The sequence below is a fragment of the Algimonas arctica genome (assembly GCF_014652695.1).
GTDB lineage: Bacteria > Pseudomonadota > Alphaproteobacteria > Caulobacterales > Maricaulaceae > Litorimonas > Litorimonas arctica.
In genome coordinates this window covers 288,357-344,395 of sequence record NZ_BMZH01000002.1, presented here as the reverse complement: position 1 = coordinate 344,395, position 56,039 = coordinate 288,357, and the positions used below count along the sequence as shown (strand labels likewise).

The following is a 56,039-nucleotide window of genomic DNA, read 5'->3' as shown; positions in this document are numbered from 1 at the left end:
TAATTTAGGTATGTGTCGTGGCCCAACCACACCATCGCCAAGATCCAGCTCGTATGGACTGCGACGATCAGCGGGTAATGGCCGGGGGAATGTTCCACCCCGCCGACCGCTTTGAGCCGCTTTGTATTGCGTGTTGCGATCGGAAGTTCGATCAAGCGCTCCACGATGACGTAGGCCATAAAGAGAACGGCCCAAAAATTTATCGACAGCGAAATATCCATAGCTCAGTCTACATAAATCGGGGTGAAAGCGGCGGAAAAGCCGGGGCCGAGAGCGCTCACGAGTAAGGGTTTCCCGGAGCCTTTCGCGTCGCCGCGTTTTAGAATCCGGTCGAGCACAAATAGCACCGTCGGCGCGCTCATATTGCCAAAATCACGCAGCACGTCGCGCTCCACGTCAAGCGAGCCTTCGCCAAGCTCTAATGAAGCTTCGAGAGCCACAACAACTTTGGCGCCGCCCGGATGGCTCACTAGACGCCCGATGGTGTCCCGGGACAGACTCATGCTCTCAAGCGCCGTATCCGTGGCTGCGCGCATCTCTTGCGTGACAAAATCAGGGATCGAGCGGTCAAACACAACGGCCAGCCCGTCTTCATCGACCTCCCACCCCATAATCGGTAATGTGTCGTCCCAGGTCTTGGACGCGCCGCGTCCGATCCGAACATGGGTCTTTTTACCCGAGAGCGCGACCGCCGCCGCACCGTCCCCGAACAGGATCGTCGCGATAATATCCGCCTTCTTGGGGCGCGCTTTGCGAAATGATAATGTGCAGGTTTCGATTACGACAAGCAGTACTTTCGCATCCGGGTTGGCGCACGCGAGTTCGCGTGAAACATTCAATCCCGATACGCCACCCGCGCACCCCAAGCCGAACAGCGGCACGCGCAGACAATCATCGCGAAAGCCCATACGGCCTTTGGCTTGCGCTTCGAGCGTGGGCGTGGCGATCCCTGTTGACGACACAGTAACGAGGATGTCGACGGCGTCGGCGGACCAGTCGGCGTCTGCCAGCGCTTTGGTGGCGGCCTCGACATAGAGGTCGGTCGCGCCCGCCATGTAGCGGCTATTACGGTCGGTCCAGCCGCCCGCATTTTCGAACCAGTCAAACGGCGCCACGGAATAGCGCATTCGCACGCCAGACGTATCAAACACAGGCGCGAGGCGATCAAAGCCCTTAAACCGGGGTCCCAATATTTCGTGCGCCCGGTCACGGACCTCGTCTTGAGGTAAGGCGTGGGGCGGCACGCAGGTCGACAACCCATGGAGATAAACGTTCATCATTGCCTTGATACGCATGAATGACCGTTGACGGATAGGCCTGTCTCCTCACAATGACGCTCACTAGCTGATTATGGAGAGGCGCAATGGCCATCAAAACACGGTTCACTGAGGAATTTGGAATCGAAAAGCCCATCGTTCAAGGGGGCATGCAATGGGTCGGTTACGCCGAAATGGTTGCGCCCGTGGCCGAAGCAGGCTGCCTTGGTTTTCTCACCGCCTTGACCCAGCCGACGCCCGAAGCGTTGGCGAAGGAAATCGCCCGCACCCGCGAAATGACGGACAAGCCCTTCGGTGTGAACATCACCATCTTGCCGACCATCACACCTCCGCCCTACGCCGAATATCGCCAAGCGATCATCGAAGGCGGGATCAAAATTGTCGAAACGGCGGGCTATAAGCCGCAAGAACATGTCGATCATTTCAAGGCCCACGGCATTAAAGTGATCCATAAATGCACCGCTGTTCGTCATGCTTTATCAGCCGAGCGCATGGGCGTGGACGCGATTTCTATCGACGGATTTGAATGTGCGGGCCATCCCGGTGAAGACGATATTCCCGGCATGATCCTCATTCCGGCCGCCGCCAATAAAGTCAAAATTCCGATCCTTGCGTCCGGCGGCATTGCCGATGGGCGCGGGCTTGTGGCGGCATTGGCGCTCGGCGCGGACGGCATCAATATGGGCACACGGTTCTGCGTCACGAAAGAAGCGCCGATTCCGGAAAGCTTTAAGCAGCAAATGGTCGCCAATGACGAGCGGCAAACCGATCTTATCTTCCGCACGCTGCACAATACCGCCCGCGTCATGCGCAATGCGGTGAGCCAGGAAGTCGTCGCGATTGAAAAAGAAGGCGGCGCGAAGTTTGAAGACGTGCAGCACCTCGTCTCTGGCAAACGCGGTCTGGCCGCGATGCGCGACGGCGATACGGACGGCGGCATCTGGTCTGCGGGCCAAGTGCAAGGGCTGATCAACGATATTCCGAGTGTGGCCGAGCTCATCGATCAGATCATGGGCGACGCGGAAGCGATTATTGATAAGCGGCTGCGAGCGATGCGCGGTTAGGTTTCACGCCTCACAAACAACGACCATAAAAAAGCCCCGCACGTGGCGGGGCTCTTGTTTATTTCAGTTCCTGTGGCCGAAGCCCCGGGACGCTTAGTCCCGACCGAACAGGTTCATCAGGATGGTGAACATGTTGATGAAGGCAAGCAAGAGTGAGGCGGCACCGAAGGCGCTATATTTCGCGAGCATCGCTTGATCATTACCCAGCGAGTAATAGATCCGCTTAAGCGTTTGTGTTTCCCACGCGGTGATCACGGCAATCGCAGCCAATGCAACAAAGTTGATGATCATTCCGAATGTTCCGCCGCTAAAGACGCTCAGCGCAGGCACGAACATACCAACAAGTCCGATCAACACGAACGCCATAAACGCCGCAAAGGCGTATTTGACAATGGCGTTGAGGTTAAAGCCCGTTGTGTAACCAAATAGACTAAGCCCGGCGAACATCGCAACCGTCATGAAGAAGATCCGCGCAACGATCATCGGGTCGTACATGAATGCATAAGCAGACATCATCACGCCCATAAAGCCCGCAAAACCGAACAAGAATGTTAGCACGCCCCCCATCGACATGGTGTGCAATTTCTTGCCAACCGCGCCAAAGCCAAAGACGATAATGAGGAACATCGCAATGGCCGTTACTGGGTTATAAACCAGACCGATAAGGGTCGGGTTTGCCAGCATAGCTTGTGCGACAATATAAGCTGTGCCAGCCGTCGTCAGCATCGCCAAAGCCATCCAGCGGTACGTGCCCAGCATAAAAGTTTTCAGGCCGACATCGGTATCGGCATTGCCGCCGATGACGCCATTGTTGTAATCGTTCATTATGAACTCCGTTAAGTGTGGCGGCTTCAGCAACGCTGATGCGTTGGAAGCAGTTGCAATCAATATAGGCTTAAATGACTCAAAATGCCAATGACAAGCGAGTTAGCGTCTGAGAATTTACCTATGATCTCTATAGGCTTAGCCTTTAATCGGCACATCTCACCATAGTATGCCGCCGCTATCAAGGCGCAAGGCGAGTGTGGTGTCAGCCTAAATCTCACTGTAAGACCTCTAGGCGTACGCGGCCTATCGCGTTAAACGAAGCCAGATCTTTCCCCTCTATTCCCCACAGGACGTTTACTTCATGGATATGCGTAAACTCGGCACGACCGATATTGATGTGACCTCGATTTGTCTCGGGACGATGACGTGGGGCCAACAGAACACAGAAGCGCAGGCGCATGAACAACTCAGCTACGCCGTGGACGAGCGCGCGATCAATTTCATCGACACCGCGGAAATGTATCCGGTGCCCACTAAGCGCGAAACTCAAGGCCGAACAGAAGATTATATCGGAACGTGGCTAAAGGCACGTGGCAAGCGCGATGACCTGATTATTGCGACAAAAGTGGCCGGTCGATCCGGCATGGTCTGGACCCGCGATGATAAGGTGTCCCAAACCCGTCATACGGCGGAGCAGATCAACATGGCGGTCGAGAATTCTCTCAAACGGCTACAGACCGACTATATTGATCTCTACCAGCTGCATTGGCCTGACCGCGATATTCCTAGCTTCGGATTTCATTCTTATAAAGATTATGACGAAGACGAGATGGTGCCGCTGCTCGAAATTTTGCAAAGTCTGCAGCGCCATGTCGATAAAGGCAATATCCGCCATATCGGACTGTCCAATGAGAGCGCCTGGGGAACGATGAAATTTCTCCAGATTGCGGAGGCGAACGGTTTACCACGCATGCAATCCAACCAATGCGTCTATTCCTTGATTGCGCGGCGGTTTGATTATGATCGTGCCGAAATAGCGATGCGTGAAAAGGTCGGGCTTTTGGCCTATAGTCCGCTCGGCATGGGCGTTCTAACGGGGAAATATGACGGGGGCGACGTACCGGAAGGTTCGCGCGGAGCGCTTTTCAAAGGCTTTATGGAGAATTACAAAAAGTCGAGCGACAGCTGGATGGACGCGAACAAAACGGCGCAGGCTCTCGGCCTGACACCTACACAGTTTGCGCTGAAATTTGTCGAAAGCCGTGAATTTGTCACCGCGAACATCATTGGCGCCACCTCTATGGCCCAATTGCGCGAAAACATTGACGCGCATAGCATCGTTTGGACAGACGCGATGGAAGCCGAAGCCACGCGTCTCCACGAAACCTATCGCTGCCCGTTAGGGCGCTAAACTGGAGTTTATCCGCGAAAGCCGATGATCTTGTTCGCTGCCATTCGACCGCCATCCGGCGTTATCAAAGCCGTCACACGGCTTCAAAAAGGTGTGCCGGGCGCGCGTTGGAGTAAGCCGGAGAAGCTGCATATTACGGTCGGCTATTTCGGCAACGTGCCCGACGCTTTGGCTGAAGAGTTAGACGCCGAGCTGGCCCGCAGGCCGCTGCCCTCTTTGGAGCTTCATTTGCGCGGCATGAGCCACTTTGGTCGGGCAGAGCCGCACCAGATCCATCTTAGGCTCGACGATAATTTGGGTTTGACGAAACTCCACGCCCATTGCCGCCGCGTGGCGCGCGATTTAATAATTCCAATGGAGGCGCGTGGATTCGTCCCGCACCTCACACTGGCCTATCTCAAACCGTTTCCGGATTTGGAAAAGCTGGCCAAATATGAGCAACGACACGCCCAAACGAACATCGGACCGTTCCTGATTGATCAATTCGGACTTTATTCAAGCTGGCAACAGGCCCGCGGGGCGAACCGCTATGAACTGGAAGCGACCTACCCTTTAATCGGCTAAGCCCTAGCCCGGCGTCAATTTCAACAAGCGGCCGTCATTATCTTCAAGCACATAGAGCGCGCCGTCCGGGCCTTGTTCAACCTCGCGGATGCGTTTGCCCCATTCAAATCGTTCGGCTTCGGTCGCGATGGTGCGACGCATGTCGGTTTTTGACGGCGAGTCGCTAACCGCATCGATTTTATCCGTCTCGAAGACAACTCGAACCAGCGCTTGGCTGGAGAGACCGCCGATAAAGCCGTCACCTTTGAAGTCCGCCATAAGGTCGCCATCATAGATGACAAAGCCGGCCGGGCTGATCGCCGGCACCCAATAGGCGGCCGGGCCTTCGAATACGGGATTTGACGCATGATCTGGAATTTCTTTGCCCGAATAATGATCGCCATTGGACACGACCGGATAGCCATAATTTTCCGTGCGGATGATTCGGTTGAGCTCGTCCCCATGTTTAGGGCCCATCTCGTGAACCCATAATCCGCCGTCCGCGTCAAAATCGATGCCGAGCGGATTGCGGTGGCCGAGCGACCAAATTTGGTTGGTCACGCCGCCTTGTCCCGCGAACGGATTATCGTCAGGAATGGAGCCGTCCGTATTGATCCGAAGAACTTTACCCAGGTTCATATCCATATTTTGCGCGGGCGTGAATTTCTGTCGATCTCCGGACGTAATAAAGAGATGGCCCTGTGGCGAGATGGCGAGGCGGTGACCATAATGACCATTGCCTGTAACTTTCGGATATTGCTGCCAGATCACATCGCGGTCCGACAAAGTCCCGCCGTTTGATGTCAGGCTCAGTTTTGCCCGCTCTACAACAGCGCCCGAGAGATTATCATCATCCGCATCGCGTTCGACGTAGGACAAATAGATCATGCCATTGCTGGCGAAATCCGGATCAATAATAATGTCCCCCAGGCCGCCTTGGCCACGCTCTGTGACCGTCGGCACATTACCAACCCGTGCGATTTTAGCGCCACTAGTACTCAGCAACCACAGTGTCCCGCCTTGTTCTGTGACCAAGGCCCGTCCATCCGGCAAAAACGTCATTGCCCACGCCCCGTCAAACGTCGCGAGCTCTTTCAGGGTCAATGTGGTTCCGGCTGTGCCCGTAACAGACGTCTGGGCGAAGGCCGGGCAGGTCAAGGCGAGGGTTAATGCCAGTGAGGATAAAATCGCGTTCCGCATGGGGGACTCCGTTCTGAATGGTCTGCTGACGCATACACTTAAATGAGGGACGGGTTCCATAAACTCTTGGTGAGCAAGGCCCGCGCGGGCCATTTGGACCCCCCTTGAAATGGCATAAAAAATCGGCCAGAGATGCGCCATCGCGAAGGGAAGCGCATTCTGCGACTCCACTTGGGCTTTAGATCCAAGGGAGAGTAGGACAGAGCGGCCAACTTCATATATCGCGAGGGGAAGCGTCCGATACGATTCTGGATTAACCGGAACGATCATCAGGCGGCCAACTTCAGACATGAAATCCGCGGGGGTTCGCGGGGGAACTGAGGGAGACTCGACCTTATAAGGGTTGGGCAAACATATTCATGACACTTTATCTTATTATCGGCGCGGCGTTAATCGCTGTGCTTTACGGGATTTTGACCCGTGCCAGCCTGATGAAGGCCAGCACCGGCAATGAACGTATGAACGAAATTGCCGGCGCTATTCAAGAAGGCGCGAAAGCCTATCTGAACAAGCAGTATAAAACGATCGCCATTGTGGGCGTTGTCGTGACCATCCTGCTTGCGCTGTTATTTCAAAACCTGATTGCACCTGTCGGCTTCGTCATTGGCGCGGTTCTGTCGGGGATTGCCGGTTATGTCGGCATGCTGGTCTCGGTCCAAGCCAACGTTCGCACGACCGAAGCGTCGCGCACATCGCTGGGGGCTGGCCTGAACATCGCGTTCAAAGCAGGCGCCATCACGGGCATGCTCGTCGCGGGTTTCGCGCTTCTGGGCCTTGCGGTTTATTACATGATCCTGACGGGTCCAATGAATGCGGATGCGCGCGGTGTGATTGATGGTCTGGTGAGCTTGTCTCTCGGCGCGTCATTGATTTCAGTGTTTGCGCGTCTTGGCGGCGGTATTTTCACAAAGGGTGCGGATGTCGGCGGTGACTTGGTCGGTAAGATCGAAGCGGGTATTCCCGAAGATGATCCCCGCAACCCCGCAACCATCGCCGATAATGTTGGCGACAATGTTGGTGACTGTGCTGGTATGGCCGCGGATTTGTTCGAGACTTATGTTGTGACCATTGCGGCCACCATGATCCTCGGCTCCATCCTGTTCCCTACTGCGATTGATTTGATTCTCTATCCTATGGCGATTGGCGGCGCGTGTATCATTACCTCCATCATCGGCACATTCTTCGTCAAGCTTGGCAAAGGATCCACCAATGTGATGGGCGCACTTTATAAAGGGCTGATTGCGACAGGCGTATTGTCCATTGCTGCCATCGCCGCCGTGACGCATTTTCAGATTGGTTTCGATACGATTGAAGCGTCTCGTACCAGTGTTGGCGAGAACACCACTGTTGCCTTTACTGGGTTTGCGTTGTTCCTCTGCGGCATCGTCGGTTTGGTCATCACGGGCCTGATCGTCATGATCACTGAGTATTACACGGGCACAAACTATCGTCCGGTTCGCTCAGTCGCGGAAGCGTCCGAGTCTGGCCACGGTACAAACGTGATTGCGGGTCTCGCTGTTTCAATGGAAGCAACCGCTATTCCGGCGCTCATCATCGTGACAGGGATCATCGTCACCTTTAGCCTTGCGGGTCTTTACGGCATCGCCATCGCTGTCACCTCCATGCTCGGCGTGGCCGGGATGATCGTGGCGCTCGATGCGTTTGGTCCTGTGACGGACAATGCGGGCGGGATTGCCGAAATGGCTCAACTGGATCCGGAAGTTCGCAAGACGACCGATACGTTGGACGCCGTTGGCAATACGACCAAAGCGGTGACCAAAGGTTACGCGATTGGTTCTGCCGGTCTCGGGGCGTTGGTGCTATTCGCGGCCTATTATCAGGATATCCTGTATTTCAGCACACAAGCAGACAGTAAACTGTTTGGCGTTGTCGTCGATTTCAGCCTGACCAACCCTTACGTCATTGTCGGCCTGTTCATCGGTGGATTGCTGCCTTACCTCTTCGGGGCGTGGGCGATGCAATCTGTGGGTCGTGCAGCGACGGCGATTGTCGAAGAAGTCCGTCGTCAGTTCAAATCCGATCCCGGTATCATGGCGGGCACATCCCGTCCTGATTACGCACGGGCGGTTGACCTGCTGACAGGTGCGGCGATCAAAGAAATGATCAAGCCAAGCTTGCTGCCAATCTTGGCGCCAATCGTACTTTACTTCGCGATCTACCTCATTGCCGGCACGGAACAGGCACTCGCCTCACTCGGTGCGATGCTCATGGGTGTGATCGTCACAGGCCTCTTCCTCGCGCTGTCTATGACAGCGGGCGGTGGTGCTTGGGATAATGCCAAGAAGTATATCGAAGACGGCAACCACGGCGGTAAAGGCTCAGAGGCTCACAAAGCCTCGATCACAGGCGATACTGTCGGCGATCCTTACAAGGATACAGCCGGCCCAGCCGTCAATCCGATGATCAAAATCACGAACATCATCGCACTCCTATTGCTGGCCGTCATCGCGCACTAAACGCAACCGACAGCCCCAACACACGAAGGCCGCCCAAGTTGGGCGGCCTTTTTCTTTGCGCGACTAGCGATGGACTGGCATGACGGCAAAATGCACGCACATATTCGAAAACCCACCATGACCCGAATCCTTCTCGCGATCTCTACGGCCTTGATCTTAGCCGCTTGCTCGGGCGGCGCACCAACCGTCGATCTCGCCGACTTGGACGAAACGACCTTGCGCAGTGAACCTGTAATGTTTTCCGTCACGGATGAAGATTCAGAAATCATCCTGTTTGGCACATTTCACATTCTGCCTACGGACATAGAGTGGAAATCACAAACCCTAGCAGACGCGATTGCACGGTCTGATGAAGCTTGGTTCGAGCTGCCTGCAGGCGCACAAGACGATCCGGCTTTGCAGCAACTAACCATGCAATTCGGCATGTCTCAAGACCCCCTCTCAGGCAAGCTGGACGCAGTCACATTGGCGCAACTGGAAACTGAAGCCGAAAAACTCGGCTTGCCAATGGAAGCGCTCAATCAAATGCAGCCTTGGCTCGCATCTGTCACGCTTCCTGTTGTTCAAATGATGGGGGCTGGATTTGATCTGACCGCTGGCGCCGAAGCCATGTTGGAACCCCGCGTAGAATATTTGCCGCGCAAATCCTTTGAGACTGCTGAACAGCAATTGCGTTTCTTTGCTGATATGGACCAGAAGACACAGGTCGATATGCTAAAACTCACTTTAGACGGAATGGAAGAGGGCACAGAATTGATAACCCGCATGGCTCAGAGCTGGGCGACGGGGAGTGTCGATATGCTAGAAGAAGAAGTGATTGCGACTATGAAGCGCGGCGCACCGGATATGTATGCCATTATGTTCACCAACCGTAACATGGCTTGGACGGAACGGTTGACCCAAGAAATCAAGGGCTCTGGTGTTGATTTCGTCGCTGTGGGCGCTGGCCATCTGCTCGGACCGGATAGCGTGCCGGTTATGCTCGCCGCGAAAGGTTATGATGTGCGGGTCTTGACCACAAAAGAATAGGGCCGGACCCTTATTCAGCCAACTGCGCCTCAAACCAATCGCGCGTCTCGGCGCTCGATAGCGCTTCCACCAGCGCCAGTAAGTCCGGCGTCGTCCTCACCCGGTCGATCATCACGCGTTGCATGAAGGTTGCGAACGCCACTTCGCCCATCCGTTGTTCCAACGCTTGCAACACCATCGGCGCGGCGCGGTACATGATGAGATAAGGCGGGCGCTCAGTTAAATCCGGGGACCAGATCGGGGGCAAAGCCTCCCCGGACAACTGCTCTGAATAGCGCGCCATGCGCGCGTCAAACACATCCGTTCCCATCGCATCCCGTATCGCCATATTGGCGAGATAGTCGGCGATCCCTTCATTGATCCAATTTTCTGGACCGCCTGCATTGGCCTTGCTCCAATAATGCGCCAGCTCGTGACAGATAAATTGGTGCAAGCCTTCTTCGTCTTCATTTTCAATATCGGTGAGGGCGATCAATGTGCCGCGCGAGTAGCCACCTTCAGGGCGGTCCGTGACGATAACCGAGGCCTGTGGCAACGGTCCGGCGGGACCGGACAGCGCATTGAGATAGGTGGTGCAGCCTTCCAAAGCGGCGGACAGTTCCGTCATTTTCGCCCCCGGCTCTGTTCGGGCATCATGAATGACATAGCCGTCCGCCATGACTTTGACGCTATTCGACAGAAGTGAGAACGCAATATCGAGTGCGGGCGCGTCCTGCGCGAACCGGTATCCTCGTGGGGTTCGATAAACCGCGCCAACCCCAACAGCCGACCAATCGCCGTCAATTCGGATATTGAGGTCCGCCGTGAGGTCCGTTTCAAACCGCGCATCGAAAGGAAACCAGAAACTATCAACCGTCAGTTCGATCTTATTCGCGTTCAGCGTATTTATCGGGAGGGTCAGTTCTTCGGGGAACAAGGGACCGCCATAGGCAAATTTCACGACCCGATCCGACCCATTCATGGACGGCGTCAAATCAATTGAATAAAGTCGAACCGCGCCATCAAATTGGGGGTCCAAACGTGTTGTCAGCGCTTGCACGCCCGGACCGGACACAATCGCCGTACCGAAGGCAGAATTTAGCGCGAAATCAATCGTATCGAGATCGGGTTCTTTGACGATGACTGTCCACCCTGCGCCCATAGCGCCCGCGTCGGGTTTGAACTCTACGCTACCGATATAGTGCAGAGGGGCGTCATCATACAACGGGGCATCGGCACCGAACGCCGGGGCGTTCAGACACAGCGAGGCCAGCCCCGTTGCCAATAATGTTTGCCAGTTTGGCATGCCCGTCCTTTGCTAACGCGTTGCCTTATCCTTGGGCTTTATCCCAATGGCCTTGTCCCTGCCGCCTTCATGCAGGCAGAGCAAGCCTTATGGTTTCCAAAAAATTAACCCGTAATGAAGGGACGGTCGTATAGTCTGCGCTCTATGACCGCGCCTGACCCTCTTATCACCCGCTCCGCCGCACAAGGCCGCCCTGTTGACCGCATGATCGCAGGATTAGCGACGCTTGGATTCATCGCATCACTGGCCACCAAGCTCTGGTTTTTTATCGGGTTTGCTGAGACAGATCCGGGGTTTTCGCCCGCCAGTTCGGCTTTCTTACTCTCGTTCATGCTCGGCGCGTTCGCGATAATTCCCTGCGCTTTTATCGCACGGCTGGCGTGGACGGCCTGGCGAACCGGGTTTGTCCTGTCCTATGGGGTTTGGTCGCTTCTCCTAAGTCTCCCTTGGGTCGGCCTCGCGCTGATTGCGAGCCGATCCGACTGGATGCCCGGATGGTTGAGCGTTGGGCCGCTGCTGATTGCCCTCCCGACAGCATGTTGGGCGATCGCCTCTATTATTTTGCTGAGTCGAGACAGTTCGGAACGCATCGGTGGTACTGACCGTTAAGTCATAACAGCGAAGCATGATAAGTTGATTGGCCTCATAGGAGCGCCCATCGCTAAGCTAATCATACCTTATCGTCATATTTCATGCAGCGACGGTTCAGGAAGCGCGCGTTATAAGCGCCAATAAGATGAGGAGACATCCGATGACCTTTCATGGAATGACAACCGCTCGACACGCCTTACTCTGTGCCAGCGCGGCCGTACTCGCAGCCTGTGCCACGGCCACCCCCTATCAACCCGCCAGCGAACCCGGCGCTTTTGATGGGTTTTCGCAACAGATGATTGAAAGTGACCGGGCCCGCATCACCTTTGCCGGCAATTCGCTGACCCGTCGCGACACCGTCGAAAATTACATGCTCTACCGCGCGGCAGAAACCGCCGTTGAGCGCGGCTTTGATTGGTTTGAGCTACAAGAACGCGACGTGGAGACCAAAACACGCGTCCGCGTTTCACCGGGACTATCGTCCGGCTATGACCCTTATTTTGGCTATAGTTTTTTCCGCCCCAGCTATGGGTGGTCGAGCGCCTATCGCTATTCACGGTTTAGCGGCTTTCGCAATCGCCGGGGATTTGGCAACCGGGCGTTTTACGATCCCTTCTATGATCCGTTCTTCGATGATGTTGATGTCCGCGAAATCACGAAATACCGCGCCAACGCCGAAGTCCGGTTTGGCAATGGGCCGAAACCCGCGGACCGCAGCAACGCCTTTGACGCGCGTTCTGTCATTGAAAACCTTGGGCCGTCAATCAAGCTACCGGATACGGACGGCTAAAGCTTTCCTCGTCCCTCCAGCTCGACCGGGCCGCTCATAATGACGTGATTGTCGATACCGCGCCAGTGAATCTGGAGCGTGCCGCCATCGACCTCAACCTCGACCATCCGGTCGGTGCGTTTTTGGCGGTGGGCGGCGACGACCGCAGCGCAAGCGCCCGTACCACAGGCTTGGGTCATGCCGACGCCGCGTTCCCACACTTTGAGACGGATTTTACACGGCCCATCAATACGGGCAAAGCCGACATTGACTTGTTCTGGGAACAACGGGTGGAATTCGACCATCGGTCCCGCCAGATGCGGCTTCACCGTAGTGAAATCCTCGACAAAGAAGACACAATGCGGATTGCCCATACTGACCGCGCCCGGATTACTGAGCGTTGGGTTATCAATAGGGCCAAGTTTCACGTCGATATGATGCGTGTGCATCGGCTCTTTGAGCGGAATTTGCGACCAGTCGAGCTTAGGTTCGCCCATATCGACGGCAACCGAGAGCGGCCCTGTCCGGGTGCAGGATAAGAGGGCATCATTGGTTTGCACAACGGCCCTGTCGTCGCCTGTTTCTTCCATCACCAACCACGCCGCGCAGCGAGTCGCGTTGCCGCAGGCATCGACCTCGAACCCTTCACGGTTACGAATTTCCATAAAAATATCTGCGTCAATGGCCTCTGACGGGGTTGGCTTTGGCTGACGCAGAATTATCAGCTGGTCCGCGCCGAGCGGTCCCATCGCTGGCGACCCCGGCTGGCAGATCACTTTCACCTGCGCGTTAGACAAGCTAAAATCCGCGCGTTCGCGCGCGTCAAATACCGCAAAGCGGTTCCCCGCACCGTTCATGATGAGGAAGTTCATCGTCTGTGCCCTTGCCTCACTATCGACGGCGCGCCGCCCAACATTATGTTTTGTCGCTGGTTTGTCATTTTCGTCTATATGGGGGACAATTGATTTGAACGAAACCGCTTCCTGATCGTAGTCCCTTTATGCGCCACTTCATTATCCTGCTTTTTGTCAGTCTCTGTTGGCCGTTATCGGCCTTTGCACAAGACGCACCCATTACGGTCGCGGGCACCCCATCAGATGCGCAAATTACGGCGCGCCTATCCGGTATATACCAACAATTGACGGATACACATGCCGTCACAGTCGCAGTCAACAACAGCGTTGTCACCTTGTCGGGACACGTCGCCAACACTGAAGTGGCGGAACGCGCGATTGCCATAGCCTCTCGAACCGACGGCGTCGTTGCGGTGCAGGACGATATCAACCGCACCTTAGGCGTATCCGATAATGTCTCGCCTTTACTGGCGGAGTTTCGTGATCAGACCTTAGAGTTTATCCGGGCGCTACCGCTGATCGGGGCCGCCTTGATCTCCCTCATCGCCATCATTCTATTCGGGCGGTGGTTATCGCGCCGCAATGCCTTGATTAAACGGTTTGCAAAAAATCCCTTCATGGTCGAGCTCATCGCCAATGCGGTGAATCTTGCTTTCATTATCATCGCCCTGATCGTGGCCCTAAACATTCTCGGCGCGACGGCCTTAATCGGGACAGTGCTTGGCGGGGCCGGGATTATTGGGATCGCGCTCGGCTTTGGTATTCGTGACACGGTTGAGAATTACGTTGCGTCGCTTTTACTGTCGATCCGCCAGCCCTTTCGGGCAAAAGACCATGTCATCATTGATAAGCAAGAAGGCATCGTCGTACGACTCAATACGCGCGCCACGATTCTCATGACGCTTGATGGCAACCATCTACGCATCCCGAACGCCAAAGTTTTTAAAGCCGATATTTTGAATTATTCCACGAACCCCACCCGTCGGTTCAGTTTTGGCGTCGGTGTTGATAGTGCTGATGACCCCGTCGCGGCCATCCGCCTCGGGATTTCGGTCATGGCAAAATTAGACTTCATTCTATCCGATCCAGCACCAAAAGGCATTATCCGCGAGGTTGGCGACAGTTCTATTTTGATCGATTTTTACGGCTGGGTTGACCAACGAGAGACAGATTTCGGGTCCGCCCGTAGTCAGGCTATTCGCGATGTGAAGGACGCGTTGGAAGCCGATGGCTTCTCTCTCCCTGAGCCTATTTACCGGTTAAAAGTTGATGGTGCGATGCCAACCGGACCGACTCCAAGCCAAAGCAAAGAGCCAAAAAAGGATGAGCCCAAAAGCGAAAACATGCACACTCAGGCCGATATGACCATCACTGATAAAGTTGCGAAAGAACGTAAATCCCCTGACGGTCAGACCGATCTACTCGACGATAGCGCCCCGCCGGAATAGCCCGCGCACAAGGTTCGCCTTGTTTTGCTGTGTTGCTACGCTACATCATCTCTAACCCGAATTTCCCGTAGCTTTGGTGGAGACGCATTATGACCTTCAAACCCCTTCTGACAGCAACCGCGATGGCTTTGGTCCTCGCCGCCTGTTCTGACACGAAAGACCCGCAAGTGAGTGACACATCTGAGACAATCGCTTCTATGGCCGACGACTATGTGTCTGTCGTCTATGACACTGACGGACAGCGCGACGAAGACCATTTGTGGCTGGAAGAGGTCGAGGGCGACGCCGCACTGACAACCGTCAAAGCCTGGAACAAACGCTCGCTGGACCGCCTTAAGGCCGATCCGCGCTACGATACGCTTTACAATGACGCGCTGGAAATCCTGCAAAGCAAAGACCGGATCGCCTATGTGTCTTATCGGGGCGGTGCAGCGCATAACTTTTGGCAGGACGAAACCAATGTGCGCGGCGTTTGGCGCAAGACAACCATGGATAGCTACCTCTCCGATAACACAGAGTGGGAAACCGTTTTAGACTTCGATAAGCTCGCAGAAGCCGAAGATAAAAACTGGGTCTATAAAGGCAATAACTGCCTGTCGCCCGATTTTACGATGTGCATGATCAACCTCTCGGACGGCGGCAAAGACGCCGTTGTGCGTCGTGAATTCAACACAGAAACAGGTGAATTCGTCAAAGACGGCTTCGTCACACCGGAATCCAAAGGGACAATCGACTGGGTTGATGCCGACACGATGGTTGTCGCCGTTGATTTCGGGGAAGGCACCATGACCGATAGTGGCTATCCCAGCACAGCCCGTCTCTGGACGCGCGGTCAAGCGCTGGAAGATTCGATTGAAATCGGACGCGGGAATAAAACCGACGTTGGCTACTGGCCGGGCGTGATGGAACTCTCCGATGGTCGCCGTGAAATCATGGTCAGCCAAAGCGAGACGTTTTACGACACGAACAGCTTTTGGTTCCCGCGTAACGCTGATGGCAGCGTCGGCGACGCGGTGAAAATTCCTGTGCCAACCAAATCCAACCTTGGGTCTGAATTCAAAGGGCAGATGTTGCTATCGCTGAATGAAGACTGGCGCGGGTATAAATCCGGCGATCTGGTCAGTTTCGCGTGGGATGATTTCGCTGAGAATGGTGAGATTGACACGTTGCACCTCGTCTATAGCCCTGACGCGAAAAGCTCGATGGGCGGTTACGGCGTGACCAAGGACAAAGTCCTTCTCGCCACAACCACCGACGTGAAAGGATCCGTCCGCGCCTATGATTGGGACGGCAAGACATGGACATCCAAACCGATTTCTTTGCCCGCCAATGGCGCGGCGGGTGTCGGCGGAACCAACAGCAAAGAAAGCATCGCCTTCTTGTCGGCTGAAGACTTCCTCACCCCGGACACACTCTACACAATCGATACATCACAAGCTGATTTGACCCCCGTCGCCGCCAAATCGCTACCGGATTGGTTCGACGCCTCCAACATGGTCAGCGAGCAAAAGTTTGCGACATCCAAAGACGGAACGCAGGTTCCGTATTTTGTCGTTCGCGCCAAAGACACAGTCATGAACGGCAAAAATCCGACCTTGCTTTATGGTTATGGCGGCTTCGAGATTTCGCTCAACCCAAGCTACTCCGCCACACGCGGGAAGCTGTGGCTGGAAAATGGCGGCGTTTACGTGCTCGCCAATATCCGCGGTGGTGGCGAATATGGTCCCAATTGGCACCAAGCGGGGCTAAAAACGGAACGTCAGCGGATTTATGACGATTTTATCGCGGTTGGCGAAGACCTGATTGAAACAGGTCTGACCAGTTCCGATCACCTTGGGATTGAAGGCGGCTCTAATGGCGGCTTGCTCACCGGTGTGATGACGACCCAACGCCCTGATCTGTTCGGTGCGGCAATCATTGCTGTGCCGCTGCTCGATATGCAGCGGTTCCATACGCTGCTCGCGGGCGCAAGTTGGATGGGCGAATTTGGTAATCCTGAAGATCCGGTCGAAGGTAAGTTCCTGCGCCGCATTTCGCCGTACCACAATATCCGTCCGGACGTGGACTACCCCGAAGTCTTCCTCATCACCTCAACCAAGGATGACCGCGTCCACCCGGGCCACGCCCGTAAGTTTGCTAAGCGCATGGAAGACCAAGGCCATGATTTCCTCTATTATGAGAATATCGACGGCGGTCACTCTGCGGCGGCAAACCTGAAGGAAACGGCCAACCGTTTGGCGCTGCAACATGTGTATCTGTTGCAAAAATTGGCGGACGACCAATGATCGGCGTCACAGCGCGCCTTCCGGTTCAAGCCGGCAAGGAAGCGGAATTCGAAGCTGTCTTTGGGGCGCTTGCCGAAAAGGTGAACGCGAATGAGGCTGGCTGTCATCTCTATGAATTGTACCGGACACCCGGGACGCCGGACTATATCGTGCTGGAACGCTACGCCGACCGCGCCGCGCTCGACGCCCACGGCAAGACGGATTATTTCCTTGCCGCACAACCGGCACTTGGCGGTCTCCTAGCCGGAGTGCCAAAAATTGAAGTGTTTGAATCCGTCTAAGCCTTCGGTCCAAAAGACATGAAAAAGGGCGCTCTCTCGGGGGCGCCCTTTTTTGTATCTGCATTAATCTGGATTCTATCGCATTTGACTGCCTTTAGAGCCGCGTCGATTAAAGGCCGAGACCGTATTGGCGCCGTCGCGTTCCATTTGGCACGGGACACACGTCTCCACGCCCGGCAGGGCCGCGCGTCGCCGTTCCGGGATAGGGTCGCCGCATTCGACACAAAACTTCGCGCTTTCACCTTTCGGGAGTCGCGCGGTTGCGTGGCGCACCGCATCTTTGACACTGTCGTCAATCTGATCTTGTATCGCGCCGTCTTTCGACCATCCGCCTGCCATGTGATTTCCTTTGCTCTGTTGATGAATGAACGCATCAAACCGCTCGGAAGTTCACCCCTGTCCGCACAAAGCACTTTCGACTTGCGGTCTGGCCCGCTATTGCCCCGTTTCACGCGCCATTCGAAGATCGCCGCTATGCCCACATACAATCCATCCGAAACCGAACCGAAATGGCAATCCCTATGGGACGACGCCAACGTGTTCACGGCCGATGATCACTCGCCTAAGCCGAAATTCTACGCGCTCGAAATGTTCCCTTATCCGAGCGGCCGTATTCATATGGGCCATGTCCGCAACTATGCGATGGGGGATGTCGTCGCGCGCTATAAACGCGCGCGCGGCTTTGAGGTTTTGCACCCGATGGGCTGGGACGCGTTTGGCATGCCGGCGGAGAATGCGGCGATTGCGACAGGTGGCCATCCGAAAAATTGGACCTACGCCAATATTGAACAGATGAAAGGCCCGATGAAGCGCCTCGGTTTTGCGCTCGATTGGTCCCGTGAATTCGCGACCTGTGACGTCGAGTATTACACCGAGCAGCAGCGCATTTTCCTCAAATTCTGGGACAAAGGCCTCGTCTATTCCAAAACGGCCAAAGTAAATTGGGATCCGGTCGACAATACCGTTCTCGCCAATGAACAAGTCATCGACGGCAAGGGCTGGCGCAGCGGCGCTGTCGTCGAGCAGCGCGACATGCAGCAGTGGTTTTATAAGATCACAGAATATGCGGAAGAATTGCTGAAGGGTTTGGACACGCTCGACCGCTGGCCCGAGAAAGTTCGGACGATGCAGGCGAATTGGATCGGGAAGTCTGAGGGGCTTCAGATGCGGTTTGAGGCCGCGAGTGATTCTGATGCTGACATAGAAACTTTCACAACCCGTCCTGATACACTCTTTGGGGCGAGCTTCATTGCACTCTCTTCTGACCATCCTTTGACGAAACAATTGGCTGAGACCAGACCTGCACTAGACGCGTTTCGCGCCGAATGCGCCAAGATCGGCACGTCCGAAGAAGCCATCGCACTAGCGCCTAAGCTCGGCATCGATACAGGCCTGCGGGTCAAACACCCGTTTACAGGCGAGACACTTCCCGTTTGGGTCGCGAACTTTGTCCTGATGGGCTACGGCACGGGCGCTGTTTTCGGTTGTCCGGCACATGATCAACGCGATTTGGATTTCGCGCGCAAATACGACTTGAGTGTCACTCCCGTAGTTCTACCTGACGGCGAAGACGCGGCGACTTATACGGTCGAAAACGACGCCTACACTGGCGAAGGCACGCTGTTTCATTCCGCGAGCGAAACGATTGTCTTGAATGGCCTCTCCAAGGATGAGGGTATTTCCGCCGCCATTTCCAAGATTGAAGAGATGGGCCTCGGCAAGGGTACAACCCAATATCGCTTGCGCGACTGGGGCGTGAGCCGACAGCGTTATTGGGGGTGCCCCATTCCGGTGATTCATTGCGACGACTGCGGCGCCGTGCCTGTGCCGGAAGAGCAGCTGCCCGTCGAACTGCCCTATGATCACATTGACCTAACCATTCCCGGCAATCCGCTCGACCGTCACCCGACGTTCAAACACATTGATTGCCCAAAATGCGGCAACGCCGCGACGCGCGAGACCGATACGCTCGACACATTTGGCGATAGCAGCTGGTATTTTGCCCGTTTCGCTGGACCAAAGGGCTCACCGTTCGACAAAGCGGCGGCATCCGCCTGGTTGCCCGTCGATCAATATGTCGGCGGCGTGGAACATGCGGTGTTGCACTTGCTCTACTCACGCTTCTTCACCCGCGGTCTGCGCGATTGCGGCTTGCTTGACCTGCCAAACGGCGAGCCGTTCGCGGGCTTGTTCACCCAAGGCATGGTCACACACGCGACGTATAATATTGGCAAAGATGCGTCCGGAAAAATGGAATGGGTCGTGCCTGCTGACGTCACGGACAAAGACGGCAAGCTGATCCATATGCCGACCGGCAAAGCTGTGACCCAAGGCGACGTCATCAAGATGTCCAAGTCCAAGAAAAACACGGTCGACCCCAACGACATCATTGAAACCTACGGCGCAGACGTCGCCCGCTGGTTCGTGCTGTCCGACAGTCCGCCCGAACGGGACGTTGAATGGAGTGAAGACGGCGTGCGCGGCGCATGGAATTTTCAGAAAAAAGTCTGGCGCATTGTCGAAGCCACGGACGCGTCCGAGCATGCCCCGACCGTTTTAGCGACAGACGCCAAGGGAGACGCCCTCGCTTTGCGCCGCTCAGCCCATAAAGCGCTTGAAAAGCTCACCGTCGGGATTGAAGCTTTCCGCTTCAACACCTCCGTCGCGCAGATTTATGAGCTGACCAACGCCCTGCTGAAATATAACGGACAAGATGCGGCCCGCATGGAAGCGCTCGGCATTTTGATCCGCGCGATTGCGCCGTTCATGCCGCATTTGGCCGAAGAATGTTGGGAACAGTTGGGCGGCGTAGGCCTCATTGCGACTGCGCAGTGGCCAGACGTTGATCCGGCGATGCTGATTGAGGATGAAGTGGTCATGCCCATACAGATCAATGGTAAACGCCGCGCCGAAATTTCTGTCGCGAAAGACATGCCCAAAGACGAGATTGAAGCCCTCGCCATGGCGGAGCCCAATATTGCCAAGACATTAGAGGGGCTGACTATCCGAAAGGTCATTGTTGTTCCTGGCCGGATTGTGAATATAGTCGCACAATGAAACAGTTATTCACCGCTACAGCCTTTGCGCTCTCTATCCCCCTTGTCGGTTGTGCAGGCTTTCAGCCCATGCACGGCACACAATCGGCCCAAACGGCCTTTTCTGACATGTCTGTCACGGTTAGCGACGGCAAAGACGAAGGCGACCGGGAGGCGGGCTATCTGATCCGTCAGCGATTGGCAGACCGGATCAGTGCGCCCGAGAAACCCACATACCAACTCTTAATCGAGCCCACAGCCCAACGGATCGGCCTCGGCTTAACCAGCGGCGATTTCGCTTCACGCTACGACCGTCTCGTCAGCGCGAAATGGACGCTTCGGAAAAGCGAGGACGGAGCCATCGTTGCGAGAGGCCAAACCCAAAGCACGGCGACCTATTCGGCGGATCGTGACCCCTATCGTCTACAATCCACATCGAATGAAGCGACAGACCGGGCCGCCCGGGAGTTAGCCGATAAACTCCTGACAGAAGTCGCGCTTGAATTGGCCGAACTCCCGACTTTATAATGAAGGTCACAATATGAAGGTCACTGGGGCCCGTCAGGACCGTTTTCTGTGCCAACCGCCGCGTGATTTACTCGGGGCGCTTTTGTTTGGTCCGGATCGCGGCTTGGTCAAGGCCCGCTCCGCCGCCCTAATTTCGACCTTGGCTCCCGATGTGGACCCCGCCTTTGGCGCGACGGTTCTCACCTCTGATGACCTGATCACCGATCCCGCGCGCTTGATGGATGAAATGAGCGCGATGAGCCTGTTAGGCGGAACGCGCTTAGTCCGGTTGCGGCTTGATCATGAACGGTCCGGCGCGGCTATCGCCAAAATTATCAAGCAGATCGACGCAGAACCAATGCGTGTCGAAGCCAAACTGGTGATCGAAGCGGGCGATCTCTCGACCCGATCCGCCATTCGTAAAGCCGCAGAAGCGGCTAAGCATATTGCCGCATTGGGCTGTTACCCACTTGGCCTGCGCGACCGCCGCCAACAAATCAAAGATAAGCTTGAGAGCCTCAGCATCGGCATATCGAATGATGCGCTCGACCTCTGGGTTCCCTTGCTCGAAGGGGATCATGCCTTGGCCGAAGGGGAAGTCGAAAAAATGGCGCTCTATAAAGGCTATGGTGCGGACAAAGGGGCCTCGGTCAGTCCGGATGACGTGCGCGCCGTTGCGGCCGGGGCGCAAGGTTCCGCCATTGACCCCATCATCCAAGATGCGTTGGCCGGACGGGTGGATAGTTTGGACTCGCGCTTTCGCCGGGCGGTTGAGGCTAAAACTAGCCCCATCGCTGTTCATTTTGCCCTGCAACGCCATATTTTACGCCTGTGTGAGGCGTCCGCGCGCATGGATCGGGGCGAAAGCGCCGTCTCTGCGACGCGCTCGCTCCGCCCGCCGATCTTTCGGATGCAAGAAGACGCATTTGTCGCCACGCTGAACCGCTGGAATGGGCGCGCGCTCCGCTCGGCTCTCACCCAATGTCAAACTGTTGAACGCGAATTGAAAAGCACCGGTGCACCCGCAGAGGCCCTGACAGAACGGTTGTTGTTCGGCCTTGCTAAATTCGCCGCCCGGCGACATGCGGCCTAAATTCTAAATATCGAGACCCCTCATGGACGCTTTAGCCAATTTCTGGACCCAAGCTCAGACTGATTTTCCTATCTTGCTGATCTTAGGCGGGAACCTTGTTTCTGCCTTGCTGATCTTCATCGCGGGTATATTCTTTGGTCGCTTTTTATCCAAACGATTGCGAAAATCCCAGTTTGGCGGATCACATTTAGACGCAACTTTGCGTCCCGTTTTGGCTTCTGTCGTGTTCTACCTTATATTGGCCATGACGCTCTATGCGGTGCTCATCAAACTTGGCGTGCCGCCGACATCCCTGTTGGCTGTTTTTGGTGGCGCAGCGCTCGCCATTGGTTTGGCGCTTCGCGACACACTGTCTAACATTGCAGCAGGCGTAATGCTATTGATCCTGCGCCCGCTCAAAGTCGGTGATTTTGTCGATATTAGCCAAAGCACACTTGGAACAGTTGAAGAAGTGGGTCTCTTCACGACCACGATCCGCAATACAGAAAATATTGCCGTCTACCTGCCCAACAGCTTGATTTGGGGCAATCGTATCCAAAATTTTGGCCGCCATGTGAACCGCAAAGCGATTATTGATATCGGCGTGGGCTATGGATCGGACTTAGAGGCTGTGCGAAAATTACTCCTCGATATCTTGGCCGGCCAAGAGGACTTGATTCCGTATCAAGACGGGGTCACGCCGGGGCATAATTCCGCCGCCTCACCGCCAGAAGTCTATGTTATGAGCTTTGGCGATAGTGCCATCAACCTGTCCTGCCGCTGCTGGCTCCCCGGGGATGGCTGGCTCATGCGGGTTACGACCTTGCGGATCGCCATTAAGCGCGCATTAGATGACGCCGGTGTCGAAATACCCTTCCCGCAACGGGTCGTGCATATGGCCAAAGCGGACGATTAATGGTGAACGTTTAGGCTTATTGTCAATCTGGCACCCTCCCACTTCGATGGGGTGGGGCAAGACCTATTTACGCGGCGTCCGCGGCCTTCAAACAGTTTCGAAACGCCGCAACCTTGTCGAGTTTCGCAACTGGCGCATAGCGCTGCGCTTGATCTGTCACGAGAATGTCGAGCGCTCTCGCGGCTTTGGTCAGCTCGGCGGGGTTTTTCTGCCACTGAGCGCCAAGCACATAATTACGCGCCTGAATACGCTTTTCGCCGCCATCTTTCCATTTTGCCCCGATCCAGACGCCCTGTTTTGGCCCCGCCCCCGTCCCTTTCGGCGCCTGTGGCAGCGACATTAGAAACTCCTCTGCATAGGGTTTCAAAGCGATCGCCTCTGCCGCGTCGGTTGCAATCAAAATGACTTGATCCACCATGTCGCGGTCCCGGATCATCTGGATTGTCGTCTCTATGTCTGACGATGTTTTAAAATCGACCTCAAGATAAATACGGTCTTTTGCAGCATCAAGCATAGCCGCTAACGTCGGCACAGGCTCTGCGGTAACCGTATTTTTCGTATTTCTTAGGCGTAGACGCGCAAAATCCTCAGGACGGGTTGAGACAACCGGTCCGGATTGATCAGTATGATAATCCCACACACCATCATGAAAAATAATCGGGGTGCCATCGCTAATGGCGGCAATATCAATCTCAGCCATCATCGTGTTGTTGGCAATTAACCGCTCCAAAGCGCTGATCGAGTTTTCAGGCTCAATATAAGCCGCCGATGTTCCCCGGTGCGCGGCAACAAGGGCCGCGTCCTTCGGCAAACATTCCATCACCGTGCGGATCGGCGGCAATGTCTCCAAACCCGCAAAAGGTGACGGCACCGGCGGTCCGGCATTGGCACATGCCGTCAAAAGGACGGCAAAAAGCGGCATAGAGAGGGCGAGGTGCTTGGCGTTCATGAGGGCGGGCTATAAGGGCGCGGTCATGACTGTCAAAACACGGTTTCAGGACGAGACAATTTTTGCCCTCTCGACGGCATCCGGACGAGCCGGTGTGGCCGTTATCCGCCTGTCCGGGCCGTCCGCGCACGCAGCAGCCTGTGCCTTAAGCCGCGCAAAAAATCTGCCTGCCCGACAGGCGACATTACGAAAACTTCAACATAATCAAGAGGTTATCGACGAAGCGCTACTCCTATACTTCCCAGGACCCCATAGTTTTACCGGTGAAGATGTGGTGGAGCTGCAATGTCACGGCTCCCACGCTGTGATCGAATCTATTTCGTCTGCGCTGTTAGACCTGGGTCTACAACAAGCCAAAGCCGGGGAATTTACCCGTCGCGCGGTTGAAAATGGCCGGATGGACCTGACAGAAGCCGAAGGTTTGATGGACCTGATTGACGCGCAAACGTCGGGTCAACGGCGACAAGCCCTGCGACAAATGGGCGGGGTCTTACGCGAAACTTATGAGGGGTGGCGCAACGGCTTACTCGATGCCTTGGCGCAAGTCGAAGGCGAGATCGACTTTGCCGATGAAGCCGATGTTCCCGACGCGCTCTCGCACGCGGCTTGGCCGCACTTGGAACAGGTCGCAAGCGACATCACGGCAGCCCTAGCCCGAGCAGAGTGCGGTCGCGCGGTCCGGACCGGCATCGACATTGCTATTATCGGCGCGCCCAATGCGGGTAAATCGACCCTTCTCAATCAATTGGTCGGTCGCGATGTCGCTATTACCTCGCACCAAGCCGGAACAACGCGCGATATTGTCGAAGTCCACATGGTTATCGCCGGAATGCCCGTGACCTTAGCGGATACGGCCGGGCTGCGTGACACACATGACGATATTGAAGCGGAAGGCGTTCGCCGCGCGCTAGCTAAGGCGAAAGATGCGCATCTTCGCATTATTCTTCATCGGGATGGGAAGACTAATGCTCCCACCCAAGACGGAGATATCGTTTTAAAGAATGTCGAAGGCGTTATAAATAACAATGAAATCAATGCACTAACAGGTTATGGAGTTGACGATCTTCTACGTCAGCTGGAGACAATCATACGGGATAGATTTACGGGCGCGGAACCCGCAGGCCTCACCCGGGCCCGGCACACAGAATGCGCCCGTCGCGCGTTAGCCGCAACACAATCCGCGCAAAACCATTTGGGTCTCGCGCCCGAACTGGTCAGCGAAGATATTCGAACCGCTTTACGTGCTATTGATGAGCTGGCGGGACGAAGCGACATTGAAGAAGTGTTTGACCGGATTTTCAGTCAATTTTGTGTCGGGAAATAACTGAGCCTCTCAACCACACGGCGAGCCACCCTGACACGTCCACTTCCCTCTGCTTATCCACAGGCCTATAGGCCCCGCATGAATGCCTATGACGTCATAATTATTGGGGGTGGCCATGCGGGTTGCGATGCCGCGAGTGCGTCTGCCCGTTTGGGTGCCAAGACCCTCCTTTTAACGCATCGTGCGGCCACGATTGGCGAAATGAGCTGTAATCCAGCGATTGGCGGACTCGGCAAAGGCCATCTGGTTCGCGAAGTCGATGCGCTAGGCGGCGTCATGGGCCGCGTCGCCGATGCGTCCGGCATACAGTTTCGACTGCTGAATCGCTCCAAAGGTCCGGCCGTTCGAGGGCCGCGCACGCAAAGCGACCGTTTTCTCTATCGCACGGCGATGCAAGCCGAGATGGCGGCCCAAGATAATCTTACGATTATTGAAGGCGCAGCCCATGATTTGATCGTGGATAATGGCCAACTTTTAGGTCTCACGACCGAAGATGGACGCGAATTTTTGTCCAATCGGATTGTTCTCACCACGGGAACTTTCCTTAAAGGCGTCATTCATATCGGGACTGACCGAACGCCAGCGGGTCGCTGGGGTGAAGCCCCCGCAGAAGGCCTATCAGATCGGCTTTACAGTATGGGGCTGAGCTTGGGTCGATTGAAGACTGGAACACCGGCACGCTTACGTAAGTCCTCCATCGACTGGTCATCGCTTGAACTTCAAGACGCCGACGCAGACCCCGTCCCGTTTAGTTTTCTGAGCGACCGGATCACTGTACCGCAAATTGCGTGTGGGATCACCCATACGAATGAAGACACGCACGCGATAATTGCTAAAAATATAAATAAATCAGCAGTTTATGGTGGGTCAATCGCCGGGCGCGGGCCGCGCTATTGCCCCGCGATCGAGGATAAGGTTGTTCGCTTTGCTGATCGGAATCGCCACCAAATTTTCCTAGAACCTGAAGGGCTTCAGGGGAATCCAGATGGCGACACAGTCTATCCCAATGGGGTCAGCTCATCCCTGCCTGAAGATGTTCAGGATGCTTTTTTACGGACTATACCGGGCTTAGAATCTGTCGAAGTCCAACGCTACGGCTATGCGATCGAATATGATTATGTCGATCCACGTGAGCTTCGTGCGACACTGGAAGTTAAATCTCTGCCGGGGCTATATCTTGCCGGACAAATCAACGGCACAACCGGATATGAAGAAGCAGCGGCTCAAGGCCTGATCGCGGGCTCGAACGCGGCTTTAGCTTCCCAAAAGCGCGCGCCGTTCATTCTGGATCGTAGCCAAGCCTATATTGGTGTGATGATCGATGATTTGATTACGAAAGGAGTGACCGAACCCTATCGTATGTTCACAAGCCGGGCGGAATATCGCCTCCTCCTTCGCGCGGATAATGCCGATATGAGACTCACACCGATGGCGATTGATCTGGGCATGGTGTCCGATCACCGAACCTCGATGTTTCACGTGAAACAACAGGAGTTTTCGGAGACCAAAGCCCTTATTGGATCGCTCTCTAAAACCCCGTCCCAGCTAAAAACCGCTGGCTTTTCAATTAATCAGGATGGGCAGGCGCGGACCGTCAAAGACTTGCTGGCCTATCCAGATATTTCGATGCCCGATCTCCTGCCAATTTTTCCAGAGCTCGAGGCATTATCACCACGAGCCCGTGAATATGCCGAAATTCATGCCACTTACGCGCATTACCTTGACAAGCAGCAGTCAGATATTGAAGCGTTTCGGCGCGACGAAGGTCTGCGCTTGCCGGACGATTTAGATTACGCCTCGATTGGCGGGTTATCGAATGAGGTGCGTGAAAAACTTCTCGCGGCCCGCCCGGTAACTTTGGGACAGGCCTCACGCATAGAAGGGGTCACGCCCGGTTCCCTTATGGCCGTCCTGGCCTTTGTTCGAAAAAGACTCGCGGCCTAATCCCATGACACCAGAACAATTTGCGGCCCAAGCGCCGATCCATCCGAATAGTCTTGAGGATTATCGGACGTGGGAAGCCTTGCTACAAAAATGGAATGCGCGGATAAATCTTGTTGCGCCAAAATCACTGCCTGACTTCTGGCAACGCCACGCCCTTGATTCAGCACAAGTTTTACCTCTCGTATCTGACTCAGCCCGGACTATTGTCGATTTCGGATCCGGCGCTGGATTTCCTGGATTGGCGATTGCCATCGAGGCGAAACATAAGGGCGCGGATCAAACCGTACACCTTATTGAGTCCGCCGGAAAAAAGGCGAGCTTCTTGAAAACTGTTTCACGTGAAACAAATCTCCCAACAGTCATCCATTCCGACCGAATAGAGGCTCTTCCGACATTGAATGCTGATGTTATCACCGCGCGTGCCTTTGCCCCCTTGCCCCGGCTCCTCCCGCTGGCGTGGCAACATCTCGCAAAAGACGGTCAGATAATTCTTCTTAAAGGGGAAGCAGTCGGCGCTGAATTATCGGAAGCCCGTAAAGACTGGGGCTTTGAGGCGCAGCAAACACCGAGCCTATCGGATGACAGCGGCTGTATTTTGACAATTTCAGGCTTAACCCCACAATAAATGTTTCACGTGAAACATAAACTCACGCGATGTTTCACATGAAACACAGTCTTTCAGCGCTATTCGATCTGGTCCAATAGACAGAGCCCACGCTTAGGCGCATTAAATCCGAGACGATTCGGGCTCCTGCCCCTAGGTTTTCCCCGTCGTGACGCCATTAAGGACAGCCATTGTGACACCTAAACGCATCATGGCGATCGTTAATCAGAAGGGCGGCGTTGGCAAAACGACGACCGCGATTAATCTTGCCGCCTCTCTGGCCGAGTTGGAACAACGCGTCCTGCTCATCGATATGGACCCGCAAGGCAACGCCTCAACAGGTTTGGGGGTCCCGCGTGATGATCGCTCTAAATCGACCTATCATGTGATGACGGAAGATTTGCCATTGGATGACGCCATCCGCCCGACCCGCGTACGCGGCCTCTACATCCTCCCAAGCCATCAAGACTTATCCGCCGCAGAGATGGAAATCGGAACAACAGAAGGCCGAACGCGTATTCTTTCGCAAAAGCTCGATGAAGCAGAGATGGGGTTTGATTACGTCCTGATCGACTGCCCACCCGCGCTAAATCTATTGACTCTCAATGCTTTAGCCGCCGCGCGGTCTATCATCGTCCCCTTGCAATGCGAGTTTTTTGCCCTTGAAGGCCTGTCACAACTACTCAAAACTGTGGAAATGGCCAAGGTTAGCATCAATCCAAAATTGGCCATCGACGGCGTCGTCTTGACAATGTTTGATAAGCGCAATCGTCTCTCTGCGCAGGTGGCCGATGATGTCCGAAGCCATCTTGGACGCGCCGTGTTTGAAACGGTGATTCCACGCAATGTCAGGATCGCCGAAGCGCCCAGTTTTGCCGAGCCTGTCACGACCTATGAGCCTGCCAGCCAAGGCGCAAAAGCCTATCGCCGTCTCGCCCGTGAAATCCTGCGTAAACACGCAGAACGTAAGAATTAATTATATATATCAGAAGGTTATATAATGTCTGGACGTAAAAAAGGATTGGGCCGTGGCCTCTCAGCGTTAATGAATGACGCTGGATTGAATGACGCGGACAGCCCAATTAAAACCGACGGAACCATCAGCGACGCCAAGACGTCGCTAGAAACAAAATCGGCCGTTCCAGACAGCGTTTCAAATCTTGTTGATGCGCCCAAAGACCCGGACTCCCCGCGCCAACAACCCAGCGTACAGAATGTCGCCATCTCCCGCCTGATGCGTAATTCGGCCCAACCGCGTAAAGTGTTTGAGCGAGACAAACTCGACGATTTGATTGCCTCAATCCAACAAACGGGCGTCTTACAGCCCATCCTCGTGCGTAAAATTGACAGCCAGTCCGCGCAAGACGGCGCTGATTTTCAGATTGTGGCCGGTGAACGTCGTTGGCGCGCCGCGATTAAAGCGGGTTTGACATCAATCCCCATCATCATCCGCGATTTATCAGATCGGGATGTACTCGAAATTGGTGTCATTGAGAATGTGCAACGCGCCGATCTCAACCCCCTGGAAGAAGCCCTCGCCTATGAACGGCTAATCAAAGAGTTCGGACGCACACAGGCCGACATCGCCACCTCAATCGGGAAAAGTCGGGTCCATGTCGCCAATACCGTACGCCTGACCGGACTTACCGAGCGCGGACGTGAGTTATTAATGGGCGGTAAAATCACGGCGGGGCACGCGCGGGCTCTATTGGTCGCAACCGATCCAGACGCGCTGGCAGAAGCCATCATCAAGAATGATTGGACTGTGCGTCAGGCGGAAAGCTGGGTCCGTGATGATAAATCGGCCCGTAACCCCAATGCGCACAAACCCGGAAAACCCGCTGATATTAAGGCTCTAGAACAACGGATACGAGACACAATCGGCTATGCCGCCGATATACGACACGGTGCTCGAGGTGGTGAAATTCGATTGAAATACAAAGACTTAGATCACATGGAAGCGCTTCTCGCGCGGATGGGATTGCTCTCATCTTAGGCTCTACCAGAAGTTAGCGCAGGCCTTCCATCCGCCTAAAAACGCGCTCCCATATATCTGATCCGCCCATCTGTTTGAGAAAAGCAGCATGCGCAGTTTTCTCCTGATCTGATAAGCGGGACGGTAGAGGGTTCGGGCGTAATTTGGCGTCGGCTTGCTTTGATGACCTACTCTGCGGGGCGTCGCCTTCAGGTTCAAAGCCAAAGGTCCGTTCCCGGCCCCCGCGTAATTCAAGATAAACGCGCGCGAGCAGCTCCGAGTCAATAATCGCACCGTGTTTATCCCGTGCGGACAGGCTTATATCGAAACGTTTACACAGCGCATCCAGCGACGCCGGGCTTCCCGGAAAGGCCGCATTCGCCATTGCCAATGTGTCAATAAAACGGTGATCCGGTATCTCGTCTCTACCCATACGGCGAAGCTCCGCATTGATGAAACCCATGTCAAACTTGGCATTGTGCGCGACAAGAGGGGAATCACCCACAAATTCCAAAAAAGCGTCTGCCCGCTCGGAGAACTTAGGCTTTCCGCGGAGGAAACCCGTCGTCAAACCGGTAATTTGAACAACTTTTTCGGGGACATCGCGTTCAGGGTCAACATAGGCATGAAATTGCTCACCCGTTGGTAACCAATCGATCAGCTCAATACAGCCAATCTCGGTGATCCGATCCGCCCCCTGACTGTCAAAGCCCGTGGTTTCCGTATCGAAAACAATTTCTCGAAGACCTGCCATGTCGGAATCCTACTGATATCGCGTCCGAATGCCAGTGTTGATCCCGGCATCATCGTGACCCACTGTGGACGGATTAACGCGCCATTATTTCTGCCAGCACCTCTTTTACCCGAGCCTGTGTCGCCTCCAGCCCCTCAGCCGTCGAAATGATAAAATCAGCGCGTTTGCGCTTCTCTGCATCTGGCATTTGTCGCACTAACAAGCTCTCAAACAAATCAACCGTCATGCCCGGCCGCGCCAACACGCGTTGACGTTGAATATCGGGCGGAGCTGTCACCACGACGGTCACATCCACCTTGGAATCCCCGCCCGTTTCAAACAAAAGAGGGATATCAAACACAACAGCATCAGCTTGTTCGGTGATAGCTTGGGCGATAAAATCGGCACGCATGTCCCCGACCCAAGGATGTACAAAACTGCTCAAAACATCGAGGTTAAGCGGGTCGGCGCGCATATGCTCCCCCAAACGTTTGCGATTGACCCCTCCGTCGATACCAATAGCGTCCGGAAAAACGGCCCGAATTAGCGGTACAGCCTGACCCCCAGGTGCATAGAGCGTATGAACAGCGGCATCCGCATCAAAAACCGGCACGCCGAGGGACTCGAACATCCCAGCCGTCGTCGATTTCCCCATGCCGATAGATCCGGTCAGACCAATAATCTTCATCAACGCTGTCCCGTCAGGAGCGCCCGCCGTAAAATATCGCTCGGATCAGAACTCGGCGCCAGTTCACCGTAAAAAAGCTGAAATGAAGGGCGCGCTTGCGCAATCAACATATTGAGACCGCCGAGCGTTTCTAAACCTCTGGCATTCGCCTCCGCTATTAGCGGGGTCACTTCCGGCGTATAAATCAAATCATAGATCAGCGTCGTTTTAGGGGCGTCTTTGAGGGACATGTCCAAGGCGGGATGGCCGCTCATCCCGGCAGCACTGGCATTAATGATCAACCCCGCGCGTTTGACCGCGAGTTTACGATTGGCCCAGGGCAGCGCATAAAATGACGGTAGACCCACTTGCGACACCAATCTTTCCGCTTTGTGGTCCGTGCGGTTTACAAGAATAATTTCCGGCAGACCCATTCCGATTAAGGCCGCGATGACAGCCCGCGCAGCCCCGCCCGCACCGACAACCAAAGCGGTCATAGATTTAAAATCTGTCTGATTCCGTAGTTGCCGCAAGGGTCCGGAAAACCCTTCTAAATCCGTATTATGCGCAATGAGTTTTCCGCGCCGAACATATAGGCAATTGGCAGCCCCAATTCGATCCGCGTCATCTGTGGTCTCATCCGCCGCTTTAAAGGCCGCAGTTTTTAGCGGAAGCGTAACGTTAACCCCTGAAATCGTTGTTTTTTTCAAAGAAGAGAATGCCTGCTCAGCCTCCCACGGTTTGACCATAAACGGGACATAAGCCCCTCGGACACCAGATTCACGCAACCAATGATTATGCAAAACGGGCGAGAGGCTATGATGGATCGGCCACCCGCACACGCCCGCTAATTTCGTCAATGGAGCCGTCACGACGCAATTGCCCCGCAATCCCGTAAATATTGCAACAACGGCAACAGGCTGAGCCCTAAGATCGAGAAAAAGTCGCCCTCAACTCTGGAAAACAATTGTGATCCTGGGCCTTCAAACCGATAAGCCCCGACACTTTTTGTCACAAGATCACCCTCACCCGATAAATATTCATCCAGAAACGCGTCAGAGAAGTCACGCATCCACAGCTTAGTCTCAGAAACATAGCGCCAGACCGGAATCCCGCCGCTGGCGACAACAACCGATCCGATGAGTTCATGGCGCTGTCCGCGCATTCTCTTTAGCCGTTCACGGGCTTCATCCAATGATGTCGGCTTGTCAAAAAGATCGCCCTGCATAACCATGACTTGATCAGCCCCAATCACAAGACCCTCTTCAAGACGCGAGACCCGCAAGGCTTTAGCTTCAGCAAGCGCGTCGGCAATATCGCGCGGTCGCGCGCCGTCATTCAACATCGCGGTTTTAATCGCCGATTCATCAACAGGTTTGACAATAACCTCAAAATCAAGACCGGCACCGGTCATAATCTCACGACGAATAGCGGAACCCGAGGCCAAAATAAGGCGGCTCATTGCATCGCTCTCTTTAGCGCCTGTTCAGGGCGGTGAAGTTTATAGAGATTGATGATCTGCGCGGCCGTCTCTTCAATGGACCGACGAGAAACATCAATGATCGGAAAACCGCGGCGAGAGAAAAGGCGTTTCGCATCGCGTACTTCATCCCGAACGGAGGTTTGATCCGTATAGTTAGACCGCCCTGTTGCGGAGAGACCTTTCAACCGATTGGTCCGGATTTCAACAATTCGGTCCGGAGACGCCACCAAACCAATCACTAAAGGGAGTTTTAACTGATCAATAATGGGCGGAAGTTGGATACCGTTTGGCGCAACAGGGACCAAAGGAATATTGCCCGTTTTATAGCCCCGGTTCGCAAGATAGATGGAAGTTGGCGTTTTCGAAGTGCGAGATATCCCGAGAAGAACAATATCCGCATCGACCAATCCTTCCATATGCTGCCCGTCATCATGGACCATGGCAAAATCAAGCGCACTAATCCGATTATAATAGGCCGCATCCAAAGTCCGCTGTGCACCCACCTCCGCCGTCGTCGTAACCCCGAGATAGCGCCCCATCATAGCCAGAGTAGAATCCAGAATAGAGACATGCGGAATATGAAGATTAGTGCAAAACTCTTCCAGACGTTTGCGTTTTTCAGGATCAACCAGCGTATATAAAACAACGCCAGGTTTGTTTTCAATCATGAGTAAAGTCCGTTCCATCTGAGAATCGGACCGAACCAAAGCATGCAAATGCTCAAGCGCCGTGGCGCTGCGGAATTGCGCCGTCGACGCTTTCATCATCCCCACGAGCGTCTCACCTGTCGAATCACTGACAAGATGGACATGGAAACATGTCGAAATATTGAGATTTCGCTCGGGCATGTTTAAAATTTTGACACGTCTTTCATTCAGAAGTCAGCGTTGTTCTAGCCCCACTTGTCCATCTCTGTCCACAAGTCGAATAGACTTCCACAGGCGGAGGACTCGAATCGGGCACGGAATCGAAACGACTCCCAATTTCATTCACGGGGCCCAAAGGTTAACTCGTAATCCCGTGAACTATGGGGATAGATCGAAGCTGGACTCATTTATCCCCAAATTACTCCCAAGCCTGATAGTTAAGTGCCATCAACTGTTTCGTCATGATACACCCAGTCTGTGGAATGGATAACAAAAGATTTCTAAATCCACAGAATTATTGAGCTCCGTTAACACCTCTTACCAAAACCTTAAGATCATCCCCAAATTCACAGGCTCTACTACTTCCTCTATATTAAAAATAAGTTTGAAAGAGAGGGGACGTGACAAGGATATTTCGGTTAGTAGGTTCACCAAGATGAAAACTGATCTCAACAACCCTATCCTTCGTGCTCTACGGGGCGAACGCGTCGAAAGCGTGCCGATTTGGTTTATGCGCCAAGCGGGACGCCATTTGCCGGAATATATGGAAATCAGGGCGACCGCCCATGATTTCATAGATTTCTGTTTCTCCCCGGACAAAGCCGCAGAGGTCACACTTCAACCGGTTCGTCGATACGATATGGACGCAGCTATCTTGTTTGCTGATATCCTGTTGATCCCCATTGGTCTCGGACGTCAGGTTGAATTCGTCAAAGGCGTCGGTCCAACATTGGACCCGATTGATGCCGCTGGAATTGATGCGCTCACCGTAAGCGGAGCGGCTGACCGGGTGTCACAGGTTTACGAAACAGTGGCGAAGGTCCGCGCAGAGCTTGATCCGTCGAAAGCACTAATCGGCTTTTGTGGCGGTCCGTGGACCGTGGCGACCTATATGCTCGAGGGTAAGGGCACCCCGAATAAGGAACAGGCTAAGCGCTTCGCCTATGAGCAACCCGAAGCCATGGCAGCCCTCATGCACGCGCTCGTCGAAAGCTCCGCCGATTATCTTATCGCACAAGCCGGCGCAGGGGCAGATGTCTTGAAAATTTTTGAGAGCTGGGCAGAAGGGCTATCGCCGGACCTGTTTGATCGCCTCGTTTTACGCCCAACAGCGGATATTATTACCAAGGTTCGGGCCGCCGGAATCACGGTTCCTATTATGGGTTTCCCACGCGGAGCCGGATTAAATGCTATTCGTTATGCCCACGAAACCGGGATCACTGCCATTGCCGCCGGGACAGATGTTCCGTTGGGCGATTTCAGGGCGACGATCCCAGACGGTATGGCCGTGCAAGGCAATCTTGATCCGTTGGCACTGCGGACGGGGGGCCGACCTCTGTTACGTGCCGTGGATCAGGTGTTACGTGACGGGGCGGATGGACCGCATATTTTCAATCTGGGTCACGGGGTAACCCCGGACGTTCAAATTGATGATGTCCACGCGGTGATCAACCGGATCCGTAATTTTGATTACTCAGAGCTAAGAGGCTAACCCCATGGCAAACGCCTATCTTTGGATTAAAGCATTTCACCTGATTGCCGTCATTTTTTGGATGGCGGGTCTGCTCTATTTGCCGCGCCTATTTGTCTATCACTCTGTTGCTACACCGGGCGGGGAGCTAGAGCATAGAATGGAAGAGGCTGAAGCCAAGCTTTTGCGGATCATTATGAATCCCGCAATGATCGTGGCGTTTCTTCTCGGCTTGATATTGCTTGGCTATAATATGCCGCCGCCGATTTGGCTTTTGATTAAAGTGGCTCTGGCCTTTGGCTTGATCGGTTATCACGGCTTTCTGGCGAAAACACGCAAAGGCTTTCTGGCAGGTGGGCGGCCACGGTCAGAAAAGTTTTTCCGGCGTATCAATGAGATTCCGGCGCTTGTTACGATCGCCATCGTCATTCTGGCGATCGTAAAACCGGGCTTTTAACGCTTAAGCGTTATCAACGGTCGCAATGTAAAGCTGACGCGCGCGGGTCAGGATTGCATTTTCCAACTTACGGGCTGTATCGGCATCAACGGGGGCATCATTCCATCCGCTTGTGGTGCGGATTTGTTTGAAGACGCTCACTTTTAGCGCATCTGCACGAAGGTTCTGGTCCAAAATATAAGCCGTGGCGCGCAGACGCTCATCAGGGGCCGCCGGATCGGCAAACCAATCCGTAATAATGACGCCGCCATAGGGATCGACTTGGTCAAGGGGCAGGAAGTTGAGCGTTTCAAGCGTCGCACGCCAGAGAAAGCTGTTTACGCCATTCGTTGGTGCAATCGTTGTCGCGCCTTTGGTGGAGGACGCTTGTTTAGATTTTCCGCCAATTCCGAGCGTTCCGCAGGCGGAGAGGCTGATCAGGGCAGTGGTGCAGAGCGCAAGGCTCGCAATGCGGCGAAAAGTGGCCATTAGATCGGACCTTTGTCAGAGAGTGCACCAAATGCGCACCGAAGATTTCGCGCGCTTATGCCAAAGCGAACAGCGGAACGAAAGGCCGGGTTTCATAAACTTCTTGTAAGCGCAAGAGGGAGTTATTTTCAAATTGACGCCTTTGCACGGATTTTTGCTGAAATAGCGAGATGTAAACAGGCCGTTAACACTATTTTAGGGGCCTGCATGCGACTTTGGCGTTAACCGTTTTCCCTTTCTGCGACCGGAGCCCGACAATGGCCCGACAAACCTTCGCTAACCGTCCATACTTGGCACCTCCCGCCTTGCGTTCAATGGTGGCTGAAGACAGGTCCAGTCAGCGTGGACATTCATCGTTGAAAGGCCGTTTGCTGTTTGCGATTGGCCCGACTTTGATGTTGGCCCTTGGCGCCACGGTCGTGGCATCGGCCCAATCGAACAGCCCGTTCGCCAATAAGAAAAAAGTGAACGCTTGGGAATTGCCACAAGCGGGCGTTGCGACCCAGACAGACACACAAGTCGAAACGCAGGCAAAAACCCAGACACAGAGCCGAACCACAACAACGTCGTCCACGACTCAAACACAGGGTTTAATGCTGCGCTCACGGACGCTGAGTCCTGAGACAGCGACGGCTCCGCCTCCCGGTGCGTCAAAACCAACCACAACCGCCGCGCGGGCTCAAGTCGTGCAGTCCAAGACATCCCCTATACAAGCGGCTCCTGTTCAAGAGGCATCGGTTCAAACCACTCCCGTTCAGACTGTCCCGACTGAAAGCTACGTGTACCGCTCGTCGGGCACATCATCACCGCCCTTAACGTCGCCCCCCCTCACATCTCCCTCTGTGACACCGGGACTTTGGCAACTCGCCCCTGGGTCCAGCGCCAGTCGTGTGACATCGAATAACCCGAGCTCTTCCAATCCTGGCGCTTACGGCAATGTCCCGCGTGGGTCCGTCAATTCGCCACCTTCCCGTGCGGTGAACAATGAAACGGATTGGACCGTTCATAAACTCGCGAATCCGGTTCGGACCTATCCGGGGCAACAGGCGAATGCCGCCCCTGCCGGGTCATCAACGGGCTCATGGGGTCAATATGAGTCCCAATCTCAAAAACCGACCGCCTATGAATATGGCTATCGTCGCCCGGGGGAGCCTCAACCCGACGCTATGGCGAATAACGGAACGCCGACTGACAGCCAGTATGGACATTATGGCACAGCGGACCCGCGCACAGCCGGGAACCGGGGCCCGAATTCGGGACAATACCCAGACCCCTATGCCCAAGCCGGCCCACAATCCGGACCCGCGCCGAAGCAAGGGTTTTTCAATCGGATCGGGTTGGGGGCGCTTTCAACTTTAATCCGCGGCGCGATCCGTGGCGGCGCAGCGGCGCGCGAAAATAATGGTTGGGAAGAAGCTTTCGTAGCCGACGGCGACATTGAACTTGAGTTGAGTGCGTTCACCCAAGGCGGTCTTGAATGGGGTGTGCATGGTCAAGTGCGTGCGCAATATGATGAAGGCCGCAAAGGGTTCACACGCCGCTTACCGGATTGCCCGCCAACGCTGGCCGGCTGTTCAACGATCCTTGTCGCAGGCACGCCGACATCGGTTCGGGGTCATACCTCACAATTCTACACGTTTGGACCTGATGTCGGGAAAGACACGCAAATTGCGCTTGAATCAGCGCACCTATTCCTTCGCTCCGCATACGGCGATGTGACGATCGGGCGCGACGATGGGGCGGCTTATTTGTTTAGTCTTGGCGCACCGACACTCCTAAATGTTGGGGCGAGTAATTCATCCGTTGATTATACAGGGCTCGACGCGGTTAAAACGCTGAATGATGCGTCAGGCTTTTCAGAAAAAATCACCTATACGAGCCCGCGCTTGCTGGGCGATCAAGTTGGCGTCGGTGTGCAATTCGGGGTCTCATATGCATTGGATGCAGAAGCCTGCGGCGTTGATTATTGTGTCGATGTCGACGGGATCCAAAATGTCGTCACTCCGGACCTGAAAGATATCATGGAAGCCGGGATCGCGCTGGACCGGACCTTCGCACCAGGCATGAGCGTTGAAGCGACAGCCACTTATGCCCGGGGCAGTGAACAATCCGGCTTGACGGGGCTCGATGACCTCCAAGCCTTTGGCACGGGCCTCGAGTTTCGGATGAATGATTTCACGCTCGGAGGATCCTATCTTAACTCTAATCAAGGGCTGATGAACGGCGATTACGAAGCATATGATGTTGGCCTTACGTGGCAGCCGTCCGTGCTGGGCTTCACCATGGGCTACGGGCATGCGAATGACGCCAATGTCGGCCTCTCCAGCGATCAAATCACCGGTGGCGTCACATATGATGTTAATGAGCGCATTCGCCTCGGCGCAGGCGTGCAATATTCTGACCGTGACACGGTGCAAGATGTCGCCGGCACAGCGCAAACCGTGAACGAAAAAGCCACCGCAATCTTTATTGAAGCCGGGATTACCTTTTAGGCCGTAACTGCGGCGTTACTTAGGCTGCGACGCCTTTGGCCCAGTCTGGTTTTCGCTCAAATAGTTTCGCCACAAAAGGACAGCCGGGAATGACGCGGTAGCCATGCAGGCGCGCGTCTTCGACCATGGCCCGGACGAGTGCTTTGCCGACACCACGGCCACCAATCGCTTTTGGTACACCTGTGTGGTCAGCATTCCAGACATCGTCTGATACGCGGCGTAAAGTGAGTTCCCCCGTGGCCGTCTCGCCCATCACATCGGCGGTAAACGTGATCAAATCATCGTCTTCTTGCTTCGTGACTGTGACAAATCCGTCGGGTTTGGCGTGGATAGGGGCGTTCATATTCTGAGTCCTTAGCGCTGTCGCGAAACCGTCGATGGCGGCGATCCCGGCAATACCGCTGCCGATGAGGGTCGCAGCATTGTCTGAGTTGATCCCGCCCAAAGCAAAAATTGGGCAGGCGTAAAGGCGTGTGAGAACTCTTAACGCGTCAACACCAATGGCTGTTCCAGCCGACGGGCTATTTGAGGCAAAAACCGGTGAGAGGAACAGCGCGTCCAGAGTCTCCACGGGCCGTGTGTCTAGTTCGACTTTTGTCCCGGCGGCGCTGATAATCCAATCGGGTTTTATCCAACGCCACTGTTGCAGCGTTGTGCCGGGCGTCGACCGCGTGAAATGGACACCGTCCGCGCCGCAAGCAGCGGCCAGTTGTGGGTCATTCCCAATCAGAAACTGGACGCCCCGCGATGCGGTCACGCGACGCAGACGTGTCTCGAGCCCTGGCGCGCCAAAATGGCGGTAAATAAGAGCGGATCGAGGCGGCATGTGTGCCGCGAGAGCCAGTAAATCAGGGGTCCGGATCGGATCGCTCATTAAAACAAGCGGGTTAAGCTGTGACCCAGAGAATGCCGCCGCGGTTTTTACCAACGGGACCATTTGGCGGCTTTGCAGCGAGGGTCTGGTTTTGTATGGCGCGCTCATGAATGATCATCTTACCATAGCGGACGCGCGCACGGAAATTTTACAACGAATCGACACGGCGTCCAAAACGGCGGGCGTTACGACCCCAACCCTGATTGCGGTGTCTAAAGTGCAGCCCGATAACCGTATTCAAGCCGGGCTTGATGCCGGGCTGACCGTATTTGGTGAAAACCGCGTGCAAGACGCTCAAACTCGGTGGGGTGAGACATTTGCGAGTTACCGCAATACGCTTGAGCTTCATTTGATTGGCCCATTGCAGACCAACAAAGCCAAGGATGCGGTGGCGCTATTTGATGTTATTCACACGCTGGACCGAGAGAAACTGGCAAAAGCGCTGTTAAATGCGGCGGATGCGGTCGGTCGGATGCCGCGTGTATTCATACAGGTCAATCTCGGTGAAGAAGATCAAAAAGCCGGAGTAGCGCCGGATAATCTGCCCGCGTTTCTCGACCGCCTACGCTCAGAGTATAAGTTGGAGCCGGAAGGCCTCATGTGTATCCCGCCGATTAATGAGCCGGCCGCGCCGCATTTCTGGCGGTTAGAAAAAATGGCGAAAATATCCGGACTTAAAGGTTTATCCATGGGGATGAGCGCGGATTTTGAAACAGCGATTCCGTTTGGAGCGACTCATGTTCGCGTTGGTAGCGCGCTGTTTGGCGCGAGAGATTATACTTAGTTTCGCTGTGTGCGCGTCCCGATAGACGGGCTTTTAGATCACCTCGACTGACAGTCCGGATTTTAAATTCGGCAACAAGGTCCACATATCCGGTGCCGCGAGCGCCAGACATCCCAATGTGGGGCGGTGATCCGGTTGGCGGCAATGGATAAAGACGGCGGAGCCAAGACCTGCGACAGGCGGACTGTCATTATGGCTCATCACTAAAATAACATCATAGACGCTGTCTTCTCGCCACAAAACTTCATGGCTGCCGGCGTAAGGCCGCTTCACAAACCGATTATAGGCCGGATCATTTGGCGCGTCGCACCACGCATCATCCTTATGCAAAGGGTGCATCGTCAAAGGTGAGGCGGGGTCGGGTAGGCGGTCGGCGCGGTAAAGACCGAACCGAAGGACATAAGACCCAAGCGGCGTTTTTGCGTCCCCTTCACGGCCCTCACACGCCGAAATTGTCCCGTCGCGCCCCAATCCGAACGGTGCAGCCCAGTGACCGAGGGTCACGCGCCTTGTTTTCGTGTCAAATTGGAGGGGCTCGTTCACACGTATCTCACATCTGTTTGATCATTGCCGACCAAACGCTGATTGGCGCAAATAGACGAGTTGGTCTAGAGTGCCCCCATGTCAGTTAAAAAACGTATCCTAATCGTCGATGACGATGACGCTCTTCGCGAAGAGCTAACCTCCCAATTTGCTTTTTTCGACGAGTTCGAAACGACGGCTGTGGCGACAGCGACCGAGGGGATCAAAGCCGCCCAAGAGGGTGATTTTGATGCCATCGTGCTCGATATCGACTTGCCAGACATGCAAGGCACAGATGCCTGCGCTGTCATGCGCAAACACGGTGTCGCCGCGCCAATCATCATGTTGACGGGGAATACGGGCGAAGCGTCCGAAATCCTTGGCTTGAACAGCGGCGCCAATGATTATGTGACCAAACCGTTCCGGCTCTCTGTTCTGATCGCGCGAATCCGCGCGCATTTGCGCAGTTTCGAGCAAAGCGAAGATGCAACATTCCGCATAGGGCCCTATGTTTTCAAACCTTCGGCCAAACGCATGACCCCGCCACAGCCGGATGACGGCAAAGTGGTGCGCGATATCCGCCTGACGGAAAAAGAAACCAATATTCTGAAATATCTCTACCGCGCGGGCGGCAAACCCGTCGGGCGTGATGAGCTATTAGAAGAAGTCTGGGGCTATAATAGCGGGGTTACGACCCATACGCTGGAGACCCATGTCTATCGGCTGCGCCAAAAAATTGAACCCGTGAAAGGGCAGGCAAGCATTCTTTTGACTGAGGCGGGCGGCTACTCCCTCACGCGGGAGTAGGGTTCGCCCCGTTAGGCCGGGCGGCCCCTTAAAACGGGTTCAGCGTGTAGCCGCTTTGTTGCAGCTGCGCGTGCGCGGTCATCGCGGATAGTGCCATCTCAACATGCGGTAGAAGCTCAGCTTTGGTAATGTCGCGGTAAGCGGCGGTTTGTCCGCACAGCATGATGTGCACGCCCGCATCAGTGAGCGCGTCAATCAAGACAATATTCGGGTTATCCGCGCCATCGCGTCGCGCTTTGTGTGCCTCTGTGGAGAGTAGATCAAACGCCGCTCCGCCGTGAATCACGACGGCGACGTCGATATTCCCGGATTTAACGCCTGCAGCGCCGTGCATATTGATAAACCGTGCCGCGCTTTCCAGCGTTCGGTTCAGCGCGTCGCCATCCGAGCCTTTGGCCGTATCAAACGCGACTTTAAAATGTGCGGTTTCAGGCAAAGTCTGCGCCTCAGCGACTGTGGCGACCGGGCCAAAGCCGTCGATGATCGGGCCGGTTTTGAAGTCTGCAGGGCCTGCGAGCGCGAATGCGGGTAGGGAGACTGTTAAAATAGTAGCGAGAAAAAAACGCATCGGAGAGCCTTTCAAAATGTACGGGTCGGGCAAGGGATTACGGATCGGGTGTCTTGGGCGTGTATCTACACAAATCTGCGATCCGGCAGTCATAACATTTTGGGGTGCGCGCGACGCACGTATAGCGCCCGTGTAGCAATATCCAGTGATGGGCGCCCATCCGATATTGATCCGGTGTGACGCGGAGCAGGTTCAGCTCAACTTCGACCGGATTTTTCCCGGGGGCCATGCCCGTCCGGTTAGAGACGCGGAAAATATGTGTATCGACCGCCATGGTTGGCTGACCAAACGCTTCGTTCATGACGACATTGGCCGTTTTACGCCCGACGCCGGGGAGCTTTTCCAGATCGTCGCGCGTGGTTGGAACCTCGCCGCCAAAATCATCCAAGATCATCTGGGAGAGCTTGACGACGTTCTTGGCCTTATTGCGATAAAGCCCAATCGTCTTGATGTGATCGCGAACGACGTCTTCGCCCAAATCAACCATCGCTTGCGGCGTATCGGCGGCTTCAAACAGGGCACGTGTGGCTTTATTGACGCCAATATCCGTGGCTTGCGCGGAGAGTGCGACGGCCACGACGAGCGTATAGGGGTTGGTGTAGTTCAGCTCTGTGCGCGGGTTTGGGTTTTCCCGGCACAGCCGCTCATAAATCTCTGCAACCTGCGCCCGGTTTAGCTTTGGGCGCGGCAGATCTTTATAAAGTTTTTCCTTCAAGAGGGTTTGACGCTGTGGGTTTGTTCAACGCGCGTGATGATTTGGCTGAACATTTTATCCGCGAGGCCTTTGGCTGGTTCCGCCGAGAGACGGCCTTCGCCATCAAACGCGGCGGCGGCGTGACCGCAACCCACATGCGTTGTCACAACATCCGCGCCGACGCGGTTTAGGATGTAATGGAGCTGTCGCAAGCACATGATCCCGCTCATCGGTCCGGGCGTACAAGAGGCGATCCCGTAAATGGGTCCGGTCAAATGTCCGGTCTCGACCGTGGTTGTCCAATCAATCGTATTCTTGAGTAAAGGCGGTAAGGATCCATTATATTCCGGCGTGACGATCACAACCGCGTCAAATCCTTTAAGATGTTCAATCAAGGCTATGACGGTATCCGGCGTTTTTAAATCGCCGTGGAACAGCGGCATAGCGTAATCATTCAAATCCACCTTAGTGGGCGCGGCCCCCATGGCAGCCGCCTTGATCATCAAGGCTGTTTCCAGCTTTTGATTGATCGAGCCGTGGCGAAGCGAGGCACAAATGAAAGCAATTGAAACAGGTCTGGACATATGGGTCCCTTAAGTGAGCCATCGCCCGTAGATGAGACGCTCTAACGAGGCAAGTGACTTGAAGTGAAGCCTATATACGCCATATCGAAGGTTATGGTTTATGCGGATATTGTTCTTTGGGCTGTCTTTGGTCCGGTCGCACTTGTTGCGCTCGCTTTTTCGGTGCGGGCGGTGATCGGTTGGATGGGGATTACGCGCGATGCGCATGAGGATTTTGACTATCGCACGCAGCACGGGATGATCCCGGCAGATGTGGATCGGGGCGCCTTTGTAGAGACTTACCGCCGTATCAATGGGCCCCGAACATCCACCTATGCGGCTTTGGCTTTATGGTCCGTTTTGCTGGCGACCCCGATTATTGCAAAAATATTGGAAGTGGCGTTGGATTTATTGTGGCAGGCGTCAGGCCAATCTCGCGTGTTTGAGCCCGGCTACCTGGTCTGGGCGTTCTTTATCTTCTTTGGTTTGTTCGGGGCGTGGGCGGCCATCGCCTATGTTTTCGCCCGGCGCTACCATGCGCACACACCGGGGCGACTGGAAGATGAGCTCAAGTCTTTATAAGATCGTTCATCGTATAAAGACCCGGCGCGCGACCGATAAGCCAATCCGCCGCCGATAAGGCCCCATGTGCAAAGACATCGCGGTTAAGGGCCTGATGGCCCAGCGTGATCATCTCGGACTCTGATACGATTCGCACTTCATGGTTTCCGTAAACACCGCCGCCGCGCAACACGGCAAACCCGATATCTCCGTCTCGGCGAGGGCCGTCTCGATCCTGTACGGCGACCGTGGCGAGTGAGACATCCCGGCCTTTCGCGCAGGCGTCACCCAGCATCAAGGCCGTGCCCGACGGGGCGTCGACTTTATGCCGATGGTGCATTTCAAGAATTTCGATATCCCAGCCCACGCCCAATGTTGCGGTCGCTTGCCGCGCTAGGGCGGATAAAACGGCGATTCCGACAGAAAAATTACCGGAGCGCAGCAGCGGGAGACGGGAGGCGGCGTCCGAGACGACGGCTTCTTGAGTGTCGCTCAATCCGGTTGTGCCGGACACAAGCGCCGTTCCGGGTTTGAGGTACGCAAGAGCCGCGACCAAGGCGGAGGCCGCCGAAAAATCAATCACGACATCACAGGCGCTGAGGCTTTCATAATCAGGATTGGCGAGCGTGATCCGCGCGGCGACATCAAACCGTCCCTCGCAGGCGGCCTCGACGGCGCGCCCCATACGGCCATCTGCGCCAAGAATACCTATTCGGGGTGTTGAGTCTGTCATGTTGTCTCGCTTACAGCCTTGCGGAAGTTTAAGGAAGATGAGGCGTTCGTTCAGTCGCCGTTTAGTCATTCTGCGCTATGGGGGCCCCATGAAAACGATGACAAAACTCCTCGCAACAGCTTTATTGACTGTTTCTGCGCCGATTATGGTGTCCGCTCAAGTGGGTGTCGCGCCGCAACCGACCTTGCAACGCGCCTCGACCTTGCCAGCCTTCACCCATCCGCAAACTGTCCCTGCGGACTTGGCCAGCGTAGATCTGGCCCTCAATAATACTGGAAGTTTTCAGGGTCGTTTCACCCAATATGGCTCTGATGGGTCGGTCTCGTCCGGCCAAGTGCATTTGCAGCGTCCCGGCCGTGTCCGATTTGAATATGATGCCCCCAACCCGCTTTTGATTGTCTCGGACGGGGTGACATTGGTGCAACAGGACCGCGCGCTGGAAACATTTGACCGTGTGCCCTTGGCCGCGACACCACTCCATTATTTCCTCAAAGAAAATGTACGACTGCAAGAAGACACCGAAGTGATCGGGTTTCAGAAGTTGCCGACACAATGGCGCGTGACCGCGCGCGACGGCTCTGGCGAAATGGCCGGGGCGATTACCCTCGTTTTTGACGCCTCTAACTTGGCTTTGCGCGAATGGATTATTGCCGATGAATTTGGCGGACAGACCCGCGTTGAATTGTCGGACTTGCGGTATAATGACCGTCTCGACCCGCGCCTCTTTATCTTGCGTGACGAACGAGAAGACCGTCGCGACCGTCGTCGACGCTAATTAGGTGTATGGCCTGTTCGTGTGACCATTGCAGGTTTTAACTGACGCGTCCTCACGACTAGGCTAGGTCGCGTGGATGAAAATCTCTGTTGCGACTTGGAATATTAACTCTGTGCGCTTGCGCGAAAAAACGGTCTTACGTTTTTTAGAAGAACAATCGCCGGATGTTCTCTGCTTGCAAGAGATCAAATGTCAGAACGATCAGTTTCCGACCAAGGGCTTTCGCGCGCTCGGCTATGACTATATCGAAGTCGCAGGAATGAAGGCCTATCACGGCGCGGCAACGATTTCGAAATTACCGCTTGAACGGATCGACACGTCTTTCTGCCCGCTCGATCATGCCCGCCATGTCAGCACCCGTGTCATCGCCGATGCTTCAATGGGCGATAAGGGCGATTTTGAGCTGCATAATTTCTACATTCCGGCAGGCGGCGATGTTGCGGATCGGACGATCAACGACAAATTCGGACATAAGCTCGACTTTATTGAAACCATGCGCGCCTATTTCGCCGAACGGTTTGCGCTGGGCGATCAACATCAAGTGATTGTCGGTGATTTTAACATCGCGCCGCATGAACATGATGTCTGGGGCCACAAACAGCTCTTGAAAGTTGTTAGCCACACGCCGCTTGAAGTCGGCATTCTTGAAGATTTGCGCATTAGCCATGATTTTATCGACACGGCGCGTCTGTTCCGAGGCGACGAAGAGAAGCTTTACAGCTGGTGGAGTTACCGCGCCAAAGACGTCATGGCCTCAAACAAAGGCCGACGCTTGGATCATATTTGGGTCAGCCCGGCGTTAAAGCCCGCCGTAGAAGCTCCGAGCCGCGACGGTTTTACCATTCACACAGACATGCGCGTCTGGGAAAAACCCAGCGATCATGTGCCAGTTGTGCAAGTGCTGGATTTAGCCGCGTTGTAGCAGCCTACTCGACCGGCTCTTCGCCCAAAATGCGGGGCTTACGGTAGTATAGTTTCAGGCCATTCACCGTGCTCATCGAATCCGATTGCGTGTTCATTACGGTCCGAAGGCGATCTAAAATGAGGGTGTCGATCGTGATGATTAAGCCCGTGACATAAGTCGCATATTCCGCACTGACGCCGTGGCTGACGAGGATGTCTTGCAACAGGACAACGGACGCGGAGGGTGTGCCGGCCGCTGCGGTGGCGAAAACCATAGATTGGAAACCAACCACAATCGCTTCGACAAGCCCGATTTCAATGCCAAAGGCTTTCATCGCATAAAGACTCATCAGCAAGAGCCCGATCAGAGTTCCGACCATATTTATGGTCGCGCCAATGGTGAAGAACGGTGTGGACTCATCTCCGCTTGCGCCCATGTCGGAACAAGCCTGCTTGGTCGCGGTAAGCGTCGCCATGGAGGATGAGGTTGAGAAGGCGACGAGCGCTTGTGGTAAGACGGCCGCCAGAATGAAGCCAATGCCGCGTCCTTGAATTGAAGCTGTCACCGCGATGATGATCAACCAAACCCCGATCATTGCCATCATATAAGGCGCGAGGAGTGGGAGGAGGTCAGACAATGTCTGCACGCCGCCCGGGCTATTTAAGGCCAAAGTGATGGAGCCAAAAACGGCCAAGGGAATCGTATATTGCAGGAATTTGCGGAAACCCTTGATGAATAGATCCGAAATCATATCCGCCTCGCGGCCCATATCGAGGGCAATGAGCGCGCGCCCGAACAAGAGGCCCGTATAGATACAAATCATCAGCGGACTGACGAGAACACCGTAGATTTTCTCAGCAAAAGGGGATTGCGCTAAGGCCCCATCGCCAGCCCCAATCGTTGATGGATCAGGAAGAATATTAAGTCCTGAGAATAAGAAGTAGGCGCCGATGGCCAACGCCATGCCAATCAAGGAAAATAAAACGAAGAAAAACCGGACTCGCACAAATTTCGCACCAAGCCCGCCCGTACTGATCGCAATCGAACTGCCGATCGACAGAATGATCAGCGCATACATGAGGGGTTTAAGCGGAACGAAGAGAGCGTCTTTGGCAAGATTGGCGATGGATTTCAAAATGAAGACATCGTTGATTACAATTGGCTCGGCTAATTGCGCGGCGCCTAACGCCCACATGCCGAAAGCCGCCAACGCCGCCACCACGACAAGCAAAAGTAATGGGATATCGTGGATGGTCTTCATGTCTGGCAGTCCCCTTAAAACTTTGGGACAGCCTTAGCGGTTGAGCCGACATGGGCAAGCCCCGATGGGCGCACCCGGCCATAATCTTATGAGAGGCGTTACGAGACGCCGGGCGCTACGCTAACGGCCATTTCGTGCACGGGTGTCTCGGGACGCGCCCCATAATGTCCGATAACTTCGGCGGCGGCGATAGACCCAAGATAGCCGGCATCGGCCCAAGAGAGGCCAAGCGCACGGCCCCCCAAGACACCCGCTGCATATTGATCGCCCGCGCCCGTCGTATCGACCAGTGTGTCGGCCCAGACGACCGGAATGATATGACGCTCCCCATCGACACTAATGATGGAGCCTTTGGACCCGCAGGTCACACACAGAACAAGCCCATCACGTTCCAACTCCGCCATGCTCTGCTCAACATCGTCGCCTTCCGTGAGCATCAACAGTTCTTCTTGATTGGCAAAAACAATGTCGCATTGATGATCGACGAGGTGGCGGAAACTGTCGCGGTGACGCGCGACGCAGAACGGGTCGGACAGGGTGATCGCAACTTTCCCACCTGCGGCGCGGGCAACCTCTGCCGCATGAACAAATGCGGCCTTGGCGGCATCTGCATCAAAGAGGTAGCCTTCAAGGTAGAGCGTGTCCGCCGCGCGGATCAGGGCATCCGGCACATCGGATTTTTCAAATTCGACGGACGCGCCCAAAAACGTGTTCATCGTGCGCTCCCCATCGCCTGTTACGGCGATGATGCAGCGCGCAGAGGCTGAGCCGCTGTCGGTGGGTGTTGTCGCAAAATTCAAACCCGCATCGCGGAAGCCAGTGGCAAGGGCGTCACCCGTGGAGTCGCGGCCTGTCTTGCCGATATAGGCGGCGCGCAACCCCATCGCGGCGAGGCCGACCATTGTATTGCCTGCGGACCCGCCTGCAATTGTTTGCGTTTCACCTTGGTCGCACAGCACTTTATGCAACGCCAGCGCCCGCTCTTGATCGACCAGAGACATCACGCCCTTGGTCATATGATGATGCTCTAAAAATTCATCGGCGACGGGCGCAATAACGTCCATGATGGCGTTGCCGATCCCGACGACGTGATAATGGGCTGACATGACAGATCCTGTTGGAAGTAAATCTTGATCAAGGCGTGGTTGACGCCCGAGCGCGGCCCCCATAGCGCGGAGATGGCGTCACGTCACAAAATTTTTCTTATGAGTGTTTTCCATGCGTATTGGTCTTCTGGCGTCCGCCAATCTTTTGCCCGGTCATTCGGATATTCGAGAGGACGCATTTGAGTTTGATGAAGAGCTCGCCTCGCTCCGGTCGGGTTTTGAACCGCTTGGGCTTAGCTTGGATCCCGTGTTGTGGGATGAGGCCGATCATCATGCGCCCGACTTTGATGCGTTGTTGCCCTTGATGGTGTGGGACTATTTCGAAGGAAACGAAGCGCGTTTCCTCGATATCATGGCGCGGGCGAACAAAACGACGGCTGTGCTGAATACGCCGGATTTACTGCGCTGGAACTCTGATAAGGCCTATTTGGAAGAGCTCGCCGAGCGCGGAGCCAAGGTTATTCCGACGCTGCGCGTGGACGGCGTCACACCGGAGGACGCGGCGCGCGCGTTTGCGGCCTTTGGCACAGACCGGATTGTGATTAAGCCACAAGTCGGCGGCGGCGCATGGCGGCAGGCGCTCTACACGCTGGGTGAAGCTTGGCCTGACGCGGACAAACTCCCGCCCGAAGGCGCGTTGATCCAACCGTTTCTGCCCAGCGTCACGGCGGAGGGCGAATATAGCTTTCTCTACTTTGGCGGAGACTTCAGTCACGCGCTGCTGAAAACCGCCAAGCCCGGCGATTACCGGATTCAGAGCCTCTATGGCGGTGCGGAAGAAAGCTACGCCCCGACCGACGCGGAAAAAGAGGTCGCGCAGGCGGTTCTGGCCACGCTCGACACGCCGCCGCTTTACGCGCGGGTCGATCAATTGCGCGGCTTGGATGGGCAGCTCGCCCTGATTGAGCTCGAAATGATCGAACCTTATCTCTATCTGCCGCACGCCGACGTGGTCGATGGCGTCAATCAGGGCGCGGTGCGGTTAGGCCGCGCGATCATGGCGCGCCTGGGGGCCTAAACCCCGGCTGACGAGACGGATTGCGCCGGGCCGACGGCGCGCCTAAAGCGCGGCCAACATATTTATGGAGCCTGCCATGTCACCCCGCGATATATCCGCGCCCCGTGACGGACAGTCCGCCAGCGGTCGCAAAAGCACTGTTCTGGATATCGGACGTCCGCCTACCGCCGCTGCAACCCGTCCAAACACCATCGCGAAACCACGCGATATCGACACGCCGACGGTTCTGGCCACGCGCCCCAATCCCAACAAAAATACAAAGTCGGTCTTCATCAAGACCTACGGCTGTCAGATGAATGTCTATGACAGCGAGCGCATGGCCGATGTGCTGGCACCGATTGGCTATGCCGCTGTGGACAGCCCGGAGCATGCCGATCTCGTCATCCTCAACACCTGTCACATTCGTGAAAAAGCAGCCGAGAAAGTCTATTCCGAGCTGGGCCGCATTCGTAAACACCAGAAGGCGAATAATCCCGACATGAAAGTCGCCGTGGCGGGCTGTGTCGCCCAAGCCGAAGGCGCAGAGATTAAACGCCGGGCGCCGATCGTCGATATGATCCTTGGCCCGCAAACCTATCACCGCTTGCCGGAAATGATCGCGCAAGTGACTCGCGCGTCGGGCAATGTGCTGGAAACGGATTTCGATACTGTCGAGAAATTCGATGCGCTCCCCGCGGGCCGCAATGCCAAAGGCTATTCCGCATTCCTGACGGTGCAAGAAGGCTGCGACAAGTTCTGCACCTTCTGCGTTGTGCCTTACACGCGCGGCGCGGAAGTCAGCCGTCCGGTGGACCAAATCGTCGCCGAAGCGCGCTCCCTCGCCTCACAAGGCGTGCGCGAAATCACGCTGATCGGACAGAATGTTGACGCCTACCACGCAGACGGCCCAGACGGCTCCCAATGGGGATTGGGCAACCTCATCCGTCACCTCGCCAAGATCGGCGGCATCGACCGGATGCGCTTTACCACCTCGCACCCGCGCGACATGGATGCCGATTTGATCGAGACATTGGCGACAGAACCGAAACTCATGCCGTATCTGCACTTGCCCATACAGGCCGGTAGCGACCGCGTGCTTGAGGCAATGAACCGGGGTCACACCTATGACCATTACCGTGACCTGATCGGCCGTATTCGCGCCGCGCGTCCCGACCTCGCGCTTAGCGGCGATTTCATTGTCGGCTTTCCGGGCGAAACGGATGAGGATTTCGAAGCGACGATGACGTGCGTGCGCGAAATTGGCTATGCCAGCTCGTTTTCGTTTAAATATTCCATCCGCCCCGGAACACCGGGCGCCAGCCTCCCGCGCCAAGTGCCCGAAGACGTTAAATCTGAGCGCCTCAAACGGTTGCAAGCGCTGCTCTACACGCAACAGCGCGAATGGAATGAAAGCCTGATCGGGCGCACGCTCGACGTGCTCGTCGAAAACGCCGCCCGTGAACCGGGGCAACTGTTCGGGCGTTCACCCTATTTGACGGGAACGCATTTCGATGGACCAGAAGAGTTGATCGGCACGATTGTGCCGGTGCGCATTACGAGCGCGGGCGTGAATTCGTTGGTGGGGGAGTTGGCTTAGATAAAACTATACTATTTCAACAATAACATTGACTGATCCTATATTATTTTTGTGGTCACCCTGAAGGTCAGCTTTTAACCCCTCAATATTCTTAAGAAGTCTTAGAGGGTCATAAATAACGCACCATAGGTGATGACAATCTGGGTGAGCACGATAGTGGGCAATATCAATTATGAGTTCGTTCCCCATTTTTTTTCCGTGATGAACATCCCTCACTATTTTTGTTTCAATAACAGTGGAGTGTTTTTTTAGGAGGAAATCGACCCTTGAAGAAGAGCCAGCGTAACTTGGAGTGAACTCTTCAGGTCGAATGTCACTAACCCATGGCATCAACAAAGCATGAAGTAGGTCTTGAACAACATACTCATTTTCGGATTTGAGGCTGACTGAGCCTTTTCTTCGGTTTGACAAAGGTTGAATGGCTCGTGGTAAGCTTCGAATAGTTCGAAGAAGCAATTCTTCCAAGTTTTTTGGCATAAGAGCTTTTTCAGAGTGTTTTTGATTCAAACTTTTACGTTGGATTTGCGGCCCGCTTTTATTTTCAACAATACCGCCCCTCTTATAGATTAGCCCATCGGCTTTGAGGGCCTCCAAAATAATTTCTTTGGAACTCGTCAACTCTTCATCAGCGAAACAGGCAACGGGACGAATTTCGGGGCCATCCATAATTTCTTCAATAAGATTTCCAAGAAATGTTAGGCTATCAACATTTGGGTCATTTCCAGTCTGAAATATCCAATCCTTCCATTTACTGCTATGAGCTAGGTCCGGCGGATCACCTGATGCTCCGGATGAAATCATCAAAGAATCGAGTTTGGGATGAGATCCTACTAATGATGCACCGATTGCGGCGCACAAGCCTCTAGAAATACGGTAATTGGTCACTGGAAATAGGCTCTATCTGAAAATGTTGCTTTGATAGGCTAAGGCATAAACGTTTTTTTACTCACCTGTAACTAGGCGATACCCCCGCACCGTTCCCGGCAGCCAATTTGGCGTGACGAGTGTGTCGCCGCTCAGCAGAATATCATTCATCAACACGGCATTGTCTCCACTCGTGTTTTGCAAGAGCGTCGGGGTTTCGCCGTCCCGAACATGCCACAACTGCCCCGGCCAGCTGCTGATGATGTAGTTGCCATCGCTGTGCAGGCCGATGCCGTCGGCGTTGTCCATGCCTGATGCTAGTCCTGTGATGGCTTTGGTGGTCCAATCGACCGAGAGGAGTTCGCCTGCAGTCATCGTGGTGACGAGCAGGCGGTTGCCATCGAGTTGTAACCCGTTGATCCCGTTCAGCCGCGCGTCTTCTAGCCAGAGCGACGCGACCCCGTTGTCAATCATGTGAATTTTCGCGGTCCCAGAATCTGAGATCAAGACTGTGCCGTTTGGCCCCACGGCGGCGTCATTGAGGAAGGCCGCGCCGTCGATGGGGATGCGCGCGGTAATCTCGCCGGTCGGCACATCAATCATCACCACATGATCAATATCGGTGACGGCCAACGTATCGCCGATGAGGGCCATGCCTTTGGGCGCGTGCAGCGGCAGGGCGTCAGTTCCGCTGACCCACGTCCGCGCGATCATCCTGCCGTCGAGGCCGATCTTGGAAATCACGCCATTGCCGTCTTTGGCGCTGCCCTCGCCGCCGACATTCGAAACATAGAGCGTCGTCCCATCGCCTGCCGCTATCACGGACTCAGGCGCGTTGAAGCCGTCCAAAACCCAAAGTTCTGTCAGGGCGAGGGGCTGCGCGGGCGCGACAGTTTGGGATTGTTCCTGCGCGCTGTCTGTGGCGGTCTCGGATTTCGGCTCGGCCTCACCACAACTGACGATGGCGACTGAGGCGAATAAAGCGATGAGTGTTCGGGTCAAAGGTAGGCTCCTATTGAAGTCCCGACGCGCATCATGGTTTCTAAGGGTGGTGCGTCTTGGCGGACGTGAAAAATCTGTTGTGTCTCAAACCCGTGTCCCGCGTAAAACGCGTGGTTCGCAGGATTCGAGTTTTCAAGATAGGTCGGAAGACCCGCACGATCCGCCGCGCGCAGCATAGGGGCCAATAAGCGGTGGCCAATCCCGCGGCCTTGCGCCGACGGGACAACGCCAATCGTAAATAGATAGAGATAAGGGTGTGTCGGTTTTTGGGCGTGCATGGCGGCATCTGTCAGCAGCGCCCGACGGAGCGCGGCGACCCCGCTACGGCGCACAATATTGACGGCCAGTGTCGGCATCGCGCGAAGCGGCAGACTGGCGTTGCCGCCTGCTGGCATCCACATGGTTGCGGCTTTGCCATCAATATGGTGGCAGATCCCGTGCGGCGCATAAATATGGCGGGCCATGGATAGGAAGGCCGCGTTCATCCCGCGCACATTGCCAAACACCCATTGGTTGAACGGGTCATTGGCAAAGGCTTGCGCGGTGATATGCGCGATTAACGGGGCGTCATGGCGGTCGGCGACAGTGATGTCGTCCGACAGATCCGTGAGCCCAAATGGCATAGGCTTAGCCCGGCAAGCTATAGCTCATCGGAGCGCCAGGGCCGAGGTCGAGACCAAACGCGATCCACGCGACCATGAGGATGACGCCGGAAATCAGCATCCAGACGGAATAAGGGATCATCATCGCGGTGAGGCTGCCGAGGCCGAAATCTTTCTGCCAACGGCGCGCGAAGACAAGTATCAGCGGGAAATAGACCATCAGCGGCGTAATGATATTGGTCGCGCCGTCACCGACACGGTAAGCGGCGGTTGCGCCTTCCGGTGAAATCCCGAGCAACATCAACATTGGCACCAGCACAGGGGCGAGCAGGGCCCATTTGGCGCTGGCGGAGCCGACGAACAGGTTGAGCAGGCCCGTGAACAGAACGATCAGGCCAAGCGCGATGGGCAGAGGCAGACCGGAATTTTCAATCCCGTTGGCGCCGTGAATAGCGCTGATGAGGCCGAGGTTGGACCAAGTGAACATGGCGACGAAATGCGCGGCGGCGAAGGCCAGCACGAGGTAATAACCCATATCGCGCATGGCTTCGGCCATCATATCGACCAAATCACGATGGTTCTTGATCGAGCCGGCGGCGCTGCCGTAAGCCCAGCCTGCGGCGAGGAAGAGGATCATGAATCCCGCGACGAGCGAACGGAAGAACGGTGTCGCAGTGACGTACCACGCTTGACCCGGCACAGCTGTTTCATCGGATAGCAACGGTGTCCCCGGACCAAATGTCATGGCAGCCCAGAGGGCACAGACGGCCAGCATCGCAAGACCCGCCCGGCGCAGACCTTTGCGCTGGTCATCATTAAGCGGTTTGGCTTCATTGCCATAATCGGCGGCTTGGCGGTCATCCGGCACCCATTTACCCAGACGCGGCTCAATGATCTTATCGGTCACGAACCAGATGACGGGCAGGTAGATAAACATTAAAACGACGATGAACCACCAGTTGCCGGCGATATTCATGGCCCAGTTTGGATCAAGTCCGGAGCCATCAACGGCGGCTTCGGTAATCCCAAACAGAAGGGCGTCGAGCTGTCCGGGGGATATATTGGCGGAAAAACCGCCGGAGACGCCCGCAAAAGCGGCGGCAATGCCGGCGAGTGGATGACGACCGACAGAGGCGAATAAGATCGCCGCGAGCGGGATCATGACGACGTAGCCCGCATCTGCTGCGTGGTTTGATAACATCGCGACGAGCGCCACGACGGGTGTCAGCAGGAACAAGGGCGCGCCGCGCACGGCTTGGCGAATCCCGGCCGCGAACAGCCCGGACCGTTCCGCGACGCCCGCGCCCAACATCACGACAAGGACATAGCCGAGTGGGTGGAAGTGGGTGAAGGTCTTCGGCATTTCGACCCAGAGGCGCTGGATGTTCTCGGCTGAGAGGAGTGAGGCCGATTTAATAACGACCGGCGAGCCATCCGCATTCACTTGCGTCGGGTGCAGGGCGGTTGCGCCCATAAACGCCAAGACGACGGAGACGATCACTAAAAACAAGATCAAATAGAAGAATATGAAAACCGGATCCGGTAATCGGTTCCCGGTGCGTTCAACCCAGGCCAAAAACCCTTTTTGAGACGGTGTAGGGGCGATCGTATCGGTCATATTAAGGTCCTGAAACACGGGTCGTCATGCGGAGGTTGTGTCGGTCTTACCCGAAAGACGGAGCGTTCGACAACTGTCTTGCAGTTACAATCGGCGCGCCTAGAGTAGCCGGATGAAGCAAGATCAAACGACATCGCCCGCGCCGCAACCGGATGGAGCTTCGGAGACAGCCGCCGCGCCTGTACCGGTCCAGCCAGAGGTGGACTTAAACGCCGTACCGCTCGAAGCGGAACAAGACCTTCAGTCTGTCATGGATAGTTTGCAGGTCTGGTTCGCTGATGCGGTCGAGACCTTACTCTCCGCCAGCACGCTGTGGCAGGCCTTAGCCATTTTGGCGGCGGTCGGGCTGGGGTGGATTATCTCCCGTCGTCCGTCCCACTATATGAAGGCCAAACGCGATAGCCGTGACAGCACGGATATTCTCTACCGCATCTATAATGCGCTCGCCGGGGTGATGTGGCCTGTCTGTGTCGTGGTCCTGCTGTGGATCGCGATGTTCGCCTTTCGCAGCGCGGAGCAACCCGCTGGCATCCTTCGGATCGTCGCGAGCTTAACCAACGCCGCGATTATCGTGCGGTTGCTGACGCGCAATATGGAAGAAGGCCCGCTTCGGACATTGATCGCGCTCCTCGCGTGGGGCGTGGCCGCGCTGTATATTTTGGAATGGCTCAACCCGCTGACCAGCGCGCTTGAAAACACAGGCGTCACAATTGGGGCCTCTCGCATTACAGTGATGAAGGTCATCACCAGCTTTGTGCTTGCGATTGGGGCGCTTTGGATCGGTCGCATCGCGGGCGATGCGGCGCAGTCCCAGTTGAAATCGTCCAAAAAACTCACCCCTTCTATGTCGGGGCTGTTGGGTCAAGTGGCCAAGATCGGCTTGATGATCCTCGCGGTCTATATCGCTTTGACCTCCGTCGGGATCGACATGGCGGCCTTCGCGGTTTTGGGCGGCGCAATTG

Annotated in this window: 56 protein-coding genes (2 of these 56 cut by a window edge); 30 read left to right on the top strand and 26 right to left on the bottom strand. The window is 55.2% G+C overall.

The features are described 5' to 3' along the window. Positions 1-221: the 5' end (the start) of an isoprenylcysteine carboxyl methyltransferase family protein gene (locus IE105_RS03775; RefSeq protein WP_189495574.1), read on the bottom strand. Its footprint begins 289 nt before the window's first position; 221 of the gene's 510 nt are visible here — the first part of the coding sequence; its start codon is at positions 219-221; its stop codon lies off the left edge, out of view. A gap of 3 nt (positions 222-224) precedes the next feature. Continuing rightward, complete coding sequence (locus tag IE105_RS03770) at positions 225-1,295, bottom strand: type III polyketide synthase (RefSeq protein ID WP_233353973.1); 1,071 nt, start codon at positions 1,293-1,295, stop codon at positions 225-227. Positions 1,296-1,363: 68 nt separating this feature from the next. Between IE105_RS03770 and IE105_RS03765 the strand changes: the two genes are divergently transcribed. Then, positions 1,364-2,341 carry an NAD(P)H-dependent flavin oxidoreductase gene (locus IE105_RS03765; protein ID WP_189495572.1) on the top strand — a complete coding sequence of 326 codons (978 nt, stop codon included), beginning with the start codon at positions 1,364-1,366 and terminating at the stop codon, positions 2,339-2,341. A gap of 93 nt (positions 2,342-2,434) precedes the next feature. Here IE105_RS03765 and IE105_RS03760 read toward each other — a convergent pair whose 3' ends face one another. After that, entirely contained in the window at positions 2,435-3,166 is a 732-nt protein-coding gene (locus IE105_RS03760) for a Bax inhibitor-1/YccA family protein (RefSeq protein WP_189495570.1), read from the bottom strand. Between the two features lie 304 nt (positions 3,167-3,470). On the opposite strand from IE105_RS03760, the gene IE105_RS03755 reads away from it, so the two are divergent. Next, positions 3,471-4,520: an aldo/keto reductase gene (locus IE105_RS03755; RefSeq protein WP_189495562.1), complete on the top strand. Its 1,050-nt coding sequence runs from the start codon at positions 3,471-3,473 to the stop codon at positions 4,518-4,520. A 30-nt stretch (positions 4,521-4,550) separates the two neighbouring features. Next, a complete protein-coding gene (gene thpR / locus IE105_RS03750) occupies positions 4,551-5,084 on the top strand; it encodes an RNA 2',3'-cyclic phosphodiesterase (protein ID WP_189495560.1) in 534 nt (177 codons plus the stop codon). A 3-nt stretch (positions 5,085-5,087) separates the two neighbouring features. On the opposite strand, the gene IE105_RS03745 is transcribed toward thpR, so the two are convergent. Beyond that, positions 5,088-6,263 carry a PQQ-dependent sugar dehydrogenase gene (locus tag IE105_RS03745; RefSeq protein ID WP_189495558.1) on the bottom strand — a complete coding sequence of 392 codons (1,176 nt, stop codon included), beginning with the start codon at positions 6,261-6,263 and terminating at the stop codon, positions 5,088-5,090. Between the two features lie 359 nt (positions 6,264-6,622). On the opposite strand from IE105_RS03745, the gene IE105_RS03740 reads away from it, so the two are divergent. Both IE105_RS03740 and IE105_RS03735 read left to right on the top strand, forming a co-directional pair. After that, positions 6,623-8,740 (top strand): sodium-translocating pyrophosphatase, encoded by a 2,118-nt coding sequence (locus IE105_RS03740; protein WP_189495556.1) that lies wholly within the window; start codon positions 6,623-6,625, stop codon positions 8,738-8,740. Positions 8,741-8,857: 117 nt separating this feature from the next. After that, positions 8,858-9,769, top strand: coding sequence for a TraB/GumN family protein (locus tag IE105_RS03735; RefSeq protein WP_189495554.1), 912 nt, complete (start codon positions 8,858-8,860; stop codon positions 9,767-9,769). Positions 9,770-9,779: 10 nt separating this feature from the next. Here IE105_RS03735 and IE105_RS03730 read toward each other — a convergent pair whose 3' ends face one another. After that, positions 9,780-11,054: a M1 aminopeptidase family protein gene (locus IE105_RS03730; protein ID WP_189495552.1), complete on the bottom strand. Its 1,275-nt coding sequence runs from the start codon at positions 11,052-11,054 to the stop codon at positions 9,780-9,782. Positions 11,055-11,198: 144 nt separating this feature from the next. On the opposite strand from IE105_RS03730, the gene IE105_RS03725 reads away from it, so the two are divergent. Both IE105_RS03725 and IE105_RS03720 read left to right on the top strand, forming a co-directional pair. Next, complete coding sequence (locus tag IE105_RS03725) at positions 11,199-11,663, top strand: hypothetical protein (RefSeq protein WP_189495550.1); 465 nt, start codon at positions 11,199-11,201, stop codon at positions 11,661-11,663. A 142-nt stretch (positions 11,664-11,805) separates the two neighbouring features. Next, positions 11,806-12,435, top strand: coding sequence for a CC0125/CC1285 family lipoprotein (locus tag IE105_RS03720; protein ID WP_189495548.1), 630 nt, complete (start codon positions 11,806-11,808; stop codon positions 12,433-12,435). On the opposite strand, the gene dapF is transcribed toward IE105_RS03720, so the two are convergent. Then, positions 12,432-13,286 (bottom strand): diaminopimelate epimerase, encoded by an 855-nt coding sequence (gene dapF / locus IE105_RS03715; protein ID WP_189495546.1) that lies wholly within the window; start codon positions 13,284-13,286, stop codon positions 12,432-12,434. The two genes, IE105_RS03720 and dapF, sit on opposite strands and share 4 nt — an antisense overlap. 128 nt (positions 13,287-13,414) lie before the next feature. On the opposite strand from dapF, the gene IE105_RS03710 reads away from it, so the two are divergent. The 3 genes from IE105_RS03710 to IE105_RS03700 all read left to right on the top strand — a co-directional run bounded on the left by IE105_RS03710 (position 13,415) and on the right by IE105_RS03700 (position 17,282). After that, complete coding sequence (locus tag IE105_RS03710) at positions 13,415-14,716, top strand: mechanosensitive ion channel family protein (RefSeq protein WP_189495544.1); 1,302 nt, start codon at positions 13,415-13,417, stop codon at positions 14,714-14,716. A gap of 89 nt (positions 14,717-14,805) precedes the next feature. Continuing rightward, positions 14,806-17,001: a prolyl oligopeptidase family serine peptidase gene (locus tag IE105_RS03705; RefSeq protein ID WP_189495542.1), complete on the top strand. Its 2,196-nt coding sequence runs from the start codon at positions 14,806-14,808 to the stop codon at positions 16,999-17,001. Beyond that, entirely contained in the window at positions 16,998-17,282 is a 285-nt protein-coding gene (locus IE105_RS03700) for a putative quinol monooxygenase (RefSeq protein WP_189495540.1), read from the top strand. Before IE105_RS03705 ends, IE105_RS03700 begins: the two co-directional genes overlap by 4 nt. A 75-nt stretch (positions 17,283-17,357) precedes the next feature. On the opposite strand, the gene IE105_RS03695 is transcribed toward IE105_RS03700, so the two are convergent. Continuing rightward, positions 17,358-17,621: a DksA/TraR family C4-type zinc finger protein gene (locus IE105_RS03695; protein ID WP_189495538.1), complete on the bottom strand. Its 264-nt coding sequence runs from the start codon at positions 17,619-17,621 to the stop codon at positions 17,358-17,360. Positions 17,622-17,756: 135 nt separating this feature from the next. On the opposite strand from IE105_RS03695, the gene leuS reads away from it, so the two are divergent. From leuS to IE105_RS03675, 4 genes are read left to right on the top strand one after another with little or no spacing between them, the layout of a single operon-like run. Then, positions 17,757-20,339 (top strand): leucine--tRNA ligase, encoded by a 2,583-nt coding sequence (gene leuS / locus IE105_RS03690; protein WP_189495755.1) that lies wholly within the window; start codon positions 17,757-17,759, stop codon positions 20,337-20,339. Next, positions 20,336-20,845 carry an LPS assembly lipoprotein LptE gene (lptE, locus tag IE105_RS03685; RefSeq protein WP_189495537.1) on the top strand — a complete coding sequence of 170 codons (510 nt, stop codon included), beginning with the start codon at positions 20,336-20,338 and terminating at the stop codon, positions 20,843-20,845. The genes leuS and lptE overlap by 4 nt, the downstream gene beginning before the upstream one ends. Before the next feature lie 13 nt (positions 20,846-20,858). Next, positions 20,859-21,917, top strand: a complete 1,059-nt coding sequence (gene holA / locus IE105_RS03680) for a DNA polymerase III subunit delta (RefSeq protein WP_189495535.1) — start codon at positions 20,859-20,861, stop codon at positions 21,915-21,917. Positions 21,918-21,939: 22 nt separating this feature from the next. Next, on the top strand, positions 21,940-22,812 hold the full coding sequence (locus IE105_RS03675; protein ID WP_189495532.1) for a mechanosensitive ion channel family protein: 873 nt from the start codon (positions 21,940-21,942) through the stop codon (positions 22,810-22,812). Between the two features lie 67 nt (positions 22,813-22,879). Here the strand turns inward: IE105_RS03675 and IE105_RS03670 are convergent, their stop codons facing one another. After that, the gene (locus IE105_RS03670) at positions 22,880-23,761 is read right to left on the bottom strand and encodes a glycerophosphodiester phosphodiesterase family protein (RefSeq protein ID WP_189495530.1); all 882 of its coding nucleotides are present in this window, start codon (positions 23,759-23,761) and stop codon (positions 22,880-22,882) included. Between the two features lie 25 nt (positions 23,762-23,786). On the opposite strand from IE105_RS03670, the gene mnmE reads away from it, so the two are divergent. From mnmE to IE105_RS03645, 5 genes are all read left to right on the top strand, one after another. Beyond that, a complete protein-coding gene (gene mnmE / locus IE105_RS03665) occupies positions 23,787-25,085 on the top strand; it encodes a tRNA uridine-5-carboxymethylaminomethyl(34) synthesis GTPase MnmE (RefSeq protein ID WP_189495528.1) in 1,299 nt (432 codons plus the stop codon). A 78-nt stretch (positions 25,086-25,163) separates the two neighbouring features. Beyond that, positions 25,164-27,029: a tRNA uridine-5-carboxymethylaminomethyl(34) synthesis enzyme MnmG gene (gene mnmG / locus IE105_RS03660; RefSeq protein ID WP_189495526.1), complete on the top strand. Its 1,866-nt coding sequence runs from the start codon at positions 25,164-25,166 to the stop codon at positions 27,027-27,029. A 4-nt stretch (positions 27,030-27,033) separates the two neighbouring features. Further along, a complete protein-coding gene (rsmG, locus tag IE105_RS03655) occupies positions 27,034-27,654 on the top strand; it encodes a 16S rRNA (guanine(527)-N(7))-methyltransferase RsmG (RefSeq protein WP_189495524.1) in 621 nt (206 codons plus the stop codon). Between the two features lie 190 nt (positions 27,655-27,844). Next, positions 27,845-28,609 carry a ParA family protein gene (locus tag IE105_RS03650; protein WP_189495753.1) on the top strand — a complete coding sequence of 255 codons (765 nt, stop codon included), beginning with the start codon at positions 27,845-27,847 and terminating at the stop codon, positions 28,607-28,609. Between the two features lie 24 nt (positions 28,610-28,633). Further along, on the top strand, positions 28,634-29,629 hold the full coding sequence (locus IE105_RS03645) for a ParB/RepB/Spo0J family partition protein (protein ID WP_189495521.1): 996 nt from the start codon (positions 28,634-28,636) through the stop codon (positions 29,627-29,629). A 13-nt stretch (positions 29,630-29,642) separates the two neighbouring features. On the opposite strand, the gene dnaQ is transcribed toward IE105_RS03645, so the two are convergent. From dnaQ to IE105_RS03620, 5 genes are all read right to left on the bottom strand, one after another. After that, entirely contained in the window at positions 29,643-30,362 is a 720-nt protein-coding gene (gene dnaQ / locus IE105_RS03640; protein WP_189495519.1) for a DNA polymerase III subunit epsilon, read from the bottom strand. Positions 30,363-30,435: 73 nt separating this feature from the next. Continuing rightward, entirely contained in the window at positions 30,436-31,029 is a 594-nt protein-coding gene (coaE, locus tag IE105_RS03635; protein WP_189495517.1) for a dephospho-CoA kinase, read from the bottom strand. Further along, on the bottom strand, positions 31,029-31,880 hold the full coding sequence (gene aroE / locus IE105_RS03630) for a shikimate dehydrogenase (protein ID WP_189495515.1): 852 nt from the start codon (positions 31,878-31,880) through the stop codon (positions 31,029-31,031). Before aroE ends, coaE begins: the two co-directional genes overlap by 1 nt. Continuing rightward, a complete protein-coding gene (locus IE105_RS03625; protein WP_189495513.1) occupies positions 31,877-32,470 on the bottom strand; it encodes a Maf family protein in 594 nt (197 codons plus the stop codon). Before IE105_RS03625 ends, aroE begins: the two co-directional genes overlap by 4 nt. Further along, on the bottom strand, positions 32,467-33,339 hold the full coding sequence (locus IE105_RS03620; protein ID WP_189495512.1) for a pyruvate, water dikinase regulatory protein: 873 nt from the start codon (positions 33,337-33,339) through the stop codon (positions 32,467-32,469). Before IE105_RS03620 ends, IE105_RS03625 begins: the two co-directional genes overlap by 4 nt. A 454-nt stretch (positions 33,340-33,793) precedes the next feature. Between IE105_RS03620 and hemE the strand changes: the two genes are divergently transcribed. Both hemE and hemJ read left to right on the top strand, forming a co-directional pair. Next, positions 33,794-34,849: a uroporphyrinogen decarboxylase gene (gene hemE, locus IE105_RS03615; RefSeq protein ID WP_189495510.1), complete on the top strand. Its 1,056-nt coding sequence runs from the start codon at positions 33,794-33,796 to the stop codon at positions 34,847-34,849. Positions 34,850-34,853: 4 nt separating this feature from the next. Then, entirely contained in the window at positions 34,854-35,285 is a 432-nt protein-coding gene (gene hemJ / locus IE105_RS03610; RefSeq protein WP_189495508.1) for a protoporphyrinogen oxidase HemJ, read from the top strand. Between the two features lie 3 nt (positions 35,286-35,288). Here the strand turns inward: hemJ and IE105_RS03605 are convergent, their stop codons facing one another. Next, on the bottom strand, positions 35,289-35,753 hold the full coding sequence (locus tag IE105_RS03605; RefSeq protein WP_189495506.1) for a DUF3576 domain-containing protein: 465 nt from the start codon (positions 35,751-35,753) through the stop codon (positions 35,289-35,291). A gap of 257 nt (positions 35,754-36,010) precedes the next feature. On the opposite strand from IE105_RS03605, the gene IE105_RS03600 reads away from it, so the two are divergent. Then, positions 36,011-38,245, top strand: coding sequence for a porin (locus IE105_RS03600; protein WP_189495504.1), 2,235 nt, complete (start codon positions 36,011-36,013; stop codon positions 38,243-38,245). Between the two features lie 19 nt (positions 38,246-38,264). Here IE105_RS03600 and IE105_RS03595 read toward each other — a convergent pair whose 3' ends face one another. Then, positions 38,265-39,227, bottom strand: coding sequence for an N-acetyltransferase (locus IE105_RS03595; RefSeq protein WP_189495502.1), 963 nt, complete (start codon positions 39,225-39,227; stop codon positions 38,265-38,267). Here IE105_RS03595 and IE105_RS03590 point away from each other — a divergent pair. Further along, positions 39,226-39,903 carry a YggS family pyridoxal phosphate-dependent enzyme gene (locus tag IE105_RS03590; RefSeq protein ID WP_189495500.1) on the top strand — a complete coding sequence of 226 codons (678 nt, stop codon included), beginning with the start codon at positions 39,226-39,228 and terminating at the stop codon, positions 39,901-39,903. The genes IE105_RS03595 and IE105_RS03590 overlap by 2 nt on opposite strands. A gap of 33 nt (positions 39,904-39,936) precedes the next feature. Here IE105_RS03590 and IE105_RS03585 read toward each other — a convergent pair whose 3' ends face one another. Next, entirely contained in the window at positions 39,937-40,446 is a 510-nt protein-coding gene (locus IE105_RS03585) for a L,D-transpeptidase family protein (RefSeq protein WP_189495498.1), read from the bottom strand. Positions 40,447-40,524: 78 nt separating this feature from the next. Between IE105_RS03585 and IE105_RS03580 the strand changes: the two genes are divergently transcribed. After that, positions 40,525-41,232, top strand: coding sequence for a response regulator transcription factor (locus IE105_RS03580; RefSeq protein ID WP_189495496.1), 708 nt, complete (start codon positions 40,525-40,527; stop codon positions 41,230-41,232). Between the two features lie 28 nt (positions 41,233-41,260). On the opposite strand, the gene IE105_RS03575 is transcribed toward IE105_RS03580, so the two are convergent. From IE105_RS03575 to IE105_RS03565, 3 genes are read right to left on the bottom strand one after another with little or no spacing between them, the layout of a single operon-like run. Next, positions 41,261-41,800, bottom strand: a complete 540-nt coding sequence (locus IE105_RS03575; RefSeq protein WP_189495494.1) for a DsrE family protein — start codon at positions 41,798-41,800, stop codon at positions 41,261-41,263. A gap of 37 nt (positions 41,801-41,837) precedes the next feature. Beyond that, positions 41,838-42,515 (bottom strand): endonuclease III, encoded by a 678-nt coding sequence (nth, locus tag IE105_RS03570; protein WP_189495492.1) that lies wholly within the window; start codon positions 42,513-42,515, stop codon positions 41,838-41,840. Next, entirely contained in the window at positions 42,512-43,078 is a 567-nt protein-coding gene (locus IE105_RS03565) for an NADPH-dependent FMN reductase (RefSeq protein WP_189495490.1), read from the bottom strand. Before IE105_RS03565 ends, nth begins: the two co-directional genes overlap by 4 nt. A 63-nt stretch (positions 43,079-43,141) precedes the next feature. Here IE105_RS03565 and IE105_RS03560 point away from each other — a divergent pair, with 63 nt between their 5' ends. After that, the gene (locus IE105_RS03560) at positions 43,142-43,639 is read left to right on the top strand and encodes a hypothetical protein (RefSeq protein WP_189495488.1); all 498 of its coding nucleotides are present in this window, start codon (positions 43,142-43,144) and stop codon (positions 43,637-43,639) included. On the opposite strand, the gene dapB is transcribed toward IE105_RS03560, so the two are convergent. Beyond that, positions 43,626-44,351, bottom strand: coding sequence for a 4-hydroxy-tetrahydrodipicolinate reductase (gene dapB, locus IE105_RS03555; RefSeq protein WP_189495486.1), 726 nt, complete (start codon positions 44,349-44,351; stop codon positions 43,626-43,628). The two genes, IE105_RS03560 and dapB, sit on opposite strands and share 14 nt — an antisense overlap. An 88-nt stretch (positions 44,352-44,439) precedes the next feature. Between dapB and IE105_RS03550 the strand changes: the two genes are divergently transcribed. Together IE105_RS03550 and IE105_RS03545 are read left to right on the top strand one after the other, a co-directional pair. Further along, a complete protein-coding gene (locus IE105_RS03550; protein WP_189495484.1) occupies positions 44,440-45,126 on the top strand; it encodes a LolA family protein in 687 nt (228 codons plus the stop codon). Between the two features lie 76 nt (positions 45,127-45,202). Further along, positions 45,203-46,048 carry an exodeoxyribonuclease III gene (locus IE105_RS03545; RefSeq protein ID WP_189495482.1) on the top strand — a complete coding sequence of 282 codons (846 nt, stop codon included), beginning with the start codon at positions 45,203-45,205 and terminating at the stop codon, positions 46,046-46,048. Positions 46,049-46,052: 4 nt separating this feature from the next. Here IE105_RS03545 and IE105_RS03540 read toward each other — a convergent pair whose 3' ends face one another. Then, positions 46,053-47,291: a cation:dicarboxylate symporter family transporter gene (locus IE105_RS03540; protein WP_189495480.1), complete on the bottom strand. Its 1,239-nt coding sequence runs from the start codon at positions 47,289-47,291 to the stop codon at positions 46,053-46,055. Between the two features lie 98 nt (positions 47,292-47,389). Beyond that, positions 47,390-48,397 carry an adenosine kinase gene (locus IE105_RS03535; RefSeq protein WP_189495478.1) on the bottom strand — a complete coding sequence of 336 codons (1,008 nt, stop codon included), beginning with the start codon at positions 48,395-48,397 and terminating at the stop codon, positions 47,390-47,392. A 112-nt stretch (positions 48,398-48,509) separates the two neighbouring features. Between IE105_RS03535 and IE105_RS03530 the strand changes: the two genes are divergently transcribed. Both IE105_RS03530 and miaB read left to right on the top strand, forming a co-directional pair. Further along, a complete protein-coding gene (locus IE105_RS03530) occupies positions 48,510-49,415 on the top strand; it encodes an ATP-grasp domain-containing protein (protein ID WP_189495476.1) in 906 nt (301 codons plus the stop codon). 76 nt (positions 49,416-49,491) lie between these two features. Beyond that, complete coding sequence (gene miaB, locus IE105_RS03525) at positions 49,492-50,991, top strand: tRNA (N6-isopentenyl adenosine(37)-C2)-methylthiotransferase MiaB (RefSeq protein WP_189495474.1); 1,500 nt, start codon at positions 49,492-49,494, stop codon at positions 50,989-50,991. Between the two features lie 6 nt (positions 50,992-50,997). Here miaB and IE105_RS03520 read toward each other — a convergent pair whose 3' ends face one another. The 4 genes from IE105_RS03520 to IE105_RS03505 are packed head-to-tail and all read right to left on the bottom strand — an operon-like array spanning position 50,998 to position 55,077. Next, complete coding sequence (locus tag IE105_RS03520) at positions 50,998-51,876, bottom strand: PD-(D/E)XK nuclease domain-containing protein (RefSeq protein WP_189495473.1); 879 nt, start codon at positions 51,874-51,876, stop codon at positions 50,998-51,000. Positions 51,877-51,933: 57 nt separating this feature from the next. Beyond that, a complete protein-coding gene (locus tag IE105_RS03515; protein WP_189495471.1) occupies positions 51,934-52,857 on the bottom strand; it encodes an SMP-30/gluconolactonase/LRE family protein in 924 nt (307 codons plus the stop codon). Continuing rightward, positions 52,854-53,480: a GNAT family N-acetyltransferase gene (locus IE105_RS03510; protein WP_189495469.1), complete on the bottom strand. Its 627-nt coding sequence runs from the start codon at positions 53,478-53,480 to the stop codon at positions 52,854-52,856. Before IE105_RS03510 ends, IE105_RS03515 begins: the two co-directional genes overlap by 4 nt. A gap of 4 nt (positions 53,481-53,484) precedes the next feature. Further along, complete coding sequence (locus IE105_RS03505) at positions 53,485-55,077, bottom strand: AbgT family transporter (protein ID WP_189495467.1); 1,593 nt, start codon at positions 55,075-55,077, stop codon at positions 53,485-53,487. Positions 55,078-55,189: 112 nt separating this feature from the next. Between IE105_RS03505 and IE105_RS03500 the strand changes: the two genes are divergently transcribed. Next, positions 55,190-56,039, top strand: the 5' portion of a protein-coding gene (locus IE105_RS03500; protein WP_233353970.1) for a mechanosensitive ion channel family protein. The gene runs 599 nt beyond the window's last position; 850 of the gene's 1,449 nt are visible here — the first part of the coding sequence; the start codon lies at positions 55,190-55,192; its stop codon lies off the right edge, out of view.

What these genes read in the sequence shown, in the direction of transcription:
- IE105_RS03600 (WP_189495504.1), top strand. Translation starts at nt 36,011, where the DNA reads ATGGCCCGACAAACCTTCGCTAACCGTCCATACTTGGCACCTCCCGCC.
- lptE (WP_189495537.1), top strand. Translation starts at nt 20,336, where the DNA reads ATGAAACAGTTATTCACCGCTACAGCCTTTGCGCTCTCTATCCCCCTT.
- IE105_RS03505 (WP_189495467.1), bottom strand. Translation starts at nt 55,077, where the DNA reads ATGACCGATACGATCGCCCCTACACCGTCTCAAAAAGGGTTTTTGGCC.
- IE105_RS03510 (WP_189495469.1), bottom strand. Translation starts at nt 53,480, where the DNA reads ATGCCATTTGGGCTCACGGATCTGTCGGACGACATCACTGTCGCCGAC.
- IE105_RS03575 (WP_189495494.1), bottom strand. Translation starts at nt 41,800, where the DNA reads ATGCGTTTTTTTCTCGCTACTATTTTAACAGTCTCCCTACCCGCATTC.
- IE105_RS03545 (WP_189495482.1), top strand. Translation starts at nt 45,203, where the DNA reads ATGAAAATCTCTGTTGCGACTTGGAATATTAACTCTGTGCGCTTGCGC.
- dapB (WP_189495486.1), bottom strand. Translation starts at nt 44,351, where the DNA reads ATGACAGACTCAACACCCCGAATAGGTATTCTTGGCGCAGATGGCCGT.
- holA (WP_189495535.1), top strand. Translation starts at nt 20,859, where the DNA reads ATGAAGGTCACTGGGGCCCGTCAGGACCGTTTTCTGTGCCAACCGCCG.
- IE105_RS03565 (WP_189495490.1), bottom strand. Translation starts at nt 43,078, where the DNA reads ATGTCCAGACCTGTTTCAATTGCTTTCATTTGTGCCTCGCTTCGCCAC.
- IE105_RS03625 (WP_189495513.1), bottom strand. Translation starts at nt 32,470, where the DNA reads ATGAGCCGCCTTATTTTGGCCTCGGGTTCCGCTATTCGTCGTGAGATT.
- IE105_RS03540 (WP_189495480.1), bottom strand. Translation starts at nt 47,291, where the DNA reads ATGAAGACCATCCACGATATCCCATTACTTTTGCTTGTCGTGGTGGCG.
- IE105_RS03755 (WP_189495562.1), top strand. Translation starts at nt 3,471, where the DNA reads ATGGATATGCGTAAACTCGGCACGACCGATATTGATGTGACCTCGATT.
- rsmG (WP_189495524.1), top strand. Translation starts at nt 27,034, where the DNA reads ATGACACCAGAACAATTTGCGGCCCAAGCGCCGATCCATCCGAATAGT.
- IE105_RS03620 (WP_189495512.1), bottom strand. Translation starts at nt 33,339, where the DNA reads ATGCCCGAGCGAAATCTCAATATTTCGACATGTTTCCATGTCCATCTT.
- IE105_RS03670 (WP_189495530.1), bottom strand. Translation starts at nt 23,761, where the DNA reads ATGAACGCCAAGCACCTCGCCCTCTCTATGCCGCTTTTTGCCGTCCTT.
- IE105_RS03730 (WP_189495552.1), bottom strand. Translation starts at nt 11,054, where the DNA reads ATGCCAAACTGGCAAACATTATTGGCAACGGGGCTGGCCTCGCTGTGT.
- dnaQ (WP_189495519.1), bottom strand. Translation starts at nt 30,362, where the DNA reads ATGGCAGGTCTTCGAGAAATTGTTTTCGATACGGAAACCACGGGCTTT.
- IE105_RS03765 (WP_189495572.1), top strand. Translation starts at nt 1,364, where the DNA reads ATGGCCATCAAAACACGGTTCACTGAGGAATTTGGAATCGAAAAGCCC.
- IE105_RS03550 (WP_189495484.1), top strand. Translation starts at nt 44,440, where the DNA reads ATGAAAACGATGACAAAACTCCTCGCAACAGCTTTATTGACTGTTTCT.
- coaE (WP_189495517.1), bottom strand. Translation starts at nt 31,029, where the DNA reads ATGAAGATTATTGGTCTGACCGGATCTATCGGCATGGGGAAATCGACG.
- IE105_RS03725 (WP_189495550.1), top strand. Translation starts at nt 11,199, where the DNA reads ATGACCGCGCCTGACCCTCTTATCACCCGCTCCGCCGCACAAGGCCGC.
- IE105_RS03605 (WP_189495506.1), bottom strand. Translation starts at nt 35,753, where the DNA reads ATGGCCACTTTTCGCCGCATTGCGAGCCTTGCGCTCTGCACCACTGCC.
- IE105_RS03760 (WP_189495570.1), bottom strand. Translation starts at nt 3,166, where the DNA reads ATGAACGATTACAACAATGGCGTCATCGGCGGCAATGCCGATACCGAT.
- IE105_RS03530 (WP_189495476.1), top strand. Translation starts at nt 48,510, where the DNA reads ATGCGTATTGGTCTTCTGGCGTCCGCCAATCTTTTGCCCGGTCATTCG.
- IE105_RS03650 (WP_189495753.1), top strand. Translation starts at nt 27,845, where the DNA reads ATGGCGATCGTTAATCAGAAGGGCGGCGTTGGCAAAACGACGACCGCG.
- IE105_RS03645 (WP_189495521.1), top strand. Translation starts at nt 28,634, where the DNA reads ATGTCTGGACGTAAAAAAGGATTGGGCCGTGGCCTCTCAGCGTTAATG.
- hemE (WP_189495510.1), top strand. Translation starts at nt 33,794, where the DNA reads ATGAAAACTGATCTCAACAACCCTATCCTTCGTGCTCTACGGGGCGAA.
- leuS (WP_189495755.1), top strand. Translation starts at nt 17,757, where the DNA reads ATGCCCACATACAATCCATCCGAAACCGAACCGAAATGGCAATCCCTA.
- IE105_RS03580 (WP_189495496.1), top strand. Translation starts at nt 40,525, where the DNA reads ATGTCAGTTAAAAAACGTATCCTAATCGTCGATGACGATGACGCTCTT.
- IE105_RS03535 (WP_189495478.1), bottom strand. Translation starts at nt 48,397, where the DNA reads ATGTCAGCCCATTATCACGTCGTCGGGATCGGCAACGCCATCATGGAC.
- dapF (WP_189495546.1), bottom strand. Translation starts at nt 13,286, where the DNA reads ATGAACTTCCTCATCATGAACGGTGCGGGGAACCGCTTTGCGGTATTT.
- IE105_RS03590 (WP_189495500.1), top strand. Translation starts at nt 39,226, where the DNA reads ATGAATGATCATCTTACCATAGCGGACGCGCGCACGGAAATTTTACAA.
- IE105_RS03705 (WP_189495542.1), top strand. Translation starts at nt 14,806, where the DNA reads ATGACCTTCAAACCCCTTCTGACAGCAACCGCGATGGCTTTGGTCCTC.
- IE105_RS03770 (WP_233353973.1), bottom strand. Translation starts at nt 1,295, where the DNA reads ATGCGTATCAAGGCAATGATGAACGTTTATCTCCATGGGTTGTCGACC.
- IE105_RS03710 (WP_189495544.1), top strand. Translation starts at nt 13,415, where the DNA reads ATGCGCCACTTCATTATCCTGCTTTTTGTCAGTCTCTGTTGGCCGTTA.
- IE105_RS03735 (WP_189495554.1), top strand. Translation starts at nt 8,858, where the DNA reads ATGACCCGAATCCTTCTCGCGATCTCTACGGCCTTGATCTTAGCCGCT.
- IE105_RS03745 (WP_189495558.1), bottom strand. Translation starts at nt 6,263, where the DNA reads ATGCGGAACGCGATTTTATCCTCACTGGCATTAACCCTCGCCTTGACC.
- IE105_RS03700 (WP_189495540.1), top strand. Translation starts at nt 16,998, where the DNA reads ATGATCGGCGTCACAGCGCGCCTTCCGGTTCAAGCCGGCAAGGAAGCG.
- IE105_RS03595 (WP_189495502.1), bottom strand. Translation starts at nt 39,227, where the DNA reads ATGAGCGCGCCATACAAAACCAGACCCTCGCTGCAAAGCCGCCAAATG.
- IE105_RS03695 (WP_189495538.1), bottom strand. Translation starts at nt 17,621, where the DNA reads ATGGCAGGCGGATGGTCGAAAGACGGCGCGATACAAGATCAGATTGAC.
- IE105_RS03740 (WP_189495556.1), top strand. Translation starts at nt 6,623, where the DNA reads ATGACACTTTATCTTATTATCGGCGCGGCGTTAATCGCTGTGCTTTAC.
- IE105_RS03675 (WP_189495532.1), top strand. Translation starts at nt 21,940, where the DNA reads ATGGACGCTTTAGCCAATTTCTGGACCCAAGCTCAGACTGATTTTCCT.
- IE105_RS03720 (WP_189495548.1), top strand. Translation starts at nt 11,806, where the DNA reads ATGACCTTTCATGGAATGACAACCGCTCGACACGCCTTACTCTGTGCC.
- mnmG (WP_189495526.1), top strand. Translation starts at nt 25,164, where the DNA reads ATGAATGCCTATGACGTCATAATTATTGGGGGTGGCCATGCGGGTTGC.
- mnmE (WP_189495528.1), top strand. Translation starts at nt 23,787, where the DNA reads ATGACTGTCAAAACACGGTTTCAGGACGAGACAATTTTTGCCCTCTCG.
- miaB (WP_189495474.1), top strand. Translation starts at nt 49,492, where the DNA reads ATGTCACCCCGCGATATATCCGCGCCCCGTGACGGACAGTCCGCCAGC.
- hemJ (WP_189495508.1), top strand. Translation starts at nt 34,854, where the DNA reads ATGGCAAACGCCTATCTTTGGATTAAAGCATTTCACCTGATTGCCGTC.